The 56,756-nt window shown below is 66.0% G+C and carries 48 protein-coding genes, 1 tRNA gene and 3 pseudogenes (2 of these 52 running past the window's edge); 15 read left to right on the top strand and 37 right to left on the bottom strand.

Features of this window, described 5'->3' with window-relative positions:
• The 10 genes in view from maiA to AC1ZQA_RS10990 are tightly spaced (at most 59 nt apart) and all read right to left on the bottom strand, a layout consistent with a single transcriptional unit that may run on beyond the window.
• Window positions 1-49 carry the 5' portion of a maleylacetoacetate isomerase gene (gene maiA, locus AC1ZQA_RS11035; RefSeq protein WP_482676946.1) on the bottom strand. 596 nt of this gene lie to the left of the window's left edge, so only the first 49 of its 645 coding nucleotides appear in the window; the start codon lies at window positions 47-49; the stop codon falls past the left edge of the window.
• A complete protein-coding gene (locus AC1ZQA_RS11030) occupies window positions 46-1,059 on the bottom strand; it encodes a fumarylacetoacetate hydrolase family protein (protein ID WP_482676945.1) in 1,014 nt (337 codons plus the stop codon). Before AC1ZQA_RS11030 ends, maiA begins: the two co-directional genes overlap by 4 nt.
• Window positions 1,056-1,601, bottom strand: a complete 546-nt coding sequence (locus tag AC1ZQA_RS11025; protein ID WP_482676944.1) for a VOC family protein — start codon at window positions 1,599-1,601, stop codon at window positions 1,056-1,058. The genes AC1ZQA_RS11030 and AC1ZQA_RS11025 overlap by 4 nt, the downstream gene beginning before the upstream one ends.
• 59 nt (window positions 1,602-1,660) lie before the next feature.
• Complete coding sequence (gene pelG, locus AC1ZQA_RS11020) at window positions 1,661-3,031, bottom strand: exopolysaccharide Pel transporter PelG (protein WP_482676943.1); 1,371 nt, start codon at window positions 3,029-3,031, stop codon at window positions 1,661-1,663.
• Window positions 3,032-4,843, bottom strand: coding sequence for a GT4 family glycosyltransferase PelF (pelF, locus tag AC1ZQA_RS11015; protein ID WP_482676942.1), 1,812 nt, complete (start codon window positions 4,841-4,843; stop codon window positions 3,032-3,034).
• A 20-nt stretch (window positions 4,844-4,863) separates the two neighbouring features.
• Window positions 4,864-6,012, bottom strand: coding sequence for a HEAT repeat domain-containing protein (locus tag AC1ZQA_RS11010; protein WP_482676941.1), 1,149 nt, complete (start codon window positions 6,010-6,012; stop codon window positions 4,864-4,866).
• Window positions 6,009-7,508 carry a hypothetical protein gene (locus AC1ZQA_RS11005; protein ID WP_482676940.1) on the bottom strand — a complete coding sequence of 500 codons (1,500 nt, stop codon included), beginning with the start codon at window positions 7,506-7,508 and terminating at the stop codon, window positions 6,009-6,011. Before AC1ZQA_RS11005 ends, AC1ZQA_RS11010 begins: the two co-directional genes overlap by 4 nt.
• Window positions 7,509-7,529: 21 nt before the next feature.
• Window positions 7,530-8,102 (bottom strand): penicillin-binding protein activator LpoB, encoded by a 573-nt coding sequence (locus AC1ZQA_RS11000; protein ID WP_482676939.1) that lies wholly within the window; start codon window positions 8,100-8,102, stop codon window positions 7,530-7,532.
• 38 nt (window positions 8,103-8,140) lie between these two features.
• On the bottom strand, window positions 8,141-11,890 hold the full coding sequence (locus AC1ZQA_RS10995) for a tetratricopeptide repeat protein (RefSeq protein ID WP_482676938.1): 3,750 nt from the start codon (window positions 11,888-11,890) through the stop codon (window positions 8,141-8,143).
• Window positions 11,891-11,906: 16 nt separating this feature from the next.
• Window positions 11,907-14,801, bottom strand: coding sequence for a bifunctional glycoside hydrolase/polysaccharide deacetylase family protein (locus AC1ZQA_RS10990; RefSeq protein ID WP_482676937.1), 2,895 nt, complete (start codon window positions 14,799-14,801; stop codon window positions 11,907-11,909).
• 205 nt (window positions 14,802-15,006) lie between these two features.
• Between AC1ZQA_RS10990 and AC1ZQA_RS10985 the strand changes: the two genes are divergently transcribed.
• Window positions 15,007-15,873, top strand: a complete 867-nt coding sequence (locus AC1ZQA_RS10985) for a TatD family hydrolase (RefSeq protein ID WP_482679316.1) — start codon at window positions 15,007-15,009, stop codon at window positions 15,871-15,873.
• 63 nt (window positions 15,874-15,936) lie between these two features.
• Window positions 15,937-17,898 (top strand): molecular chaperone HtpG, encoded by a 1,962-nt coding sequence (gene htpG / locus AC1ZQA_RS10980; RefSeq protein ID WP_482676936.1) that lies wholly within the window; start codon window positions 15,937-15,939, stop codon window positions 17,896-17,898.
• A 62-nt stretch (window positions 17,899-17,960) separates the two neighbouring features.
• Here the strand turns inward: htpG and AC1ZQA_RS10975 are convergent, their stop codons facing one another.
• The 6 genes from AC1ZQA_RS10975 to rpsP all read right to left on the bottom strand — a co-directional run bounded on the left by AC1ZQA_RS10975 (window position 17,961) and on the right by rpsP (window position 21,909).
• Window positions 17,961-18,926 (bottom strand): CobD/CbiB family protein, encoded by a 966-nt coding sequence (locus AC1ZQA_RS10975; RefSeq protein ID WP_482676935.1) that lies wholly within the window; start codon window positions 18,924-18,926, stop codon window positions 17,961-17,963.
• Between the two features lie 9 nt (window positions 18,927-18,935).
• Window positions 18,936-19,646, bottom strand: a complete 711-nt coding sequence (locus AC1ZQA_RS10970) for an NUDIX hydrolase (protein ID WP_482676934.1) — start codon at window positions 19,644-19,646, stop codon at window positions 18,936-18,938.
• Window positions 19,647-19,738: 92 nt separating this feature from the next.
• On the bottom strand, window positions 19,739-20,140 hold the full coding sequence (rplS, locus tag AC1ZQA_RS10965) for a 50S ribosomal protein L19 (RefSeq protein WP_482676933.1): 402 nt from the start codon (window positions 20,138-20,140) through the stop codon (window positions 19,739-19,741).
• A 105-nt stretch (window positions 20,141-20,245) separates the two neighbouring features.
• On the bottom strand, window positions 20,246-21,013 hold the full coding sequence (trmD, locus tag AC1ZQA_RS10960) for a tRNA (guanosine(37)-N1)-methyltransferase TrmD (protein WP_482676932.1): 768 nt from the start codon (window positions 21,011-21,013) through the stop codon (window positions 20,246-20,248).
• A 4-nt stretch (window positions 21,014-21,017) separates the two neighbouring features.
• On the bottom strand, window positions 21,018-21,581 hold the full coding sequence (gene rimM, locus AC1ZQA_RS10955; protein ID WP_482676931.1) for a ribosome maturation factor RimM: 564 nt from the start codon (window positions 21,579-21,581) through the stop codon (window positions 21,018-21,020).
• Window positions 21,582-21,648: 67 nt separating this feature from the next.
• Complete coding sequence (gene rpsP, locus AC1ZQA_RS10950) at window positions 21,649-21,909, bottom strand: 30S ribosomal protein S16 (RefSeq protein ID WP_482676930.1); 261 nt, start codon at window positions 21,907-21,909, stop codon at window positions 21,649-21,651.
• A 312-nt stretch (window positions 21,910-22,221) separates the two neighbouring features.
• On the opposite strand from rpsP, the gene AC1ZQA_RS10945 reads away from it, so the two are divergent.
• Complete coding sequence (locus AC1ZQA_RS10945; RefSeq protein WP_482676929.1) at window positions 22,222-22,755, top strand: GNAT family N-acetyltransferase; 534 nt, start codon at window positions 22,222-22,224, stop codon at window positions 22,753-22,755.
• 42 nt (window positions 22,756-22,797) lie between these two features.
• Window positions 22,798-23,193, top strand: a complete 396-nt coding sequence (locus tag AC1ZQA_RS10940) for a TM2 domain-containing protein (RefSeq protein WP_482676928.1) — start codon at window positions 22,798-22,800, stop codon at window positions 23,191-23,193.
• On the opposite strand, the gene folK is transcribed toward AC1ZQA_RS10940, so the two are convergent.
• From folK to AC1ZQA_RS10915, 5 genes are read right to left on the bottom strand one after another with little or no spacing between them, the layout of a single operon-like run.
• Complete coding sequence (gene folK / locus AC1ZQA_RS10935; RefSeq protein ID WP_482676927.1) at window positions 23,194-23,700, bottom strand: 2-amino-4-hydroxy-6-hydroxymethyldihydropteridine diphosphokinase; 507 nt, start codon at window positions 23,698-23,700, stop codon at window positions 23,194-23,196.
• A 6-nt stretch (window positions 23,701-23,706) separates the two neighbouring features.
• Window positions 23,707-25,146 carry a polynucleotide adenylyltransferase PcnB gene (gene pcnB / locus AC1ZQA_RS10930; RefSeq protein WP_482676926.1) on the bottom strand — a complete coding sequence of 480 codons (1,440 nt, stop codon included), beginning with the start codon at window positions 25,144-25,146 and terminating at the stop codon, window positions 23,707-23,709.
• On the bottom strand, window positions 25,143-25,817 hold the full coding sequence (locus AC1ZQA_RS10925) for a histidinol-phosphatase (RefSeq protein ID WP_482679315.1): 675 nt from the start codon (window positions 25,815-25,817) through the stop codon (window positions 25,143-25,145). The genes pcnB and AC1ZQA_RS10925 overlap by 4 nt, the downstream gene beginning before the upstream one ends.
• Before the next feature lie 27 nt (window positions 25,818-25,844).
• Entirely contained in the window at window positions 25,845-26,633 is a 789-nt protein-coding gene (locus tag AC1ZQA_RS10920) for an HdaA/DnaA family protein (protein ID WP_482676925.1), read from the bottom strand.
• Window positions 26,634-26,636: 3 nt separating this feature from the next.
• Window positions 26,637-27,695, bottom strand: coding sequence for an AI-2E family transporter (locus tag AC1ZQA_RS10915; protein WP_482676924.1), 1,059 nt, complete (start codon window positions 27,693-27,695; stop codon window positions 26,637-26,639).
• A 208-nt stretch (window positions 27,696-27,903) separates the two neighbouring features.
• On the opposite strand from AC1ZQA_RS10915, the gene purM reads away from it, so the two are divergent.
• On the top strand, window positions 27,904-28,947 hold the full coding sequence (gene purM / locus AC1ZQA_RS10910; RefSeq protein ID WP_482676923.1) for a phosphoribosylformylglycinamidine cyclo-ligase: 1,044 nt from the start codon (window positions 27,904-27,906) through the stop codon (window positions 28,945-28,947).
• A gap of 28 nt (window positions 28,948-28,975) precedes the next feature.
• Here the strand turns inward: purM and AC1ZQA_RS10905 are convergent, their stop codons facing one another.
• Window positions 28,976-30,493: an AMP nucleosidase gene (locus tag AC1ZQA_RS10905; protein WP_482676922.1), complete on the bottom strand. Its 1,518-nt coding sequence runs from the start codon at window positions 30,491-30,493 to the stop codon at window positions 28,976-28,978.
• 122 nt (window positions 30,494-30,615) lie between these two features.
• Between AC1ZQA_RS10905 and AC1ZQA_RS10900 the strand changes: the two genes are divergently transcribed.
• From AC1ZQA_RS10900 to rfaD, 4 genes are read left to right on the top strand one after another with little or no spacing between them, the layout of a single operon-like run.
• A complete protein-coding gene (locus AC1ZQA_RS10900; protein WP_482676921.1) occupies window positions 30,616-30,936 on the top strand; it encodes a lipopolysaccharide assembly protein LapA domain-containing protein in 321 nt (106 codons plus the stop codon).
• Window positions 30,926-32,098 (top strand): lipopolysaccharide assembly protein LapB, encoded by a 1,173-nt coding sequence (gene lapB / locus AC1ZQA_RS10895; protein ID WP_482676920.1) that lies wholly within the window; start codon window positions 30,926-30,928, stop codon window positions 32,096-32,098. Before AC1ZQA_RS10900 ends, lapB begins: the two co-directional genes overlap by 11 nt.
• Entirely contained in the window at window positions 32,095-33,018 is a 924-nt protein-coding gene (gene rfaE1, locus AC1ZQA_RS10890; RefSeq protein WP_482676919.1) for a D-glycero-beta-D-manno-heptose-7-phosphate kinase, read from the top strand. The genes lapB and rfaE1 overlap by 4 nt, the downstream gene beginning before the upstream one ends.
• Window positions 33,015-34,004, top strand: a complete 990-nt coding sequence (gene rfaD / locus AC1ZQA_RS10885) for an ADP-glyceromanno-heptose 6-epimerase (protein WP_482676918.1) — start codon at window positions 33,015-33,017, stop codon at window positions 34,002-34,004. Before rfaE1 ends, rfaD begins: the two co-directional genes overlap by 4 nt.
• 1 nt (window position 34,005) lies before the next feature.
• On the opposite strand, the gene AC1ZQA_RS10880 is transcribed toward rfaD, so the two are convergent.
• From AC1ZQA_RS10880 to AC1ZQA_RS10865, 4 genes and pseudogenes are all read right to left on the bottom strand, one after another.
• On the bottom strand, window positions 34,006-35,118 hold the full coding sequence (locus AC1ZQA_RS10880) for a hypothetical protein (RefSeq protein WP_482676917.1): 1,113 nt from the start codon (window positions 35,116-35,118) through the stop codon (window positions 34,006-34,008).
• A 256-nt stretch (window positions 35,119-35,374) separates the two neighbouring features.
• Window positions 35,375-36,577: a YbfB/YjiJ family MFS transporter gene (locus tag AC1ZQA_RS10875; protein ID WP_482676916.1), complete on the bottom strand. Its 1,203-nt coding sequence runs from the start codon at window positions 36,575-36,577 to the stop codon at window positions 35,375-35,377.
• Window positions 36,578-36,631: 54 nt separating this feature from the next.
• Window positions 36,632-37,620, bottom strand: a pseudogene (locus AC1ZQA_RS10870) (IS630 family transposase).
• Window positions 37,621-37,888: 268 nt separating this feature from the next.
• On the bottom strand, window positions 37,889-38,866 hold the full coding sequence (locus tag AC1ZQA_RS10865; RefSeq protein ID WP_482676915.1) for a GMP reductase: 978 nt from the start codon (window positions 38,864-38,866) through the stop codon (window positions 37,889-37,891).
• Window positions 38,867-38,993: 127 nt separating this feature from the next.
• On the opposite strand from AC1ZQA_RS10865, the gene AC1ZQA_RS10860 reads away from it, so the two are divergent.
• Window positions 38,994-41,282, top strand: a complete 2,289-nt coding sequence (locus AC1ZQA_RS10860) for a UvrD-helicase domain-containing protein (protein ID WP_482676914.1) — start codon at window positions 38,994-38,996, stop codon at window positions 41,280-41,282.
• 174 nt (window positions 41,283-41,456) lie between these two features.
• Here AC1ZQA_RS10860 and AC1ZQA_RS10855 read toward each other — a convergent pair whose 3' ends face one another.
• The 10 genes and pseudogenes from AC1ZQA_RS10855 to AC1ZQA_RS10810 form a co-directional block, all read right to left on the bottom strand.
• Window positions 41,457-41,573: a type IIL restriction-modification enzyme MmeI gene (locus tag AC1ZQA_RS10855; RefSeq protein ID WP_482676913.1), complete on the bottom strand. Its 117-nt coding sequence runs from the start codon at window positions 41,571-41,573 to the stop codon at window positions 41,457-41,459.
• Window positions 41,574-41,575: 2 nt separating this feature from the next.
• Entirely contained in the window at window positions 41,576-41,800 is a 225-nt protein-coding gene (locus AC1ZQA_RS10850; protein WP_482676912.1) for a hypothetical protein, read from the bottom strand.
• A 53-nt stretch (window positions 41,801-41,853) separates the two neighbouring features.
• A tRNA-Thr gene (locus tag AC1ZQA_RS10845) sits at window positions 41,854-41,929 on the bottom strand.
• 54 nt (window positions 41,930-41,983) lie between these two features.
• Window positions 41,984-42,994, bottom strand: a complete 1,011-nt coding sequence (locus AC1ZQA_RS10840; protein ID WP_482676911.1) for a class 1 fructose-bisphosphatase — start codon at window positions 42,992-42,994, stop codon at window positions 41,984-41,986.
• A gap of 42 nt (window positions 42,995-43,036) precedes the next feature.
• Window positions 43,037-45,709, bottom strand: coding sequence for an aminopeptidase N (pepN, locus tag AC1ZQA_RS10835; protein ID WP_482676910.1), 2,673 nt, complete (start codon window positions 45,707-45,709; stop codon window positions 43,037-43,039).
• Between the two features lie 31 nt (window positions 45,710-45,740).
• A protein-coding gene (prfB, locus tag AC1ZQA_RS10830; RefSeq protein ID WP_482676909.1) for a peptide chain release factor 2 occupies window positions 45,741-46,845 on the bottom strand; the annotation gives its coding sequence in 2 pieces (ribosomal slippage) (window positions 45,741-46,763 and window positions 46,765-46,845; 1,104 coding nt in all).
• A gap of 154 nt (window positions 46,846-46,999) precedes the next feature.
• Window positions 47,000-48,124 (bottom strand): molecular chaperone DnaJ, encoded by a 1,125-nt coding sequence (gene dnaJ / locus AC1ZQA_RS10825; RefSeq protein WP_482676908.1) that lies wholly within the window; start codon window positions 48,122-48,124, stop codon window positions 47,000-47,002.
• A gap of 100 nt (window positions 48,125-48,224) precedes the next feature.
• Window positions 48,225-50,183, bottom strand: a pseudogene (dnaK, locus tag AC1ZQA_RS10820) (molecular chaperone DnaK); the annotation flags it as partial.
• 103 nt (window positions 50,184-50,286) lie between these two features.
• Window positions 50,287-50,820, bottom strand: coding sequence for a nucleotide exchange factor GrpE (gene grpE / locus AC1ZQA_RS10815; protein ID WP_482676907.1), 534 nt, complete (start codon window positions 50,818-50,820; stop codon window positions 50,287-50,289).
• Window positions 50,821-51,004: 184 nt separating this feature from the next.
• Window positions 51,005-51,199 (bottom strand): hypothetical protein, encoded by a 195-nt coding sequence (locus AC1ZQA_RS10810; RefSeq protein ID WP_482676906.1) that lies wholly within the window; start codon window positions 51,197-51,199, stop codon window positions 51,005-51,007.
• 171 nt (window positions 51,200-51,370) lie between these two features.
• Here AC1ZQA_RS10810 and AC1ZQA_RS10805 point away from each other — a divergent pair, with 171 nt between their 5' ends.
• On the top strand, window positions 51,371-51,859 hold the full coding sequence (locus AC1ZQA_RS10805; protein ID WP_482676905.1) for a low molecular weight protein-tyrosine-phosphatase: 489 nt from the start codon (window positions 51,371-51,373) through the stop codon (window positions 51,857-51,859).
• Between the two features lie 47 nt (window positions 51,860-51,906).
• On the opposite strand, the gene AC1ZQA_RS10800 is transcribed toward AC1ZQA_RS10805, so the two are convergent.
• Window positions 51,907-53,079: a GNAT family N-acetyltransferase gene (locus AC1ZQA_RS10800; protein ID WP_482676904.1), complete on the bottom strand. Its 1,173-nt coding sequence runs from the start codon at window positions 53,077-53,079 to the stop codon at window positions 51,907-51,909.
• Between AC1ZQA_RS10800 and AC1ZQA_RS10795 the strand changes: the two genes are divergently transcribed.
• The 4 genes and pseudogenes from AC1ZQA_RS10795 to scpB form a co-directional block, all read left to right on the top strand.
• On the top strand, window positions 53,078-54,760 hold the full coding sequence (locus AC1ZQA_RS10795) for an NAD+ synthase (protein ID WP_482676903.1): 1,683 nt from the start codon (window positions 53,078-53,080) through the stop codon (window positions 54,758-54,760). The two genes, AC1ZQA_RS10800 and AC1ZQA_RS10795, sit on opposite strands and share 2 nt — an antisense overlap.
• Before the next feature lie 64 nt (window positions 54,761-54,824).
• Window positions 54,825-55,163: a P-II family nitrogen regulator gene (locus AC1ZQA_RS10790; protein WP_482676902.1), complete on the top strand. Its 339-nt coding sequence runs from the start codon at window positions 54,825-54,827 to the stop codon at window positions 55,161-55,163.
• A 25-nt stretch (window positions 55,164-55,188) separates the two neighbouring features.
• Complete coding sequence (locus AC1ZQA_RS10785) at window positions 55,189-56,250, top strand: 2Fe-2S iron-sulfur cluster-binding protein (protein ID WP_482676901.1); 1,062 nt, start codon at window positions 55,189-55,191, stop codon at window positions 56,248-56,250.
• Between the two features lie 146 nt (window positions 56,251-56,396).
• Window positions 56,397-56,756 (top strand): annotated as a pseudogene (gene scpB / locus AC1ZQA_RS10780) (SMC-Scp complex subunit ScpB) (its annotated part continues 145 nt past the right edge of the window); the annotation flags it as partial.

Raw genomic sequence — 56,756 nt, 5'->3', positions numbered from 1 at the left:
TGCGCACGCGGTAGGCCGCGGAGCTGCGGAAATAGGTGTAGAGCTTCATTCCGGCAGCGCCTGCACGCGGTTGTCGATTGCGCCGAACAGGCTCTGCCCGGACGCATCCTGCATGTCGATGCGCACCCGGTCGCCGTCGCGCAGGAACGGCGTGGACGGCGCGCCGTGTTCCAGCGTCTCGTAGGTGCGCGCCTCGGCGATGCAGGCATAGCCCACGCCGCCGTGCTCGATCTTGGAGCCCCACAGCCCGCCTTGCTTGTTCGACACCGTGCCCGCGCCGATGATGCTGCCCGCTGCCAGCCGCCGCGTCTTGGCCGCATGCGCGATCAGCTGGGCGAAGTCGAAGGTCATGTCCACCCCGGCGTTGGGCTGGCCGAACAGCCGGTCGTTGACCCACACCCGCAGCGGCAGATGCAGCTTGTTGTCGCGCCAGGCAGCGCCCAGGGCGTCTGGGGTGATCGCCACCGGGCTGAACGCCGATGCGGGCTTGCTCTGAAAGAAGCCAAAGCCCTTGGCCAGCTCCGCGGGAATGAGATGGCGCAGCGACACGTCGTTGACCAGCAGCACCAGGCGGATGGCCTGCGCCGCCTGCGCGGGCGTGGCGCCCAGCGGCACCTCGCCGGTGATCACCGCGACCTCGGCCTCGAAGTCGATGCCCCAGCTTTCCTTGGCGATGATGGGGTCGCGCGGGCCGATGAAGCTGTCGGAGCCGCCCTGGTACATCAGCGGATCGGTGTAGAAGGTCGCTGGCACCTCCGCATTGCGCGCCTTGCGCACCAGCTCGACATGGTTGAGGTAGGCCGAGCCGTCGGCCCATTGATAGGCGCGCGGCAGCGGGCAGTGGCAGGCAGCGGGGTCGAAGGGCTGCGCGTGGCGCGCCTGCCCGGCCTGCAGCTGCTTTGCGGCATCGCGCAGCAGCGGCGCGCAGCGCTGCCAGTCGTCGAGCGCGGCCTGCAGGGTCGGCGCGATCTCGGGCACGGGCAGGCAGGTGGCCAGGCGCTCGTCGACCACGACCAGCTCGCCGTCGGCAGACGCCGTCTTGAGAGTAGCCAGCCTCACTGGAACATCTCCTTGTAGCGACCGTCATGCATCCAGGCGGCGTGTTTGGGCGCTTTGCGGGTGCGGCTCCATTCTTCGAGCATGTCCCATTTGACCGCGTCGAGCGCGGCGTGCATCTTGGGGTTGGCGGTGTTGCAGGCGAGTTCGAGGCGGTGGCCGTTGGGATCGAAAAAGTAGATCGACTGGAACAGCGCGTGGTCGGTCGGGCCGATCACGTCGATTCCGGCGTCCTGCAGGCGCTGCTTGGCTGCGAGCAGCGCGTCCATCGATTCGACCTCGAGCGCCAGGTGCTGGGTCCAGACCGGGGTGTTGGGGTCGCGGCCCATCGCCGGCTGCGTCGGCAGCTCGAAGAAGGCCAGCACGTTGCCCTGTCCGGCGTCGAGGAAGATGTGCATGTAGGGGTCGGGCTCGCCGGTGGACGGCACGGCATCTTCGGCGATGCACAGCACGAGTTTCATGCCCAGATGCTGCTCGTACCAGCGCGCGGTCTGCAGCGCGTCCTTGCAGCGGTAGGCGACATGATGGATCTTTTGGACCAGCATGATGCGTCTCCTGTTTTGTGATGGACAAACTCTAGTCGCAAAACAGGCGGTTTGCAGGTTCACTGCAGCATGAAGGTCTGATATTCCAGCTTGCGAAACAGCCGCTGCAGCAACAGCATGCCCAGGATCAGGGTGATGAGCAGGGCGACACCGAAGCCGTAGCCGAAAAACGCCGGGCCGAGGTGGATCGAGACGGCGCTGAGCGCAAAGTTGAGTACCGTCAGCGTCGCGGTGATGAAGACCACGTCGCGCCGACGGTCGAGGTAATAGAACACGTTGAGCACGGCCAGCAGCATCACCTGAAAGCTTGCCGCCACGGCCTGCACCAGAAACAGCGGGATGTACAGGCTGCTGATGCCGATCCAGTCAAACAGCGCGGGAACGAAGGTGTAGACCGCCAGCAGCGTGAGCGCCTGCACCTTGAGAATCTGGTAGAGCCCTTCGCGCACCACGCCCTGCATGCCGTCGTGATAGCGGGCGATGTCCTGCAACGCGCCGCCCTCGCGCACTGCGGTGTAGAACTTGTCGTACCACTCGACAAAATCGGTCTCGAACTTGACCAGAAAAATGCCCATGCCGGGGATGACGCACAGATACGCGAGAAACACCGGCAGGTCGTAAATGGTCGAGGCACGCAGCGGGCCGATGACCGGGGTGGACGTGCCCGCGGTAAACCAGAAGGTGAGCTTGTCCGCCCACACGCCGAGGTTGTAGAGCACACCACCGGCGATCAGTGACAGGTACATCTGGCGCGGGCGAAAGCACGCCAGGCTGATGGGACGCTCCACCGGAAAGTTGCGCAGCACCAGCCAGAGCATCAGCACCCACATCACAAACTGGCCACCGAGGAAGCCCAGCAGCAGGCCGTCCAGTCCCCAGGGGCGGGAGAAGTAGGACAGCAGCACCGACATGCCATAGCCCAGCGCGTACAGCCCGACGATGGCGCGGTACTGTTTCAGGCCGGAGAGGAATACCGTGGTGATCCACAGATTCGACAGCAGCGTCAGCCCCACCACGATGAGCACACGGTACAGATTGCTCACGCCGTCAAAGCCCAGCAGCGCCACCAGCCAGCCGAGGATGCCGCTGACCGCCGTGGTCACCAGCACCACGCCGAAATAGGCCGGAGCGATGTCGTCCTTGCGCTTTTCGAACAGCCGGTCGGCCACCCAGCGGGTGAAGCCCAGCTGCAGCCCGCCGGTGAGGATGAGCGAGGCCATGATGAGATAGGTGACCGTCACCTGGAACTGGGTGATGAGCGTGTCCGGCGTGACCACGCCGAGCGACAGCACCCCCACCGCGATCAGGCCGATGATGGAGAACACCCACGGCCCGGAACTGATGATGGACGCGTAGGTGTAGGCGCGCAGCAGCCCGAGATAGGACTCGGTGCGCAGCAGCTTGCGCAGCTCGAAACCGATGCCGGCCATCTAGCTGGCCCCCACGTTCGGGCTGCGCCCTCTCTGCCCCCCGAGGGGGCTGCCGCCGCCTTGAGGCGGCTCGGCGGCGTCGGCGGGTACCCCCACATTCGGGCTGCGTTCCTGCTGCGCCGCGGCGATCGTGCTGTCTCCTCCCCCACTGGGTGGGGGAGGTTGGGAGGGGGAGTCTGGTCCATCGCCGTCTGCATCGAGCGGCGGTTCGCCGCGCAGCCAGGTGGCCACGGCGCCGACATCGTCTGCAAAGCCCGCTGCGCGTGCAGCGCTGCGCTGCAGGGCGTCGTCGTAGACCGCGCGGTATTTGTCGAACATGATGGGCTGGGTGTAGTAGCGCTCCACCCGGGCGATGCCTGCCTGGCTGGCGGCCTGCCAGCGCACGGGATCTCCCAGCAGCTCGGCGCAGGCTTCGCCCAGCGCCTGTGCATCGGCAATGCCGACCACGGCGCCGGAGGCACCCAGCGCCTCGTCTTCCGCGCCGAGGCCGTAGATGAGCTGGCGGCAGGACCCCACGTCGGTTGTCACCGAGGGCACACCACCCGCATAACCTTCGAGCATCACCAGCGGCAGGGCTTCACTGATGGACGACAGCACGACCAGCCCGACCTTGGGCATCAGTTCGGTCAGCCGCTGGAAGCCGAGGAACTTGAGGGTGTCACCCAGTTGCAGGCTGTCGGCCAGCTCGTGACACTCGCGGGCGTACTCCGGGTGTTCGTCCTCCGGCCCGGCGATCCAGCCTTCCAGCCCGGGCAGGCGGTTGCTGGCCACGCGCACCGCGCGGATGAAGGTCTTGATGTCCTTGATCGGCACCACGCGGCCGATCAGACACATCACCAGCGGCGGCGATGGCGGCCGCTGCGCGCGCGTGGCGGCAAACGGCGGCACGTTGATGCCGTTGGCGATGCAGCAGGTGGTGACGGGGTCGGCGCCGTCGGCGATCTGCCGCAGACGATTGGTTTCATACAGCGCGATCACCGGATCGGCCGCGTCGTAGCACATGCGCCCGAGCGACTCGAACAGCCGAATCCACAGCTGGCGAAAATACCCCGCGTCGCCCGCAGTGCGCTCGAGCACCGGGGTGTTGTCGCTGATCCAGCTGGCCGAGAACAGGTCGATGCGCCGCTCCTTGGTGTAGATGCCGTGCTCCGACAGGATCAGCGGCTTGTCGTACAGCCGCGCGAGCACCGCGCCCAGATACCCGGCATAGCCGGTGGAGACCGTGTGATAGACCCTGGCGCGCGGCAATGTGCGGGCCAGCGTCGCCAGGGTCCAGATCGGGGTGTGCATGGTGCGCACCGTCCAGAAATAGTCGACGAAGGACGGGTCGGTGCAGCGCAGCTGGTACTGCTCGGTCAGATACGCCCAGGACTGGTGCGAATGCAAAAAATAATGCAGGTCGAGCTTGTCCTGCATGGCTTCGAGACTGGCGCGCAGCACCTCGGCGCGGCTGGCGCGATCCTTGCCCTCGCGGATCAGGGCGTGCAGCTGCTCGACCAGTTCGGCCGTCCTTGTGTCGCCGCGTTCCTCGCGTGCCGCAGGCAGCACCGCCTCGCTGAACAGGTAGTGATGGGTGAGCCCGACCACATTCGCGGGCATCTGGTAGCGGGCCTTGCCGTAGTCATCCTCGCGCGAGCCGAGAAACACCAGATGAAAGCGCAGGTGGGGAAAGCCGCTGACGATCTGGTGCACCCAGCTCGACACCCCGCCGGACACATAGGGGTAAGTGCCCTCGAGCAGCAGCATGACGTCGATGTCCGCTTCGTCGTCGCGCGGCTGCGGGCGGGTGTCGGTGAAATCGGGCTGGGACATGGCGGTCATGGCGGGTGGGTTCAGCTCAGCAGCAGCCGGTCGGCATCGCCGATCTCGGGCGGTGTGGGTGTGATCACCGGTTCGGCACGCACCTCGCCAGCGCGGGGCACTGCCGGTTCGTCACCGATAGTCAGCCCGGCTGCGCCGGTGGTGAGCGTCTGCCACACGCGCACCACCGGGCGCAGGCGAGGCGCCACCTGGCGCGTGCCCAGGGGGTGCAGGACGGCGGGGATGCGGTTGAACCGTCGTTCGATCCATTCCAGCTCGGCGGCATAGGGCCGCCACAGCGTCGGGCTGGCGCCTTCCGAGGTCAGGCGCTCGAGCACCGTGCGGGCGTCGGCGGTCTTCCCGGCGGCGAGCGACAGGCGCAGAAACATGAGTTGCAGGCTGGTGTCTTGCGGCAGCGCCTCGCGCGCGATGGCGCAGTAGTGCAGCGCCTGCTTCAGGGCGAAGTCGCGCAGGTCGCCCTGCGCCAGTCCCTGGTAGATGAACTCCATCTGCAGTTCGGCCACGCGCTGCGCGGCGCGGGCCAGTGCCGGGCCGTTGCCCGCGCCTTGGCGCACCACGTCGACTTCGCGCAGGGCGTCCTGCAAGGTGTCGGTGAGGCGCTGCTCCCAGGTGTTGCTGATGCCGTAGGCGAGCAGGCGGATTTCCTCGTCGGGGTCGGACAGCAGCCGGCGCAGTACCGGCAGGGTCATGCGCGGCGTCATTTCGCGCAGCGCCAGCACGGCGCGGATGCGTTGCGCCGGTGGCTGACTCTGGTCCATGGCGATGCGCGCGGTCTGGCCAGCAGGCAGGTCGCGCCGCTGGTCCTCATCGACATGCGACACCGCGAACACCTGCAGCTGCGGCGCTTCGCGCAGATGGTCGGTGGCCTTGAGACGCGCGGGCAGCCACTGCGCCAGTCGCGCGGCGATCAACAGCCCGAACACGCCGATGATCGGGAAGAACAAGGCAAGCAGGGTGAGCAGGCTTAGGGACAGGCGGCGCGGCCGGCGCAGCGCCTCGGGCAACAGCGTCCACAGCAGAAGGCCCACCAGCACGGCGGCCGCGCCATGCACCAGCCAGAACAGCAGCAGATGTACGTCATTGCGACTGACGAGCAGCCATGCCGCCACCGATTCGAGGGCGACGATGAGCGAGCAGAGCTTGTAGAACAGCGGGTTCATGGGCGTTCGCCCGCCTGTGGGGTTGCGGCGCGCTCGGGCGGTGCCGCCGCGAGCAAGCGGCGCAGTTCACGAAAGGCCGGCGCACCCGAGACCTCGAGAAAGTCCAGCGCGAAGGCCTGATCCGGGCGCTGGTTGCTGCGGCCGAGGATCTGTCCAAGCTGGGTCACCATGTCACGCCGGTAATTGGCCAGACCGGCGGAGCTGAGCAGCGGCAGCAGCACCACCAGAGCGGGTTTGCCGCCGCGGCCCTTGAGCGTCCAGGTCGAGCTTTCCACCGGCTGCAGTCCGGCGAATTCGGCCAGGGCGTCGTCGCTGACCCGGCCCTGTCCGCTCCACACCGCGCAGTAGCTGCGCAGCTTGAAGTTGCGCCCGAGTTCGCTGAGCTGCGCCCATTCCTGCTGCAGACCGATGGGAGCCTGCACCCAGGCCGAGCGCACGTCCTCGACCGCGAGTTCGAGCTGGCTGAAGTCGAGATACGAGGCGCACAGCACCTGCAGACGCTGCAGATTGTTTTCCTCGAACGACATGAAGGGCATGGTGTGCACGGCGAGCAGGGCGTCCACCTCGTCATATTCGTCCAGCCGCAGCGGTGCGGCGAAGACCCAGGGATTGTTCTCCTGCGATTCATTCAGCGCGGCCTGGGCGATGTGGACCGACTGGTGTGTTTCCAGACTGCGGCCGATCAGCACATCATCCTGATCGAGCGGGGGCAGACTCTGCCCCAGAGACGCTGCCAGTCGCCACTGCAGGCCATCGGGGCTGATCTCGCGCACAAAAATCCCCGCCTCGACCAGTCGGCACGACTGGCTGAGCAACTGCAGAAAGGCGCGCGGATCGGGCAGCGGGCGTGGCGCAGGCAGCCCGGCGATCGCTTCGGGCGCGGCCAGCGCAGGCCGGTTGCCCTGGAAGGTGAAGGTGCGCCGCAAGTCGAGCAGCGCGTCGCGCAGGGTCATCGGCCGGTCGGTGAGTTCCTGCTCCAGCGTGGACAGCGCCTCCTTGATGACGAACAGCCGCCGCTTGGTGCGCTCCAGCCGCGCGGTGAGGTCTTTGGTCACTTCGCGGTGTAGCACCTGGCGGTTGCGGAAGGCCGCGCCGAATTCGCCCAGGATCAGGGTCATCAGCATGCCGCCGAGAAAGAACTCGGCGGGAAAGGGCGCTGCCGGAATGGTCTTGAGCAGAAGAAGAGGGCCAAACTTCCAGAACGCGGCGTAGAACGCCACGCCGAACAGCCCGTAGCCCGCGCCATAGCGCACCGCGATCAGCCAGGGGCCGAACCAGGCCCACGGAAACCCGGCATGCGCGCCCAGCGGATCGTCAGGGCGCAGTTTCCAGCCCAGCCACAGCACCAGCACCGGCAGCAGCACGCTCTCGACCATCGCCACCAGCCGCCCGGACTGGGTGTTGGGCCGCCAGTAGCGCAGCCACTGCCAGCGCACGCGCGCGCCTTGCCCGCGCATGCGGCGGGTGACGCGGGTGGAGAGCTTGTCGAGTTTCATGCGGTGATGTGCAACGCGAGGTCAGGGTTTGGCGGCGGACTTGGTGGTGGCCGCGGTGACGCGGATGCCGCGCAACAGCGCCTCGATCTGCGATTGCCCCACGGCGGCCAGCGCCTGATAGCCCCAGCCCGAACGACCGCCGCTGGCGCTCCAGACCACCTGGCCGGTGGTCACATCGGTCACTTGCAGGGTGACGCCCACGGCGGGCTCGCTGTCCACTCCGGTCTTGTAGCGCCACTCGGTGACCGTGCCCGACAGCGCGTAGCGTGCGCCCTGCTGCCTGGCCCACGCCAGTGTCTGCGCGCTGCTGGCTGCGGGCTCGGCGTCGAGCGGGTTGTCATTTGCCTTCTGCGGGTAGACCACCACATCGCTCAGGCCCTTTTGCTGCAGCAGCGACACGGTGATGGCCTGTGCCCGGCGCTCGACCAGCGGCGTGTCGGTGGCATTGGCGAGCGGCAGCACGGCGAACTTTCCATCCGCCGGAATCGAGAGCGTCTGGCCGGGCAGGGCGGTCACGGCACAGCCTGCGAGCAGCACGGCCGCGGCACCGGCCAGACCGAGTGCTGCGCGGCGTGTGGGGGAGGGTAGGGTCATGGAATTCTCCTGCATCATCATCAAAGAAAAGAACGCGGTCAGCGGCCGAACCACAGCCGGTATTGCACACTCCACTGGCGGTTCAGGCCCGAGGTGTTCTGCTGGCGCTGGTAGGTCAGGGACAGTTCGTCCGGGCCGAACAGCGGGCCGTGAATGCCCAGATTCAGGTTGTTGGTCAGTCCCAATCTGCGCGATTGCAGCACATCGACCTCGGCATACGGCAACCAGCGGCGGGTGTAGGTGTCGCTGTGCGCCATGTTGAACCCCAGCCCCAGGCCGAGGACATCGTCGCCCGCGGGGATGAAAAACGCCGCGTTCGGCGCAGTGCCGCCCGGCACCAGCGAAGCGTAGGGCGGCAGCGGCGGATCGGCATTGGCGCTGAAGCGGTTGGAATAGCCCAGCAGCTTGACACTGAGGTCGGGCTGCTCGCGGCGGAACCAGAAGCCCAGCTCGAACTGGGTGCTGGCGCCATGCCCCAGCGGGTCACCACGGCGGGTGTCGTAGGACATCACCGCCGTGCTCAGATTGGCCCAGACCCGGCCGAAGTCGCGCGACAGCCGCAGCTGCAGCCGGTCGCGGCTGCCAGCAATCTGCAGCGGGCCGGATTCGTCGGCCACGGCGTTGTGCTCGGCCTGCAGTTGCGCGCGCACATTGCCGGGCAGCTGCGCGGCGGCGTCGATGCGCCAGCCGTTGAGCGTGCCGACTGCGGTGTTGTGCGTCAGGGTGCCGCCGAATTGCGTGCGCTCGCCTTGCCACTGCGCGCCGATCTGCGCATCGCTCCAGGTGGAGGGCACGCCGACCAGCGCGGCGGTGTTGTTGCTGTGCATCGTCTGGCGACTGGCCTGCGCCTGCAGCCGCCACTGCCCGCCCAACTGCAGCGACAGACCCAGCACCGGCCCCTGCCGGACCACATTGTCGATCTGACGATGCTCCAGCGTGAGCGTGGCGCGGTGCGCCAGCGCGAGCTGCTGTTCGGCGGTCTGCCGCGCCAGCGCCTGCAGCGCCGGGTTGTCCTGCCCGCGCTCGGCAGCGTCCTCGAGCACCTGTTCGGCTGCGGCCAGCGCCTGCTGCGGGTGCCCGGCGATGCGCTCGGCCTCCGGCTTGTCCTGGGGCAGCAAGTGACGCGCCGCGCCTTGCTGCAGCAGGTGGTTGACGGCCTCGCGGTCGTTGTCGCGCAGCGCCATCTGCAGTTCGATCGATTGCCGCGCTGCCGGGGTGAGCACCCGTCGCGCCAGCCACCAGCGCGCGGCGGAATTGGTGTCCAGACGCAGCAGCCAGTCGGCAATTGCGGCGTTGGCCTGCAGGGCTTGCTGGCTGGTGAGTGTGCCGCTGCGCAGTTTGCTGCGCAACTGGTCCAGCAGCGCCTGCTGGCCAGCGCCATCGAGACGGCCGTGGCTCAGGCGCAGCCGAGCGAGCAGGTCGTCGAGGTCCTTGTCGGTGGTCTTTCCCGGCGCGGCGGGTTTGCGCGGCTGTTGCAGCAACGCCCAGGCCTGGTTGTAGGCGGCTTGGGCGCGGCGATCGTCCCCTGCCTGCGCCAACAGATCGCCATAGTTCAGCAGCCAGAGCGCATCGGCTTTTTTGCGGGGGTACATCTGCTTGCTGTAGCGCAGCGCGGCGGCGCTGTCGCCCAGGGTCTGCGCCGCGGCCGAAAGCACGTCCAGGCCATCGGGCTGGCCCTGCAGGTTGCGGGCGTAGCGCGCCATGTCCTGCCGCAGGGCGTCGAGGGCATTGGTGTCGATTTCCATCCACAGCAGCGCGATCTGGTTGTCGGCATCGCCGGGAGACAGGTGCAGCGCGGTGCGCAGGTCGGCCAGTGCCAGATCGGTGCGGCCCAGCGCGCGCCAGACCTGGGCGCGGGCGGCATACATCTGCGGCTGCGCGCGCAGCGCGGCGCCTGTTTCGCTGCCCAGCACCACGCGCTGCCACTCCTCGATCCCCTGCTGGCTGGGCTGACGCAGCAGAGCCTGCAGCCACAGCAGCCCCAGCGCTTCGGACGGCGCCCGCGCCCAGGCCTGCGGCAGCAGATGCAGCGCGGCGGCATCGCCCTGCGATTTTTGCGTGAGGATGACCAGGCGCTGCAGTTGATAGGGCTTGATGCGGTCGCGCAGATCGGGGGTGTCCCAGATGCTGCGATAGGCAGCTTCGGCGTTGCGCTGCTCGCCCATGTCCCAGGAAATGTCGCCCAGCAGGCCCTGATGCGCGGCGAGCAGGGCGGTGTCGCTGCATGGCAGGGCCGCTGCAGCCGCTTCGCCTTCGATGCGCGCCGAGCTGGATGGAGCGGAGCCGCAGTTCAGGCTGGCCGGCAGGTGCTGGGTTGCTTCCAGGACCCGCCGTGCCTGCTCGAACTGCCCGCTTTGCAGCAGTGCAATTGCGTAGTCGATGCTGCCGCGCAGATCGAGGGTGCCGCGGCGCAGCGCCTCGGCATATACGGACAGCGACGCGTCCACTTCGCCCAGATTGCCCAGCAGCCAGGCCAGCGCGGGCAGCACCGACGGCTCCTTGACCGCAGCCTGACGCAGAATGCGCACCGCCTGCTCCGGGTGGCCGCGCACTTCCAGCGCCTGCGCATATTGCAGCCATTCGGCGGCGGTCAACGTGGTGTGCGCGGCGCGCTGCTCCCAATACACATCCATGCCGCGGCTGGAATACAGCGCCAGCGCCAGGCGGTGCAGTTCGTCGAGCGCGTGGCGGCTGAACTGGGCACGCAGCAGCGCGATCCACTGCTGCATCGCCGCGTCGGGCTGGCCGCTCCACTCCAGCACCTGCGCGCGGCGCTCGGCCCAGGCGCGGTTGCCCGGCTGCCTGGCCAGCGCCGCATCGGCCAGATGGACCGCGCCGTGCAGATCGCCCCCGGCCAGCAGCACCTGCCAGGCCAGATCGAGCTGTTGCGCAGTCAGCGTCTGCCCGAGCTGGCCTGCAGGCGCATCGAGCGGAACTGCTTGCCGCAGCCAGCGCGCGGCATCAATCGGCAGATTGGCCCCCAGCGCCAGCCGCACCATGAACCAGGCCATCTCTGTCGGCACGGTCTGCGCGCCCAGCGCCGCGGCAGCTCGGGTGTAGGCCAGCGTGGGTTGACTGGAGGCGAGCAGGGCGTTTGCCCCCGCCTGAATCAGACCCAGCCGTTCGGCGGGCGTGACCCGGGTCTTTGCTGTGTCGAACAGCACCTGCGCAGCCAGGGTATAGGCATGCAGGCCGACGAGCAGTTGCGCGGCCTGCTGTGCGGCAGCGGACGGCAGCGGCAGGAACCGGGTCACCATGCCGGTCAGGCGTTGCACCGCCTGCGGCTCGTCCAGCCCCTGCAGCAGGATCAGGGTGTCGCGCCAGGCAGTAAAGCTGTTCGGCACGGTACGTTGCAGCAGCGTGGATAGCGCCTGGCGTGCCTGCGCTTCCTTGGCGGCCTGCCCCAGCGCGCGGGCGTCGAACCAGCGCTGCTTCCAGATCTGCAGCCGCAAGGCGTCTGCTTCTGGGCTGTGCACCGAGGCGAGCGCATCGAGCGCCTTTTGCTGCTGGCCGATGCGCAGGTAGCGCTGAGCCAGCATCAGCCGCAGGTCGATGTCGCCGCCGCGCAGGTGCACCAGGTGCCGCAGGTAATCGATGGCCAGCGCGTTGTCGCTGCTGGTGGCCAGCAGGCGCATCAGGTTCTGCCCGGGATAGACCAGCGCCAGTGTGCCGGCGCACAGCAGCCCCAGCCCCAGCAGGGTGCCGCGCGGAAACAGACGGCTGCGCTGCGGATCATCGGGAGAGATGTGCAGCGGGTCGCGTTGGGCGGGGCGAGGTGGTTCCTGCATCTGCGCCAATTGTCGGTCAGGCCCGCTTCAGGGTGAGATCGACTGTGGTGCCGCTGCCACTCACGCGCACACCGGCCGATGTGGTCTCGACAGTGGTGCCTTTGCTGCCCTGAGCAGCCCAGCCGGCAGGCAGTTGAAAAACCGCTTCGACCGGCAGATGGCCCTGCAGACTGATGTGCACGCTGCTGTCGGCTCGCACTGCCCAGCGGGTGATGTCCGCATTGGCCTCGATCAGCCGCGGCGCGGCATTGCCCGCAGCCCCGCTCTGCAACAACACCTGTCCAGCGGTGGCATGCAGATAGCGACGCTTGGCATGTTCGTTCCAGCCGGCGAGGTTCTGGCACTGTGCGAGCTGCGGCGTGGCGGCCGAGGTTGGCTGGGCCCACTGCCGCAACTCGGCACCGCTGCGCAGCCGCCAGCCACCGGAGAGCCGCCGCGCGACCGTGGCCTGTCGCCAGTCGTTGACGCTGCGGAAGTATTGGTGGCCGTAGATTGCGTGCGTCGGCTGTCTGAGTACCCACTGATACACCGTGTGCAGGCTTTTTGCTCCGGCGGCCTTGGTGACGATGTAGGGGTGGTAGTAGAGGTCGATCGGCTTGAAGCGGCGCGGCAAGTCGGTCATCTGATAGCTCTCGACGATGCGCTCAAACCCAAAAAACGCCCCTGTCCAATTGTGTGTGAGTGTCTCTTCATTGGAGCAGGGGGCATAGACCTGAAAGTATTTCCCTTTTGGAATGCCCATGGGCCAGATGTCCGACAGCGTGGGCCGGGTCTTGTTGATCGGCGCACCGCCTCCGTTGATATTGCCCAGGCCGTATTCGTAGGCCATCGCCACGGCTTCATCCGGCGGGTTGCAGTCTCCGGGCCAGAGAATCATGTTGCACGTCTTGCCCGGCGGGCAGAGCTTGTCGTCGATGTACTGCGCGGCCCCGATGACATTGCTCCTGGTGCTGAAGGTGTAGTTGGGCAGCGGCAGGTAGTAGCCATACGGATAGGCCTTGCTCGGGGTGCCCAGGCTGTGCGTCTTGCTGGCCATCACCCAGTTGAACGGATGCGACCAGGTATGGCTGCCCACCTCGACCCAGGGCAGGGCATACATGCGCCTGGCCCATTTCTGCGAGGTATCGGCCAGCTTGGGGTAGAGGCCCTCGTGGCTGATCTCGCCGATGATCACCGAGGCCAGCGTGGGGACCTTGTATTTTTCGAGGAATTCGCTGACCAGCACCTCGCAGGCCAGCGGCGAGCCGGGTTGATCGCAGGCGTTGGGCCAGCCGTCGCCGTCGAAGTGCACGAAAAACACGCGCCGCCCGGTGCGGGTGGTGATGTCGGGCATCGGGTCGTCGCCGACCCGCAGCGCCGCGCGGAAGAACTCGACCGGGTCGATCGCCCAGCGCGTGCCGGTGTTGCCCGGCAGATTGAACAGCCCGAACGCCCCCATCGCATAGCCACCCCAGGGGGTGATGGCTGCGCCATCCATGGTCTTGCCGTCGGCGCCGGTGGCCTGCAGCCAGACCTGCGCGCCGGGGCCTGCCACCAGCGGGGACGTGTCCTGGGCGCCGATCAGCGGGATCACCTCGCCATTGGGCGTGCCCGGAAGTCGCTGTACCTTGATCGGCGCGGCAAGCGCATCGTTGCCGACCTGCGCGCCCAGCTCGGCGAGCACATCCAGATCGGCGTAGCCGAGTACGGCAACCGGCACACTCTCTGCCTTGGCGCGCCTGAGCAGCGCGCGGATGTCCGCAGGCACCTTGCCGTCATCGGGATAGAGCACGATCGCCGCATACCGCCCGGCCAGCGGCTCGGTGATGGCGGGCGCGCCGACATAACGATATTCGGGCACCAGGCCCAGATATTCCAGCGGCATCGCGCCATAGAGATGCGCGCTTTGCGCCTGCAGCTCGGGGCTGTCGCCCTGCTCGCACGAGTGCAGCAGCAGCACGCGGCGCGGCACCAGTTCCACAGACCCCACACCCAGGCTTTCCAGCGCAGGATCGGCCACCCAGGGAATCAGGCCATGCGCGGCGATCTTGCGCGCGGTCTGCCGCGCCAGCGCGCGATCGGCCGGGGCGCAGTAGTCGATCGCGATGCATGGCAGATTGAACCGCGTGCGCATGTCGCCAAACCGGGCGAGCAGCCAGCCGCGATCTGCGGCGCTGACCTCCACGTAGCGCGAATCGCCCTGGTTCCAGCCGCTGTAAAGCGACTCCGCCGCGACCGCGAGGATGTTCGGCGCCAGTGTGGCATCGACCAGCTCGAAGCCGCGGTTGAGCATCAGGCGGATGCCGGGGAACGCCGTGACCAGACCGCGCAGGGTTTCCGTCAGTGCCTTGGCCTGCTGCGCCTGCGCCGCCGGGGTTTTGGCCAGCAGTTGATACGAATCCAGCGTATCGAGGAAAAAGGCGCGAAACCCAGCGTCCCACAGCGGCTTGACGATGCGCTCGCGCAGAAACTGCGGCCAGCCCGCGGCGGTCTGATCGACCACGCGCGATCCCCAGGCAGCGTTCGATGCCGGCAGCCAGGCCTTGGGCATGTCCGCGACATACGGACGCTCGGGCGTGACCTCACCGACCGAGACATACGCCAGCGCCAGCGTGTCTGGGCTCAGAGCGGAAACGATGTGCGGGTCTTGCGCCAGCGCATGCTGCGGCTCCAGCACCACCCAATCGAATGCGCGCAGGTCGTCCACCGGAATGCGCGCGCCGTAGTAAAAAGCGACAGCGGGCGTGGTTTCAGGGCTTGCGGAGCCTTGCATGCAGTCGGGGCATTGTCCGCATGCACAGGCGGCAGCTTGCGCGGCGGTTTCTGCGGCACCCGCCCCGAGCAGTCCCAGCCCAAGCAGACTCTTGCGCCCCAGGGGGTTGGCGAACAGGCGACTCTGGGCGAGGGATTGCAGAAAATGACGGCGTTGCATGGGCGGCTTGATTGATTGGATTCAACGTCAGAGCCTCTCCTGACCGAAGCGGTTCCGTGAATCAATACGTGTAAGCCCCAGATTTTCCAGGTTTTTCACGCTGTTTGCCCAAGCGATTCCCTCGTTTTTCCCAGAATTGTGATTTTTTACATTGATTGCAAGATGTGGACTCCCCAAGAAGGCTGACTGCATGCGCACCCACTCGATCTGGCTCGACACCCACGCCCATCTGGACGCGGCCGAATTTGGCGGCCAGGCGCAGGAGGTGGCTGCGCGCGCGCGCCTGGCCGGGGTGGCGAGCGGCGTGATTCCAGCGGTGGAGCGTAGCCGCTTCGCCACGGTGCAGGCCTTGGCCCGGCAGTGCGGCTGGGCCTATGCGCTGGGCATTCATCCGCTCTACGTCGAACGGGCGCACGACTCCGATCTGGACGCGCTGCGGCGGGAGGCAGAACTGGCGCTGGCAGACCCCTTGTTCGTCGGCATCGGCGAGATCGGACTGGACTTCTTTGTTCCCGGACTGGACCGGGATCGGCAACAGCATTTCTACGCCGCGCAGTTGCGCATCGCCCGTGACTTCGACCTGCCGGTGATCCTGCATGTGCGCAAATCGCAGGACGCTCTGCTTGCCGGATTGCGCCGCACCGGGTTTGCTGCCGGACGACCTGCGGGCATCGCCCATGCGTTCAACGGCAGCATGCAGCAGGCGCAGGGCTTCATCGATCTGGGCTTTGCGCTGGGCTTTGGCGGCGCGATGACCTTTGAGCGCGCGCTCAACATCCGCCGCTTGCTGGCGCAGGTGCCAGACACCGTGCCCGTGCTCGAAACCGACGCTCCCGATATGCCGCCGGTCTGGCTCTACCGCCCGCGCAACGCGCCGCCGGAGATGCCCCCCGCGCCCAATTCGCCGGAGCAGTTGCCTCGCATTGCGCAGACCATGGCGGTGCTGCGCGGCTGGTCGCTGGAGCAGACCGCGGCGCAGACCACATCGAATGCCCTGCGCGCCTTGCCGCGTCTGGCGGGCATGCCTTCCCTGGTGGCAGGTTTTCCGCCCGTTGCGACGGCGGCGCCTTGATTTTTGCGTGTTTGACCGCATGTGCCTGCGCAGGTTTTTTTCTTTTCGTTTCCCTCACACACCATGAGCACAGAACAAACCACCGAAACGTCTGCCCCCGCGCATACCCATGCTTTCCAGGCCGAGGTGCGCCAGCTATTGCATCTCGTGACTCACTCGCTGTATTCGAATCGCGACATCTTTCTGCGCGAACTCATCTCCAACGCCTCGGATGCCTGCGACAAGCTGCGTTTCCAGGCCATTGATGATGCCGCGCTGATGGAGGGCGATGCCGATCTGCGCATCCGCATTGCGGTCGACGCGGACGCCCGCACGCTGACCATCAGCGACAACGGCATCGGCCTGAGTCTGGATGATGCGGTGGAACATCTGGGCACCATCGCCAAGTCCGGCACGCGCGAATTCATGCAGAAGCTTGGCGACAAGCAAAAGCCCGATGCCGCGCTGATCGGCCAGTTTGGCGTGGGCTTCTACTCGGGGTTCATGGTGGCCGATCGCATCACCGTGGAGTCGCGCAAGGCTGGCATGGCCGAGAGCGAAGGCGTGCGCTGGGTGTCCGACGGCACGGGTGAGTTCACCGTGGAAACCATCCACCGTGCCAAACGCGGCACCGACGTCATCCTGCACCTGCGGCCCGACGCCGAAGACACGCCGCATGAGGACAAGATCGACAAATACCTGCGGGTCTGGACCCTCAAAGACCTGATCGGCAAATACTCCGACCACATCTCCCTGCCCATCGAGATGCGCAAGGAGCGCTGGGACGCCGAGCAGAGCAAATACGTCGCCACCGACGAGTGGGAACAGATCAACAGCGCGGCCGCACTGTGGACGCGCAGCAAATCCGACATCACCGAAGCGCAGTATCTGGAGTTCTACAAGCAGCTCAGCGGCGACAGCAACCCGCCGTTGCGCTGGACGCACAACCGCGTCGAGGGCCGCAGCGAATACACCCAACTGCTCTACATCCCGTCCAAGGCGCCGATGGACCTGTGGGACCGGCAGCAGAAGGCCGGGGTCAAGCTGTATGTCAAGCGCGTGTTCATCACCGACGATGCCGAAAGCCTGATGCCGACCTACCTGCGCTTCGTGCGTGGGGTGATCGACAGCGCCGATCTGCCGCTCAACGTCTCGCGTGAAATGCTGCAGGAAAGCCGCGATGTGCGCGCCATCCGCGAAGGTTCGGTCAAGCGCGTGCTGGCCATGCTCGAAGACCTGGCGGGCAGCGAAGACCAGGCCGAGCGCGACAAGTACGCCGCGTTCTGGAAGGAATTCGGCGCGGTGCTCAAGGAAGGCTTCGGCGAAGACTTCGCCAATCGCGAGCGCTTGGCCAAGCTGCTGCGCGCCGCCTCCACCCACAACGAGGATGATGCGCAAAGCGTGTCGCTGGCCGACTATGTCGCGCGGATGAAGGAGGGCCAGAAGGCCATCTACTACATCACCGCCGAGACGCCGAAAATCGCTCGCTCCAGCCCGCAGCTCGAAATCTTCCGCAAGAAGGGCATCGAGGTGCTGCTGCTCACCGATCGGGTGGACGAATGGATGCTGGGCTTTCTCAACGATTTCGAGGGCAAGCCCTTGCAGTCGGTGGCGCGCGGTGCGGTCGATCTCAGCGCGGTGAAGGGCGAGCAGGACAAGCCAGAGGAGGCCAAGGACGACTCGAAGCAGTCCGCCGATCACCAGGCGCTGATCGCGCGCTTCAAGGAGGCGCTGGGCGAGCGGGTGCAGGATGTGCGCGTGTCCGAGCGTCTGGTGGATTCTCCCGCCTGTCTGGTGGCAACCGAAGACGGCATGAGCGCCCATCTGGCGCGCCTGCTCAAGCAGGCCGGGCGCAATGAAATGCCCACCAAGCCCGTGCTGGAGATCAACCCCGGCCATGCGCTGGTCCAGCGCGTGGCACAGGACGAAACCCATGCCGGCGATCTGGCGCAGGTGGTGTTCGATCAGGCGCTGCTGGCCGAAGGCGGTCAGCTTGATGATCCGGCGGCCTATGTGCGCCGGGTCAATGCATTGCTCGTCGGTTGAACCCGGGCGTGCAGCGCGAACGCACCGAGCGGCAATCGCTGGGTGCGGTACGCTGGGGGTGGTCAATTCACCCAGCTCACCACGCTGAGCATGGCCAGCAGCAGCATCCACAGCAACACCGAGCGCCACACCAGCCCCACCACATTGCGCAAGTGGGCGGGCTGGGGAATGGCGCCGGGCATCTCAGCGGTGCTGCCCGCCCGATCGATTTCGCCCTCCTGCGTCCAGCCCGGCTCCGTGGGGGGGGCGGGGGGCAAACCTGCGGTGGCGCCCAGCCGAATGCCGACCGCACCAGCGGCTGAGGCCAGCATCACGCCTGTGTTGCGGTTGGGCCAGAGCTGCGCATAGCCGCGCCAGACGTCCACCGCATCCTCGAAGTTGCCCACGATGGCATAGCCACTGGCAGTCAATCGGGCCGGGATCCAGTCGAGCAGGTCGAAGGCCTTTTGCGCAAAGCTGCGCAGGGCCGGGCTGGCCTCGCTGTCGGCCTGGTTCCATTTGCCCGCCACATAGTCGCTGAGGCGATACAGCACGGCACCCGCCGGACCGATCGGCAGGATGAACCAGAAAAACACCCCCAGCACATAGCGCTGCACCGACACCAGTGCATGCTCGATGGTCTGCTGGGTGATGTCGCTGGTGCTCATGTCCACCGTGTCCAGCGCCTTCCACTGCTTGAGCAGACTGCGTGCAGCCGAAGCATCGTTGTGATTGAGCGCATCCTGGATGTCGGTGAAGTAGTGACTGAACTGACGAAAACCGAGGGTGAAATACAGCACCGCAATATTCCATGCCAAGGCCAGCAGCAGGCTGTAGTGCACGGCGAGAAGGTAGATGGCCAGCGTGATGAGGCTGGGCAGCAGGACGGCGATGAACCAGGCGGCGACGCCGTGCCGCGATTGTCCCGCATCGAAATTGCGCGAGGCCAGATCCGCCAGATGCTGCCGAAGCCGATAGACGGCGCTGCCACGACCCAGGGGCTTGAGCTGCTCGATCAGCAGGGCGATCAGGACGGAGAGAAAAGCCATGCGTCTATCCTACGCAATCAGCAGCCGATACAAGTTGCGCAGCATCGCCGCCGTGGCTCCCCAGATGACATAGCGTCGGTCGCCCTCGACATACGGCATCACCAGAAACCGGCGGCGCAGCGCCGCAGACTGCAGGGTGTCTTCGCCTGTGGGCGTCCACTCCCGGTGCTCGTGGTGGCGCGGGTCCATGAGAAAGCGCAGGGGCACTTCGAACACTTCACTGACCTCATCCGGTTGGGCCTGCATGCCCTCGGTGTGCTCCAGCAAGGCAACGACTGGCGTCACCGCATAGCGCGAAGCGGTGCAATACAGGGGCAGGGTGCCGAGCACTTCCGTTCCTGCCGGATGCAGGCCGATTTCCTCGTGCGCTTCGCGCAGGGCCGTGGCGGCAGGGTGGAGATCCTGGCGATCGCAACGACCACCGGGAAAGCTGATCTGACCGGCATGCTCGTGCAGCGCAAGGGTGCGACGGGTGAGCAGCACCTGCACGCCGTGCGGGCGTGGCACCAGCGCAACCAGCACCGCTGCGCCGCGCAGAGGCAGGCTGCTCAGGCGCAGCGAATCTTCAAACAGTTCGGGTTGCCAGGCGGGCGGGCGGGCTAAGCGTTGCCGCAGTCGCTCCGGGGTGAGATCGACGTCCGGCACGGCGGGCAAGGTGTCGTCGCATCCGAGGAAGCGTGCGTCCTCGGGGTCGATGGTCTTGGCGCGGGATTCAGACAAGGTGAGTGGGGCGGGGCAACAAAAAAGCCGACATGCGGCGCAAGTCGGCTTTTTGGGCATGCCACGCTGGAACGTGGCGCTGCTTCAAAAGATCAGGCTTCTGCCGTCGCGGTCTGTTGGGTTGCAGCAGAGCGAAGCACCAGCTTTTCCTTGATGCGGGCCGACTTGCCCGAACGGTCGCGCAGGTAATACAGCTTGGCACGGCGCACATCGCCACGGCGTTTGACTTCGATGGAGGCGATCTGCGGGGAGTAGAGCTGGAAGGTGCGTTCCACGCCTTCGCCAGCGGAAATCTTGCGCACGATGAAGCTGGAGTTCAGGCCACGGTTGCGCTTGGCGATCACCACGCCTTCATAGGCCTGGTTCCGTTTGCGGTTGCCTTCAACCACCTTGACCGACACGACCACGGTGTCGCCGGGATTGAATTGGGGAAAGTTCTTGCCAGCGCTGACGCGGGCGATTTCTTCCTGTTCGAGGGTTGCGATCAGATTCATGTTGGGGCTCCAATGATCTTGCTGTCTGGATTTATCAAAGGTGTTGGCCGTTGCTCGCAAGCGCGTCACGCGCAGGAGATGTCGTGCAACGAAAACAGCAGAGGATCAAACCTGTGGAGTATAGCCCAAAGCGCTCAGGAGCTTGAGGTCGCTTTTGGTGAGGGACTGTGTCTTGGTCAATTGTGCGATCAGGTCCGGGCGGCGTTGGAGGGTCAGCCGCAGGGATTGCTCGCGTCGCCACTGCGCGATACGCGCATGGTCGCCGCTGAGCAATGCCTCGGGAACTGCCTGGCCGTCATAGACCTCCGGGCGGGTGTAATGCGGGCAGTCGAGCAGGCCGTTGGAGAAACTGTCCTGTTGTGCAGATTGCGCGCTGCCCAGCACGCCAGGCAGCAGGCGGCTGACGGCATCGAGCAGCGCCAGTGCCGGGATTTCCCCGCCCGACAGCACAAAGTCCCCGAGACTGATTTCGGCGTCCACCCGCCGATCGATCAGGCGCTGATCGACGCCCTCATAGCGGGCACACAGCAGCGTCACTCCGTCCGATTGCGCCAGGTCGTCCACCAGCTTCTGGTCGATGCGGCGTCCTGTGGGAGAGAACAGCCAGACCGGCGCAGCGGGCTGTGCCGCTCGCTGCCTCGCCGTGGCAATGGCGTCGAGCGTGCGTTCCAGCGGTTCGGCCAGCATCACCATGCCCGGGCCGCCACCGTAGGGGCGGTCGTCGATGGTGCGGTGGGCGTCGGTGGTGAAATCGCGCGGATTCCAGCATTCCAGTTGCATCTGCCCCGATTCGAATGCCCGGCGCGAGACGCCATGGTGCTTCAGCGGCTCGAAGTAGGCGGGAAACAGGCTGATGACATCGAAACGCGGCATGGCGTCAGTCGTAACTGGCGTCCCACTGCGCGACGATGGTTCTGGAGGGCAGATCAACCGAGTCGATGTAGGCATCGACAAAGGGAATGAGCCGCTCGCGCGTCTTGGCATCTGGGCTCACGCCCGGGATCTGCAGGCGCAGGACCGCGTGGGCAGCGCTGTCGAGCAAGCCGATGACCGTGCCCAGATCGTCGCCTTGCGGGCTCTGCACCTTGCAGCCGATCAGGTCGGCCCAGTAGAACTCGCCGGACTGTGTCGGGGGAAAGTCTGCGCGGCGGACGGCGATCTGATGGCCGCGCAGGGCTTCGGCCGCGCTGCGGTCTTCCGAACCATCGAAAAGGGCGACGATCGCGCTGCCGTGACGACGCGCCAGACGCACCTGATAGGGCTTTTCCGCTCCGTCGAAGCCCGGTCGGCTCAGCCACCAGGTCTTGGCCTTGAGCAGCGCGGCGGCCTGCGGATCGTCGGGTGCAACTTTCACCCAGCCACGCACGCCCCAGGCATCGAGCACGTGGCCGACTTGGTAGAGATCGTCCGGCGCAGTCACGGCGGCTAGGTTGTCAGGCAAGCAGAAAGCAAAAAGCGGCGTGAAGACACACTGTCTGCCCGCCGCTCTCAGGCAAGAATCTTGCGGTTCAGGCTGCAGCCGGAGCCGACTTTTTCGCGGTTTTCACCAGACGCTGCACAGTGGGCGAGACTTGCGCGCCGACACTGGTCCAGTGGTTCAGGCGCTCTGCAGCGATGTGCAGGGGCACTTCGGCACCACGCGCAACCGGGTTGTAATAGCCCAGACGCTCGATGTAGCGGCCGTCGCGGCGACTGCGGGAATCGGTGGCCACGATGTGGTAGAAGGGGTGCGACTTGGCGCCGGCACGGGTCAAACGGATCACAACCATTTTGCTTCCTTGTCAAAAAAACGGGGCCTGCGGGGTTGACCGTGGCCAGTGATGAGGGCGTCTGTTCTGCCCGCCGTCAACCGCCAGTGTGCGGGTCCTGGACGACCCCACACGGCGATGCTTCGCGGTGTGGGGCGCCTGGGACAAGCTCTGGACGGTCGTTTGGTCCGGGCATTTCAGCCGCTTCAGTGTCGATTCAGCGCTTCTCCTTTTACTCGGCATCGCTTCAGGGCAAGGCGCGTGCGGATGAGGAAAAGCAACACTCGGATAAACTCGTCATTATAAACACGACCAATGCGCGCACAGCACCCCATGCCGGAATTTTCGATACGCCCCGCCACTGCAGCCGATCTCGCATCCATCACGGCAATCTACCGTCACCACGTCCTGCATGGCACGGGCACTTTCGAGACGCAGCCTCCAGACCAATCGGAGATGCAGCGCCGCATGCAGGAGGTCGCGTCCCGCGGTCTGCCCTGGCTGGTCGCCACACGCGATGAGGGCGGTCCGGTGATGGGCTTTGCCTACGCCAACTGGTTTCGTCCAAGGGAGGCCTTCCGGTTCACCGTGGAGGATTCCATCTACATCGCACCGGAAGCGCAGCGCCAGGGACTGGGCGGGCGCCTGCTCGACGCACTGATCGACGCCTGCACGGCATGCGGCGCGCGGCAGATGCTTGCGGTCATCGGAGACGCCGCCAATGCCGGGTCCATCGGCGTGCATGGTGCCAAGGGATTCACCGAAATGGGGCGCTTGCCTGCGGTGGGGTGGAAATTCGAGCGCTGGCTCGATGTGGTGCTGATGCAACGTGCGCTTGGCGCTGGCGCCGAGACAACCCCTGCCTGAGTGCGGACCATGACCAACCAAACGGGTTTCAGAAACAAATTCATGGCCTCTTTGCTGGCCCTGCTGACCGGCGTCTTCGGCGGGCATCGCTTCTACCTGCATGGCTGGCGCGATTCCTGGGCCTGGGTGCATGGCCCTTTGTTCGTCGTCGGGCTGTATGGCCTGTACCGCTTCGTGCAGAAGGGTCAGGATGACATGCTGACCTGGGTGCTGCTCGGCGTGTTTGTCGCCGTGGTGATTGCGGTCGTGGTGCAGACCCTGGTCATCGGCCTGACCTCGGATGAGAAATGGGATGCGCGCTGGAACGCCGCCCAGAGCCGCCGCAGCGCGAACGGCTGGGGGCCGGTTCTGGTGGTGATCTTCGCGCTGTTCATGGGCGTGGGCTCGCTGACCGGCGGGCTTGCCTATGTCCTGCAGCGGTTTTTTGGCGGCAATTGATCACAGCGGGCCGAGCCGCTCGATGCGCTGGCCCTCGGCAATGCGCCGGGCAGCCAGTTCGGCAGCAGCAACGCCTTCCAGTGTGCCCTCCGGCCAGACCTCGGCCAGCGGGGCCAGCACAAAGGCGCGCTGCACCATGCGGGGGTGTGGCAATGTCAGCTCCGGGGTCTGGCGGTGCAGGGTGCCGTACATCAGCAAGTCCAGATCGAGGGTGCGTGGGGCATTGACGGCGCCGCTGGGGCGCTCGCGACCCATGTTGGATTCGATGCGCAGCAGGGCGTCGAGCAGCGCGTCCGGCGACTGGGCGGTCTGCAGCTTGATGACCGCATTCCAGTAGTCCGGCCCGCTGGATTGTTGTGGCGCGGTGCGGTAGAGGCTGGAGCGGGCCACAACCCGCACCAGCGGCAAGGCATCGATGGCCTGCACTGCAGCCCGCAACGCGGCAGCGCCGTCGCCCAGATTGGCGCCCAAGGCGACGAAGGCCACGACATCGTCGGCGCAGGACATCGGGATTCAGTTGTTCTGTGGTGCGTCGGAGCCGTTGCCGGACTCGGGGGCAGCAGCCGGCTTTTTGCGCCGCCGCCGCCGTTTGGCCTTGGTCGCTGCGCTGGGTTGCGGGGCGGAGGCCAGCATCTCGGCGCGGATGTCGGCGTCGGCGAATTGAAAGTCGTCCCACCATTGCACCAGTTCCTGCTCGGCCTGGCCGCTGCGGGCGCGCAGGCTGAGAAAGTCGAAGGCGGCGCGAAACCGGGGATGCTCGACCAGGCTGTTGGCGTAACGCGGCGTGCGGCGCTCGAAGCGCGATTGCAGCGACCAGATTTCCCGCATGTCGGTGGCAATGCGCCGCTGAATGGCCAGTCGCTCGGCCTGTGCCGCAAGCACTTCGTCCGCGGCCTGGTCGAGGGCCATCAGGGGGGTGATGCCCTCTGCCAGCAGGGTGTTCCAGCGTTGCTCCACGTCGTGCCAGAGCAGACAGGCAAACAGGAAGCTCGGGCTGGCGGTCTTGCCCTGGGCGATGCGCGCGTCGGTGTCTTCCAGCGCCGAGGTGATGAAGCGCTCGCCTTCGGGCTTTTCGAGCACCGGATCGAGCAGCGGCAGCAGGCCGTGGTGCAGCCCCAGGCGGCGCAGTTGCTGCAGCGAGGCGACGGCGTGACCGGTCTGCAGCAGCTTGATGGTTTCGTCGAACAGGCGCGCGGCGGGGACGTTGGCCAGCAGGTCGGCGCTGGTGGCAATCGGCGCGAGCGTGGCGGGGTCGATGTCGAAACCCAGCTTGGCGGCGAAGCGGGCGATGCGCAGCATGCGCACCGGGTCTTCGCGGTAGCGCGCAGCGGGGTCGCCGATCATGCGCAGGCGGCGCTTCTTCAGGTCGTCCATGCCTTGGTGGTAGTCGACCACCACGTCGCGGATCGGGTCGTAATACAGCGCGTTGATGGTGAAGTCGCGGCGCTCTGCATCGTCGTCCAGGGTGCCCCAGACGTTGTCGCGCAGCACGCGGCCGCTGCTGTCCACGGCCAGGGTCTTGTCGGCCAGCGCCTTGCGTGAGGTGCGCTCGTTGCCGCTGACCGACTCGGCCGCCTGCGCGTCGTGCAGTGCGCGGTAGGTGGAGACTTCGATGATGTCGCGCCCGTACATGACATGCACGATGCGAAAGCGTCGGCCGATGATGAAGGCGCGCTTGAACAAGGGCTTGACCTGCTCGGGCGTGGCGTTGGTGGCGACGTCGAAATCTTTCGGCTTGTGGCCCAGCAGCAGGTCGCGCACGGCGCCACCCACGATATAGGCCTCATAGCCGGCTTGCTGCAGGGTCTGCACCGTGTTGCGGGCGGTGGCTGGAATGCGGCTGGCGTCGATCTGGTGCTCGCTGCGCGGCAGCTCGCGGCGGCGACCACGGCGCTGTGTCGAGCCCTGCGCCTTGTCGGGGTTGAACAGGCGGGAGATGAATTTTCTGATCATGGATGGTGCAACTGCAATGTGGGCCAGCCCTTTTCGCGGGCAAGCTGGGCCAGCAGCGGATCGGGGTGGACAACCACGGGATGGGTGGCGTGTTCGAGGAGGGGGCGGTCGTTGATCGAGTCGCTGTAGAACCAGATCTGGTCGAAGTTGCCCCAGCCCAGCCCCAGCGAGGCCAGCCACTGTTCGGTACGGACGATCTTGCCTTCGCGGAACGACGGCGTGCCCACCCAGTTGCCGGTGTAGCGGCCCTGGGCGTCACGTTCGAGTTCCACACCGATGAGATGCTCCACGCCGAATGCATCGGAAATCGGCCGGGTGACGAAGGTATTGGTGGCGGTGACGATGCAGCACAGATCGCCCGCCTCCTTGTGGCGGTCGACCAGTTGCTGCGCGGCGGGCTGCATTTGCGGCAGCACCACGTCGCGCATGAACGCCGCGTGGGCCGCGTGCAGTTCGGCAAGGTCGCGCCCGGCGATGGGTTGCAGGGCGAAGCGCAGGTAGGCGGCGAGATCGAGCGTGCCGGCCTTGTACTGGCGATAGAACGCTTCATTCTGCTGGCGGTGCTGTTCTGCGTCGACCCAGCCCAGCTCGGCGACGAATTGCCCGAAGGCGTGGTCGGAGTCGAAGGGGATGAGGGTGTTGTCGAGGTCGAACAGAGCGAGCTTGCGCATGGAGTGTGATGACATGGTGTGGAATGCTCAGTCGCCAGAGGTCTCGTGCGGGGCGGTTTGCAGCAATTGCGGCTGCTCCGCCAGGAGGGCCTTGAGCAGAGGCACGGTGGCTGGGCGCTGCGTGGCCAGAGCATAGCGGTCGAACGCGGCCATCAGGACGGACAGGCGGGACAGGTCGCGGCTGAGGTGGGTTTGCATGTAGTGCAGCAGTTCGGGGCTGAGGGCATAGCCGCGGTCATGTGCCAGGCGTTGCAGCACCCTGGCGCATATGGCGTCGTCCGGTGGGCTCAGGCGCAGCGCCAGGCCCCAGCTCAGACGGGTGCGCAGATCGGCACGCAGCGGCAGGGCCGCCGGGGCCGTGGTGCCGCTGGCGAGAAAGGCAAGTCTGGCGGTGCGCGCGGCGTTGTACAGGCCGAACAGCCAGTCCTGCTGCCAGTCGGCGAGGTGTTGCGCGTCATCCACCGCCAGCAGCCCGCCGGCGCTCTGCGTCAGCAGATCATGGACATCCGGCCAGGAGGAGGCCGGCGTGCGCGGTGTGAGCAGCAGCGCCCAGCGGCCCTGCTGCTGCAGCGCATGGCACGCGGCCCACAGCAGATGACTCTTGCCGCTGCCGGTTTCGCCCCAGAGGTAGAGGGCGCTGTGGTCGCGCTGTTGCAACAGATCGTGCAGGGCCTGCAGCGCCAGGGCGTTGTCGCGGTGTGTGCCGACCTCGAAATTGTCCAGTGTCTGGCTTGGCTCCCAGTCCAGTGGCAGGATGTGCTGGCGCGCGGCCAGACTGGCGTTCGGTGCAGGACGTTGCGGTGCAGTCGAGGTCATGCGTCAGACGAACAGCGCGCTCTGGCGGTACCAGGCCAGCAAGCGGCGCGCCACAACCAGCAGCACCGCGCCCGCAGGCAGCGCCAGCAAGATGCCCCAGAAGCCAAACAGCGTGCCAAAGGCCAGCAGGATGAAGATGACCAGCAGCGGGTGCAGGCCGATGCTCTCGCCGACGAATTTGGGGGTGACGTAGAGCGATTCGATCAACTGGCCGATGCCGTACACCACGGCCACTGCGATCACGCCATACCAGCTCAGGAACTGCAGCGCGCCGGTGAGCAGCGCCAGCAGCAGCCCGAGGCCGAAGCCCACATACGGCACGAACACCGCCAGCCCGGTGAAAATGCCCACCGGCAGCGCCAGGCTGAACCCGGCGATCGTCAGCCCGGCCGAGTAGTAGAACGCCAGAATGAGCATCACCAGCAACTGCCCGCGCAGGTACTGGCCGAGGATGACGTCGCAGTCGTGAAAGAAGCGCAGTACCGCGTCGCGGTGCCTGGGAGGAATGAGCGCGCTCAGCCGCTCCAGTGTCTGGCCCCAGTCGAGCAGCAGGTAAAAGGCCACGACGGGAATCAGGGTGAGATTGCCCAGCAGCACCAGCAGGCCGATGCCGCCCGTGCTCGCAGAACGCAGCAACAGCGCGGCCCAGTCCTCGCCATGCGAGCTGAGATATTTGGACAGGGTCTGCCGCACGCTGGCTGGGTCGAAGTTGACATGCACGTCGAACCGCGCGAGCAGCGGCGTGCCCCAGTCGACGATGGTCTGCAGCAGCAGCGGAAATTTTTCGCGGATCAGCGGCACGATCTGGCTGACCACCGGCACCAGCAGCAGGAACAAACCGACGAACAGTCCGATGGCCACGGTGATCGCCAGGGCCGCACCCAGCGCCCGCGGGATGCGGCGGCGCTTGAGCCGTTCCACCAGCGGGTGCAGCACATAGGCCAGGGTGATGCCAACGAGAAACGGCATCAGGATGCTGCCCAGCAGCCAGACCAGCCACAGCGCCACCATGCCGATCGCAAGCCAGATGAGTGCGTTTTTCAGGGCGGGTGTCAGGAGCATGAGACGCGGGGCTTGTATTTGCGGCAGAGTGCCTGCGAGAAAGGTTGGCAGGCGAGGGTGGGCGGGCGCCAGAACGACGCACTCTAAAATCGGAACATGTCATTTTATGCGGTGCAGGGCGCCAGACGCGCCCGATGTCGCCCGCCGCCTGTTTGCAGGTGGATGGGCCCAACGCCCGCCAGCCCTGCTTTTTCAACCCCTGCCCATCATGCAAAAAACCCCCTTAACCTATCGCGACGCCGGCGTGGACATCGACGCCGGAGACGCGCTGGTGGATGCCATCAAGCCTCTGGCCCGGCGCACGCTGCGCGACGGTGTGCTCGCCGGAATCGGCGGCTTCGGCGCGCTGTTCGAGGTGCCCAAACGCTACCGCGAGCCGGTGCTGGTGTCAGGCACCGACGGCGTGGGCACCAAGCTCAAGCTGGCGTTCGAGTGGGACCGCCACGACACCGTGGGCATCGACCTGGTGGCGATGAGTGTCAACGACGTGCTGGTGCAGGGCGCCGAGCCGCTGTTCTTTCTGGACTATTTCGCCTGCGGCAAGCTCGCTGTGGAAACCGCCACGCAGGTGATAGGCGGCGTTGCGCAGGGCTGCGAGCAGGCCGGCTGCGCGCTGATCGGCGGCGAGACTGCGGAAATGCCGGGCATGTATCCGGCGGGCGAGTATGACCTGGCCGGTTTCGCCGTCGGCGCGGTGGAAAAAAGCGGCATCATCGATGGCCGCAGCATCGTGCCGGGCGACCGTGTCATCGGTCTGGCCTCCAGCGGGGCGCATTCCAACGGCTATTCACTGGTGCGCAAGATCATCTCCCGCACCCAGCCCGCCGACTTGCCGCAGACCCTGGACGGGCAGGACTTCCGCAGCGCCGTGATGGCGCCCACCCGCATCTATTGCAAACCCGTGCTGCAGGCGCTGGCGCAGCACCCGATCAAAGGCATGGCGCACATCACCGGCGGCGGCCTCAGCGAGAACATTCCGCGCGTGCTCCCCGGAGGTGTGCAATGCGTGCTCGATCCGTCCACCTGGGGGCAGACCGAGCTGTTCGCCTGGCTGCAGCGCGAAGGCGGCATCGACGACGCCGAAATGCGCCGCACCTTCAATTGCGGCGTGGGCTTCGTGCTGGTGGTCGATGCGGCCGACGCCGACGCCGTGCTCGCCACGCTGCGGGCGCAGGGCGAGACCGGCTGGATCATCGGCGAGATCGTCGCGCGGCCGTCTGCCGACGCGCACCAGGTGCGCTATACCGCCTGACGCCGCGCCCGGCTCACTGGAACGCCACCTACTGGAACGCCACTTCGTCGAAGCTGCGCAGCTTGCGGCTGTGCAGCCGTCCCATGCTCTGCTGGCGCAGCCGGGCAATGGCGCGCAGACCGATGCGCAGGTGCTGTTCGACCTGCTGGCGGTAGAACTGGTCGGCCATGCCGGGCAGCTTGAGTTCGCCGTGCAGCGGCTTGTCGCTCACGCACAGCAGCGTGCCGTAGGGCACGCGGAAGCGAAAGCCGTTGGCCGCCACGGTGGCGCTTTCCATGTCGAGCGCGATCGCACGGCTCTGGCTGAAGCGCCGGTCGGGGCCGGGGTAGGGCAGCAGTTCCCAGTTGCGGTTGTCGGTACTGGCCACGGTGCCGGTGCGCAGCACGCGCTTGAGTTCGTAGCCGTGCAGCTGGGTGATGTCGGCCACGGCGCCCTCGAGCGCCTGCTGCACCTCGGCCAGCGGCGGAATCGGCACCCACAGCGGCAGCTCCTCGTCGAGCACATGGTCTTCGCGCACATAGCCATGTGCCAGCACATAGTCTCCGAGGCGCTGCGAGTTGCGCAGCCCGGCGCAGTGGCCGAGCATGATCCAGGCGTGCGGCCGCAGCACCGCGATGTGATCGGTGATGGTCTTGGCGTTGGCCGGGCCGACGCCGATGTTCACCAGGGTGATGCCGCTGTGGTCGGGCATGACCAGGTGATAGGCCGGCATCTGCGGCAGCCGCGCCGGGGGCTGGCCCGCGGTCTGCGCCGGTGCCGCTGCGCCGGCGCGGGTGGTGACCACATTGCCGGGTTCGACGAATGCGGTGTGGGGCGGCTGATCATCGCCAGCGCTGCCTGCAGGACGGGCCATCAGCGCATGCGCCAGCCGCACGAATTCGTCCACATAGAACTGATAGTTGGTGAACAGCACGAAGTTCTGGAAATGGGCGGGGGCGGTGCCGGTGTAGTGCTGCAGCCGGTGCAGGGAATAGTCGATGCGCGGTGCGGTGAACAGCGCCAGCGGGAAGGGCTGGCCTGCTGGCGTGTCGTGCGTGCCGTTGGCAATGCCGTCGTCCATCGCGGCCAGGTCGGGCAGGTCGAAGATGTCCCGCAACTGCTGGCGCTGCTCGGGGCTGAGCTGGCCTTCGACATGCGCCTGCCCGGCAAAGCTGAAATGCAGCGGAATCGGCTGCTCGCCCACAGCGACTTCCAGCGCCACCCCATGGTTGGCCAGCAGCAGCTGGAACTGCGTGCGGAGATAGTCGGCGAACAGGTCGGGGCGAGTGAGGGAGGTTTCATACAGCCCGGGTGCGGCGACGAAGCCGTAGGCCAGGCGCGAATCCGGCCGCGCCACGGTGTCGATGCGCACCCGCACGACCGGATAGCAGGCGCGCACCCGCCCTGGCGGCAGCGTGCCTGCGATGAACGCGGCGAATCTGTCGCGCAGGTGGGTCACTGCGGCCTCGTAAAGCGCCTGTACCTGCTCCAGCGCGGCTTGCGCGTCGTTGAACACGGCGCTGGGAACAGGGGCAGGGCAATGCAGGGCGTGTTGGCTGTGCGGCATGATGTGGGGAAGGCGTGAGGATGTGCGCTATTGTCCACCGGGTTGTTTTCATCCGCGTGGCAGCATGACGCTGGCGGGGAATCGAATATGCTTACCCGCTTGCCTGTACCGAATCCTTTTCCATGCGCATCCTGAGCTGGTTTTTGCGGCTGGTGGTGTTTCTGCTGCTGTTTGGCCTGGCGCTGAACAACCTGGAACCCGTTACCCTGCACCTGCTGTTTGGCACCCAGTGGCACACGCCGATGATCGTGCTGCTGTTGACCGTGTTCGCCCTGGGCGCGGTGCTGGGCGTGCTGGCGCTGCTGCCTTCCTGGATGCGGCACAGGCGGCGCGCAGGCAGGCGAGCCGACAAGGAACCGGCAGCCGCCATGACGTCGAGGGCGCCTGCCGCGCCGACCGAATTTCCGCAGCAACCGATCGACAGGCCGATCGATGGAGTTTGACCTGTGGTGGCTGCTGGTCCTGCCCCTGATGTTCGCGCTGGGGTGGCTGGCCTCGCGCGTCGATCTGCGGCAGGTGCGCACCGAACACGCCCTGCGCCGCGACGCGCCGCAGGCGTATTACCGCGGCCTCAACCACCTGCTCAATGAGCAGCAGGACAAGGCGATCGACGCCTTCATCGAAGCCATGACCGCCGATCCCGACACGGTCGATCTGCACTTCGCCCTGGGCAATCTGTTTCGCCGCCGGGGCGAATACGAGCGCGCGGTGCGGGTGCATCAAAACCTGCTCGCCCGCGCCGACCTGCCACGCGAGGCGCGCGAGCGCGCGCAGCTCGCGCTGGCACAGGACTTTTTCAAGGCCGGGCTGCTCGACCGCGCCGAATCCGCCTACCAGGACTTGCAGCGCAGCGCCTATGCCTCGCAGGCGCTGACCGCATTGCTGCAGATCAGCGAACGCACGCAGGACTGGAACAGTGCCATCGCCCGCGCCGGCCAGCTGGAGCAGCGCGCCACCGGGACCTATCAGCGGCAGATCGCGCAATACTGGTGCGAGCTGGCCGCGCAGCACCACGCCGCAGGGCGTGAGGCGGACGCGCAAGCCGCGCTGGACGCCGCATTGCAGGCCGCGCCGCAGGGCGTGCGGCCGCGGCTGATGCGCGCGCAGTGGGCAAAGGAGCGCGGCGATCTCCAGCTTGCCCTGCAGACCCTGGAGTCGATCGACCTGGTCCAGCCCGAATTTCTCGCGCTGGCTGCGGTGCAGATCGCGCAGTTGCGTCAGCAGCTCGGGCAGGTGGAGGACGGGCTGGCCTGGCTGCGGCAGCGGCTGGCGCAGACCCCGGCGATCGACCTGCTCGACGCCGTGCTGCTGCTCGACCCCGATCCCGCATCCCGGGCGCAATGCGCACAGCAATACCTGCAATCGCACCGCAGTCTGCTGGCACTCAAGCGCGTGCTCGAACATCCGATGCCCGGTGCCACCGTGCCCGAGGCGGCGGCCGCGATGCAGGGTGCGGTGGACAATGCGCTGCGCAGCCGCCAGCGCTACCGCTGCGCCGCCTGCGGGTTCGAGGCACGGCAATATTTCTGGCATTGTCCAGGCTGCCAGGGCTGGGAAACCTACCCGCCACGCCGCCTGGAAGAACTCTCCCTCCTTGGATCATGAACGCAGAACAACTCGCTCAATCCCGCGTGCTCATCGTCGGCGACGTCATGCTCGACCGCTACTGGTTCGGCGCGGTAGACCGCATCTCGCCCGAAGCGCCGGTGCCCGTGGTGCGGGTGCAGCGCGATGAAGACCGCGTCGGGGGCGCGGCCAACGTGGCGCTCAACGCCGCGATGCTTGGCGCGCAGACCACGTTGCTGTCGGTGGTGGGCGCAGACGAGCCGGGGCGCAAGCTCGCCACCCTGCTGGTCGACACCCCGATCCGCAACGCCATGCGGCAAGACCCCACGCTCAAGACCACGGTCAAGCTGCGCGTGGTGTCGCGCCAGCAGCAGCTCATCCGCCTGGACTTCGAGCAAAAGCCCGACCACGAAGTGCTCGCCGCGATGATGGAGCGCTATGAACATGAGCTGACGTTTCACGACGTGGTGCTGCTGTCGGACTATGGCAAGGGCGGGCTCGAACACCTCGACCAGATGATGAATCTGGCGCGCACCCAGGGCAAGATCATCCTGATCGACCCCAAGGGGCGTGACTACAGCCGCTATGCTGGGGCCACGGTCATCACCCCCAACCGCGCCGAGCTGGCGCAGGTGGTCGGCGAGTGGGGCAGCGAGGACGAACTCACCGCCAAGGCGCAGGGGCTGCGCAAAAAACTCGGCATCAAGGCGCTGCTGCTGACCCGTTCGGAAGAGGGCATGAGCCTGTATACCGAGCAGGGCGAGCTGCACATCCCGACCGAGGCGCGCGAGGTGTACGACGTCTCCGGCGCGGGCGACACGGTCATCGCCACACTCGCCGTGGTGCTGGGCGCGGGCTGCGCGCTCGAAGACGCGGTGCGCACTGCCAACCGCGCCGCCGGCATCGTGGTGGGCAAGCTCGGTACCGCCACCGTCACCCCGCAGGAGCTGTGGACATGAGAGCCATCGTCACGGGAGCCGCCGGGTTCATCGGCAGCAATCTGGTCAAGGGGCTCAATGCCCGCGGCATCACCGACGTGATCGCGGTGGACAATCTCACGCAGGGCGACAAGTTCCGCAATCTGGTCGATCTGCGCATCAGCGACTATTTCGACAAGACCGTGTTTTTCGAGCAGTTCGCCCGCGGGCATTTCGGCAAGGTCGAGGCGGTGTTCCACCAAGGCGCCTGCTCCGACACCATGGAGCACGACGGCCGCTACATGCTCGACAACAACTACCGCGCCAGCAAGACCCTGCTCGACGCCGCGCAGGCGCAGGGTGTGCGGCTGCTCTATGCCTCCAGCGCCGCCACCTACGGCGCCAGCAGCACCTTCCGCGAAGACCCGGCGTTCGAGCAGCCGCTCAACGTCTATGGCTATTCCAAGCTGCTGTTCGACCAGGTGGTGCGCCGGGTGCTGCCGCATGCGACCGCGCAGATCGCGGGTTTTCGCTATTTCAACGTCTACGGCCCGCGCGAGCAGCACAAGGGCCGCATGGCCTCGGTGGCGTTTCACCATGTCCACCAGTACCGCACCACCGGGCAGGTCAAGCTGTTTGGCGAGTACGGCGGCTATGGGCCCGGGCAGCAGGAGCGCGACTTTGTCTGGATCGACGACGTGGTCGCGGTCAATCTGTGGTTTTTCGACCACCCAGGCAAGAGCGGCATTTTCAACCTCGGTTCAGGCCGCGCCCAGCCGTTCAACGACGTGGCGCAGACGGTCGTCAACACCCTGCGGCAGCAGGCGGGCAAGCCCGCGCTGGCCTTGGCCGATCTGGTGGCTGTCGGCGAGATTGCCTACATCCCTTTCCCCGACGCGCTGGTGGGCAAGTATCAGTGCCACACCCAGGCCGACCTCAGCCACCTGCGCGCTGCGGGCTGCACGCATCACTTCGCCACGGTGGAAGAGGGCACCGCGGCGTATGTGCGCGCGTTGACTGCGCAGTAGCTCAGCGTCTTGCCTGCAGCACGGCGAACACCACCTCGCGCGCGCTGCCTGCCGGCAGGGCAACCCCGGCATCGGCAAGGCGGGCCTGCACGAAGCTGCAGGCCTGCTCGATCCAGCCGACGACTGCAGTCTCTTCGGCGTCGAGCACATCGGCGATATCGGCTGCGCTCAGGGTGTCGAACACGCTCAGCAGCAACGAGCGCCGCCAGGTGATCGGCAGCGTCTTGGCCAGATCGAGTGCATACGCCTGTTCGCTGCGCTGCCGTGGCTCGGGCTGAGGCTGTTCCTCGTCGCTCTCGGCTTCGGCGGCCTCGTCGCTTTGCGGCTCGGGTGCGGGCAGCACATCGGCCAGGCTCAGCGTGTCGTCGGGCTGGAAGTACTCGTACATGTCCTCCTCGACCATGGCCTCGGCCTGATCGTCGGCATCGGGTGCCACGGTGGCGTCGATCGATTCGGCCTGTGCATATGGCCGCACCGCGGCCACCTCGCGGTCGATGGTCTTGAACAGATTTTTGAGCAGCTGCTGGTAGACCTTGCCTGCATCCGGCGCCTCGCCCCAGGCCGCGCGGGTGTGCGCCGCGGCCTCGTCGATCACGTCGTTCACGCTCGGATAGCCCTCCGGCAGATCACCACTGGCGCGCAGATAGGCCAGCTCGCGCGCGGCGACGGGGGTGAGCCGTTGCAGCAGCGCCTCGACACTCTGCTGGGCCTGTTCGGCCACCGGGGCAGGCAGCGCGCCCAGGCGCTGCTCAAGCACGCGCAGCCGCTCGCGCCGCAACTCGCGGCGATCGCGATTCTGCCCGTGCAACTGGGCGAAATGCCGCTGCGCCTCGCGAAACAGCCGCTTGACCGCGCGCTCGCTGATCGCCGGAACCTGCTCGCCACGCGCACTGGCAGCGAAAATTTTCTTGCCCGGCAGATGCATGTGCAACTGCACCTCGAAGCCATGCTGCAGCCGGGGCGGCCGACGCAGCGTGGCGTGCAGCACGCCGGCATCTGCGCCATGCGCCACCAGCAGCGGGCGCAGCTGCCGAGACGCGAATTCTTCCAGGCTGGCCTGCCAGGTCGTGGTGTCGTGCGTGGCCAAGCCTTCGAAACGCGGTTTGATGATCATGGGCTGACTCCTCGTCGTTGCGAGCCGCTGGGTGCGACCCGTTCTCTTTTGACAACTGGGTGCAGCGCGGCGGTTTTCAACGCACTTGAATTTGACTTGCTTGACCCGCATCAAGCGGACGGCCGATGACTGCGCCGGTCAAGATCGCCGCATTGGCCGGTGCGACGAGGCCCCTGGACATCACCGACGGGTTGCTGCTCGAGCGCGATGATCGGCTGCGGGGGGATTGAACCTGCGGCACAGTCGCCACGGCGCCTCAGCGCATGGTGCCGCGTGCAGAATCGCGCTGCATGACCCCCAGCAAGGCCATGCCCAGCAGCATCACCGCTGCGGTGACCAACAACGCTCCGTGGTAGTTGCCGGTGCGCGAGGCAATGTAGCCTGCCATCGCGGGAGCGACCATCTGCGACACGCCGTAGCTCAGCGTCAGCCGCGCCATCGCCTTGGCCGGATTGGCCGGAAAGCGGCGACCGATGAGCGTAAGCGTCAGGCTGACGATGCCCACGAAGGTGCCTCCATACAGCACCGCGCTGAGCAGGTTCAGCGCCACGTTCGCCGTGATGGCGGGCAATACGATGGACACGGTCTGCAGCGCGAAGGCCAGCAGCAGCGCGCCAATCTCGCCCCAGGCGCGGGCAATGCGGTCCCAGACAAAGCTCGACGGCGCCGCTGCCAGCCCCACGATGACCCACACCCAGCCGCCCTTGCCCGCCAGCAGCGGCAACTTGTCCAGAACGGCGACGATGAACGTGGCGCTGATCACATAGCCGAACCCGGCGCAGAAATACATGGCCGTCATCAGCAGCATCCAGCGCCGGGGTGGTGCGGGCGCTGCGCCGTGCACCCCGCCCGCAGGCAGCGGCGCTGCGGGTGCAGGCGGTGGCAGCCACAACCAGGCCGGCACGAAAAACACCAGCCCCAGCAGCCCGAGCGCCATCCACTGTTGTGCCCAGTTCAGCCGGTCCATCATTGCGCCCACCGCCAGCCCCGAAACCACGATGCCCAGCCCCAGCCCGGTGAAATGCAGGCCCAGCTCGGGCCGGTGGCCGTTGCGGATCAGCCAGTTCAGCGCAAGGCCCGAGGCCAGCAGCAACCCCGCCGTACTCGACAGCCCGGAAACAAAGCGCAGCACGGCCCACAGCGTGGGGTTGTCGGTGAAGCCCAGCGCGGCGGTCGTCACCACCGCGAGCACCAGGCCGATGCGGTAGAGCACGAATTTCTGCTGCAGATTGCCCACAGACGCTGCGAGCATCGCCCCCGAGATGTAGCCCGCGTAGTTGAACGTTGCCAGCCAGCCTGCGGCCACTGCAGTCAGCCCGGCCTGGCTGTGCATCACCGGCAGCATCGGCGTGTAGGCAAACCGCGCCAGGCCCACGGTGAGAATGAGGGCGCAGATGCCTGCAAACAGCACGCGCAGACGTTGTGCTGAGCTCGAGGTTGGATTGGAGACGGTTTGCATGCGGAAGATGGCGTCCTGGCTGCGATGCTATTGATCTTTACTTAATTAATGACACTACCAGAGCGTAGCCTGCATCCAGCATGCGGCAATGATCGAGGGGCGTTTCTGAGCGCTCTTGAGCTTGTTGCGCGCGGTCGTGTGCAGCTCGCTCAGGTCGGCGGGGCAGTAGTTGGCCAATGCGTGTCGCTTCAGCCAGGCCCACAGGTACTCCACCGGGTTCAGGTCCGGCGCGTAGGGCGGCAGGAACGCGATCTGGATGTACCCATCCAGGCTGTCGAGGTATTCGCGCACGAGCCGACTGCGATGCGCCTTGAGACCATCCCAGATCACCAGCAGCGGCTGCTTCAGATGGGCCTTGAGCGCTTTGAGGAATTCGACGATCTCCTCCTTCTTGATGCTGCCCTCGTGCAGCCGAAACAGACAGTTGGTGCGCGTCAAGCCGGCGATCACCGAGACGTGGTTCCAGTTGAAGTGGAACTGGATGATGGGTGTGTGCCCCCTGGGCGCCCAAGTGCGCACCCGGGTCGGGCGCTCGCTGATGCCCGATTCGTCCACGAAGACGATCAGGCGACCTTCTCGCTGGGCTTTTTTTTAAGCGCCGGCCAGGTGCTGCGCTTCCAACTGCGCACAGCCTCTTCGTCTCGCTCGATGGCGCGCTTCTCGGGCTTTTGCGGGCTAAAGCCCAGTGCGCCCAGAATGCGCCAGACATGCACTTCGCTGAAGGACACGCCGTACAGACGCTCGATGAGCAGACGCACCCGCTTGAGCGTCCATCACTCGGTTCCAAATCCGTGCTCGGTGGGCCGCTGCAACAGCGCGCGGCGCAACCCCTCCAGTTGCTGCGCATCCAGTTGCGCCGGGCGTCCTGGCGACATGGCGCGCAGCGCATCGATGCCGCCTTCATCGAGCCGGGCCTTCCAGGTGTACACGGTCTGGCGCGCCACCCCAACCGCCGCTGCTGCCTGTGCGGGCGTCTTGCCTGCCAGCAGCAATCGACCAGCTCGCACCCGTTTGCGTGTTGCCTCGTCCATCTTCTTTCTCATGCAACCAACCTCCAATCACGCTGATGATCGGATAACGTTTGAGTATGCTATTGGTTGTCATGTTTTATGTAAATCTCTATAGGCCGCAAACCCCGCACCCGGCTTACGGCAACACTGCATCGGTCCTTGTGATGATGCGCGCCGGGCGGCGGGATGGGATGCAAGGTGCACACCGCAGCCATAGCCGAAGCTATGGCGAGGATGTGCAACGCCGCAGACCGCCTGCAGGTCGGATGCGCAGCGCGCAAGGGGCTGGTTCAGTGTTGCCTCACATCAGCACATGCTCGCCCGCGTTGTTCTGGCCGAGGATGATGTAGTTGACCTTGCGCAGGTCGGCCAGTTGCGTGCCGCCGGCATAGGAAATCGCGCTCTGCAGGTCTTCCTCCATCTCGCGCAGGGTGTCAGCGATGCGGCCCTTGAGCGGCTCCAGGATGCGCTTGCCTTCGACATGGCGGTGCGCGCCCTTGTTGAACTCCGAGGCGCTGCCGAAATACTCCTTGTAGAGCTGGCCATCGACCTCCACCGTCTTGCCCGGCGACTCCTCGTGCCCGGCCAGCATCGAGCCGATCATCACCATGCTGGCGCCGAAGCGCACGCTCTTGGCAATGTCGCCATGCTCGCGGATGCCGCCGTCGGCGATGATGGGCTTGGTCGCCACGCGCGCGCACCATTTCAGCGCCGAGAGCTGCCAGCCGCCGGTGCCGAATCCGGTTTTCATCCGGGTGATGCACACCTTGCCCGGGCCGATGCCCACCTTGGTGGCATCGGCGCCCCAGGCCTCGAGGTCGATCACCGCCTCGGGGGTGCCGATGTTGCCGGCAATCACGAGGGTTTGCGGCAGCCTGTGCTTGATGTGCGCAATCATGCGCTGCACGCTGTCGGCATGGCCGTGGGCGATGTCGATGGTGATGTAGTCCGCCCCGGTACCTTCGGCGGCGAGCTGGTCCACCAGCGCCATGTCGTCGGCCCTGACCCCGAGCGACACCGACACGAACAGATCCGCGTCGCGCATCTGCCGTGCAAACGCGGCCACGTCCACATCGAACCGGTGCATGATGTAGAAGTAGCCGTTGGCCGCCAGCCAGCGGCACAGCGGCGCATCCACCACGGTTTTCATGTTCGCTGGCACCACCGGCAGGCGAAACCGCCGCCCGCCGAAGTCGGTGGACGGATCGCATTGCCTTCGGCTGTCCACCCGGCACTTGCGCGGCAGCAGCAGAATGTTGTCGTAATCGAAGATGTCCATGATGCACTCCACACTGCGCGCAAAAAACCGGGCGGCATGCATTTGCGGCCCGGTGGCGCATTCTATGGCCCCCTCCCCACGCCGTGGAGGGCGGGGTGAGGAAGACCACGCGCCCTAAAATCCGTCCATGTCCACCCTCCTGCATAACCTCAACCCCGAGCAGCTTGCCGCTGTCACCCTGCCCGCGGAAAACGCCCTCATCCTTGCCGGTGCGGGCAGTGGCAAGACGCGGGTGCTGACCACCCGCATTGCCTGGCTGATTTCCACCGGGCAGGTGTCGCCTGCGGGCATCCTGGCCGTGACCTTCACCAACAAGGCGGCCAAGGAGATGCTCTCGAGGCTGTCTGCGCAACTGCCCATTCCGGTGCGCGGCATGTGGATCGGCACCTTTCACGGCCTGTGCAACCGCTTTCTGCGCGCCCACTGGCGCGAGGCCGGGCTGCCACAGACCTTCCAGATTCTCGACATTCAGGACCAGCTCTCCAGCATCAAGCGGCTGCTCAAGGCGCTGAATGTGGACGAGCAGCGCCACCCGCCCAAGCAGGTGCAGTGGTTCATCAACGGCGCCAAGGATGGTGGGCTGCGGCCTGGTGATGTGGAGGTGCGCGACCAGCAAAGCCGCCAGCTTGCCGAAATCTATCTGGCCTACGAGGCGCAGTGCACCCGCGACGGCGTTGCCGACTTCGCCGAGCTGCTGCTGCGTTCGTATGAAATCCTGCGCGACAACGCCGCGATCCGCGCGCACTACCGCCAGCGCTTCCGGCACATCCTTGTCGATGAGTTCCAGGACACCAACCGCCTGCAATACCAGTGGCTCAAGCTGCTGGCCGGGCCGGCCGAGCCGCAGCCGGCCTGCGTGTTTGCCGTGGGCGACGACGACCAGAGCATCTACGCCTTTCGCGGCGCGCATGCAGGCAATATGGACGACTACCAGCGCGAGTTCGATGTGCGCCACCTCATCAAGCTCGAGCGCAACTACCGTTCGCACGGCCACATTCTCGACAGCGCCAATACCCTGATCGCCAACAACGCCCGTCGCCTGGGCAAGAACCTGCGCACCGAAGCCGGCGCGGGTGAGCCCGTGCGCGTGTTCGAGGCGCCGAGCGACTATGCCGAGGCCAACTGGCTGATCGAGGAAATCCGCCAACTGCTGCGCGACGGCCTGAGCCACAGCGAGATTGCCGTGCTCTACCGCTCCAACGCGCAGTCGCGGGTGATCGAAGGCACGCTGTTCAACGCCGGTCTGCCCTACCGCGTGTATGGCGGCCTGCGGTTTTTCGAGCGGGCCGAAGTCAAGCACGCGCTGGCCTACCTGCGCCTGCTCGACAACCCGCAGGACGACACCGCCTTCCTGCGCGTGGTCAACTTCCCGGCGCGCGGCATCGGCGCCCGCACCCTCGAACAACTGCAGGACGCTGCCCGGCTGCGCGCGGTGCCGCTGAGCGACGCGGTCGATGCCCTGGGCGGCCGCGGTGCCGCCAGCCTGCAGGGCTTTCTCGATCTGATCGCCCAGCTGCGCACCCAGACCGCCGCGATGAGCCTTCCCGATCTGGTGCGCCAGGTGCTCGAAGCCAGCGGCCTCAACGCCCATTACCGCGAGGAGCGCGACGGCCAGGAACGGCTGGAAAACCTCGAAGAACTGGTCAACGCCGCTGCCGCCTTCGTCACTCAGGAAGGCTTTGGCCTGCAGGCCACCGCGCAGCAACGGCAAGCGATCGGAACGGCCCCAGGCGCGGTGGCCGACGGTGTGGACGCGTCAGGCGGCATCGACCCCGCCACCGGCGAAACCCTCTCGCCGCTCACCGCCTTCCTTACCCATGCCGCGCTCGAAGCCGGCGACAACCAGGCGCAGAACGGGCAGGATGCGATCCAGATGATGACCGTGCACGCCGCCAAGGGCCTGGAGTTCGACGCGGTGTTCATTACCGGGCTCGAAGAAGGCCTGTTCCCGCACGAAAACGCGCTGAACGCGGCCGACGGCATCGAAGAAGAGCGCCGCCTGATGTACGTGGCCATCACCCGCGCCCGCAAGCGGCTCTACCTCAGCCTGGCGCAGACCCGCATGCTGCATGGCCAGACCCGCTACAACCTGCGCAGCCGCTTTCTCGACGAACTGCCGGCGCAGTCGCTCAAATGGCTCAGCGCCAGGCAGCCCGGTTTCGGCGGCGGCTTTGGTGCCGACCCGCACAGCACCTGGAGCTACACCCCGAAGACCGTCGTGCCCGCGTTCAACCCGCCCACGGCCAAGCCCACGCACGGCCTGCGCAGCGGGCAGGCGGTGTTTCACAACAAGTTCGGCGAAGGCGTGGTGCTCAGTCTGGAAGGCAGCGGCGACGACGCCCGTGCGCAGGTCAAGTTCCACCGCCACGGCACCAAGTGGCTGGCGCTGAACATCGCCAAGCTCACGCCGGTGTAGCGGCGCGGTGGTGCAGCGCCTCTCCCTCCCAGCCGCCCCTACGGGGTGGGGGAGGGGCTTCTCCCTCCCCGCTGGTGGGGAGGGCTGGGGTGGGGAGGAGCGTCTGGCCCGTCAGCGTGAGGCCGTCCGGCTGCGCGATGCCTTTGGCGCGGGCAGCAGGCTGGTCAGCCGCTGTTACAACGCGAACACAAACGCCACGCGCGGCGCATCGGCGCGATCGCCGCGGTAGCCATAGGCCGCGTCCACCGCACGGTCGTTGGCCTGATGCGCACGGCGCAGCTCGGCCGGCATGCTCAGCGGGTCGTGCAGATCGGCCAGGATGGCGTCGAGCGGGCGCGGGCGTCGAGAATGGATTGGGCAGCGCTCTCGATGGCCGCACGCTGCGCCTCGTTCGGCTGCGGCCAGGGGAAGTTGTTGTAGACGATGCTGGCGGGTAGCGATAGCGACTCTCCAGCCTGCCGCCCACGGCGCGCAGCCAGACGTTGTGCAGGCGGGCATGGACGGGACGGATCGGTCAAAGCCCGTGGGATGCGCTGACCGCTTGGGCCGTATTGCGGCTGCGGTGTTGCGATGGTGCCGGTGAGAGGAGTCGAACCCCCGACCTTCGCATTACGAATGCGCTGCTCTACCAACTGAGCTACACCGGCAAAGCCCGTAATTCTATACCAGGCGGGCGTCTGGTCCGGGCTTTGGTTTGGACTTTATGTGGCACCGGCGTGGTAACGCTGCAGCAATTCGACCTCCTCGCGGGAACCGAGCATGACGCTGCAGCGCTCGTGCAACGACGTGGGGGCGATGTCGAGGATGCGCTGGGTGCCGTTGATCGCCGCGCCGCCGGCCTGCTCGACCAGAAAGCTCATGGGGTTGGCTTCATACAGCAGGCGCAGCTTGCCGGGCTTGCCGGGTTCGCGCTGGTCCCAGGGGTAGAGGAACACGCCGCCGCGCATCAGGATGCGGTGCACGTCGGCCACCATGCTGCCAACCCAGCGCATGTTGAAGTCGCGTCCGCGCGGGCCGTCCTTGCCCTGCAGGCATTCGTCGATATAGCGCTTGACCGGAGGCGCCCAGTGGCGCATGTTGGACATGTTGATGGAGAACTCGCTGGTGCTGTGCGGAATCTGCAGGTCGCGCTGGGTGAGGACGAAACTGCCCTGCTCGCGGTCGAGGGTGAACACGGCCACGCCATGCCCCAGGGTGAGCACGAGCTGGGTTTGCGGGCCATAGACGCAGTAGCCCGCAGCGACCTGCCTGTTGCCGGCCTGCAGGAAGTGCTGCTCGGTGACGTCGGGCGTGCCCTTGGGAATCTGCAGCACGGAAAAGATGGTGCCGATGGTGACGTCCACGTCGATGTTGGACGAGCCGTCGAGCGGGTCGAACAGCAGCAGGTATTCACCGCGCGGGTAGTCGTCCGACACGGGGAACACGGTGTCCATCTCTTCCGAGGCCATCGCGGCCAGATGCCCGCCCCATTCGTTGGCGTGGATCAGTACGTCGTTGGCGATGATGTCGAGCTTTTTCTGCACTTCGCCCTGCACATTGCCGGTGCCTGCGGAGCCGAGCACATCGCCCAGCGCGCCCTTGTTCACGGCAATGCTGATGCGCTTGCAGGCGCGAGCGACCACTTCGACGAGCAGGCGCAGATGCGGGGTGATGGTGCCGTGCTCGCGTTCCTGCTCGACGAGGTAGCGGGTGAGGTTGATGGATTGGGTCATGGATGAGATCGTTGGAATGGATCGGGAGGGGCGGGAGGCCATTCAGGGCGCCAGGGCGCGCTCGATGATCTCGCGGGTGTCGGCGGACAGCGTGGTGCTCTCTGCCACTGCGCGCAGCGCCTGCTGTGCGGCGTCGCGGTAGGCAGGGGCGAGCTTGCGCCAGCGGTCGAGGGCGCGGGCCAGCCGGGCGGCAACCTGCGGGTTGATGGCGTCGAGCGCCTGCACCTGCTCGGCCCAGAAGGCGTAGCCCGCGCCGTCCGCGCGGTGGAAGGCGCCGGGGTTGGCCTGGCAATAGGCGAACAGCACGCTGCGCGCGCGGTTGGGGTTGTGAATGGAGAAGGCAGGGTGCCGCATCAGCGCGCGCACGCGGTCGAGCTGGTGACCGTCGTGGTCGGGCGCACTGGCCTGAAGCGCGAACCACTTGTCCATGACCAGCGCCTCATGGGCAAATTGTGCGGCGAAGCGCTCCAGCGCGGGCCTGGCCAGATCGGCGCCGACCTGCACCAGGGCGGAGAGCGCGGCGAAACGGTCGGTCATGTTGTCGGCGTCCTTGACCTGCTGATAGACGCGCCCCAGCCACTGGGGCTGCCCCAGTTCGCACAGATGCGCCTGCGCCAGATTGCGCAGTGCGCGGCGGCCGCTGCTCGCGAAGTCGGGGCTGTAGCCGCCAGTGGGGGCGAGCGCGTCCCAGGTGGCTTGCCAGTCGCTGGCGAGATGCTGGGCAAGGGCCTTGCGCATGCCCCTGCGGGCTTGGTGGATGCGGGGCGGATCGACTTGGTCGAGCTGTTCGGCGATGTAGGCCTCGCCGGGCGGGGTGAGCAGCAGCTCCTTGAACGCGGGGTCGAGATGCGGGTCATGCAGCACGGTGCGCAGGGCGTCCAGGTAGGCCGCGTCCAGGTGCATGTCCTCGCCACGGACGGCGCGCAGCAGCCGCGCCAGCGCCAGCCGCTGCGCCGCCTCCCAGCGGTTGAACGGATCGGCGTCATGCGCCAGCAGGTGCAGCAGGTCGGCGTCGGCATAGGCGAAATCGAGGATCACCGGCGCCGAGAAGCCGCGCAGCAGCGAGGGCGTGACCGCCTGCGCCGTGATGCGCTCGAAGGTGAACGTCTGCTCGGGCTCGATGAGCACCAGCACGGTGTCGGTGCCGTGGTCCTGTCCGTTCAGCCACAGCGGCAGGGCGGCGCCGTCTGGCCCAAGCAGACCCATGCGCACCGGGATGACCTGCGGCTGCTTGCCGCTCTGGCCCGGGGTGTCGGGCAGGGTCTGGCGCAGGGTGAGGGTGTAGGTGCCGGCAGCAGGGTCCAGCGTGCCGCTGGCGTGCAGGCGCGGGGTGCCGGCCTGGCTGTACCAGCGCTTGAACGCGGCCAGATGCTGCGCCAGCGGCGAGCCGGGGTTGGCGTCGGCCATGGCCTGGGCGAAGTCGTCGCAGGTCACGGCCTGGCCATCGAAGCGCTGGAAGTACAGATTCAGCCCCGAGCGGAAACCGGCGCGACCCACCAGGGTCTGCATCATGCGCACCACCTCGGCGCCTTTTTCATAGACCGTGGCGGTGTAGAAGTTGTCGATCGCCTGGTATTGCTCGGGGCGAACCGGGTGGGCCATCGGGCCCGCGTCCTCGGAGAACTGCGCGGTGCGCAGCACGCGCACGTTCTCGATGCGCTTGACCGCACGCGCCGATTCGCCGCCCGCGGCAGCGGCCAGGTCCTGGCTGAACTCCTGGTCGCGGAAGACGGTCAGCCCTTCCTTGAGACTGAGCTGGAACCAGTCGCGGCAGGTGACGCGGTTGCCCGTCCAGTTGTGGAAGTACTCGTGGCCGACCACGCTCTCGATGCCGTCATAGTCGGCATCGGTGGCTGTGGCCGGGTTGGCCAGCACGTACTTGGTGTTGAAAATGTTCAGGCCCTTGTTTTCCATCGCGCCCATGTTGAAGTCGCTGACCGCGACGATCATGAAGCGATCGAGATCGAGGCTCAGGCCGAAGCGCTGCTCGTCCCACGCGATCGACTTGATAAGCGATTCCATCGCGTGCTCGGTCTTGTCGAGGTCGCCCGCGCGCACATAGACCTGCAGCAGATGCGTTTTTCCCGAGGCAGCGCGCACGGTCTGCTCGCGGCACACCAGGTTGCCGCCGACCAGGGCGAACAGATAGCAGGGCTTGGGGAAGGGGTCGTCCCACACCGCCTCGTGGCGGCCGCCCTCCAGGTCGGTCTGCGAGACCAGATTGCCGTTGGACAGCAGCACCGGGTATTTGGCCTTGTCGGCGCGCAGGGTGACGTGAAAGCGGCTCATCACATCAGGACGGTCGGGCCAGTAGGTGATGCGGCGAAAGCCCTCGGCCTCGCACTGGGTGAAGAACGCGCCGCCCGACATGTACAGACCGGCAAGCTGCGTGTTGGCCTGCGGCACGTTGAGGGTTTCGATCTCCAGGGTGAACGCCGCGGGCAGCTTGTCGAGCACCAGGGTGTTGCCGTCCTGGCGGAAGGCGACGAACTCGCCGTTGACCTTCAGGGTCAGCAGGGTGATGTCCTCGCCGTCGAGCACCAGCGGGGCGGTTTCTGCCGCGCCCTCCACCCGGCGCACGGCCATGCGGCTGTGCACCCGGGTCTTGGCGGGGTCGAGGTCGAAGCGCAGGTGCACGCTGTCGATGGCGTAGGGCGGCGGGGTGTACTCCGCCAGGCGGGTGATGCGGGCGGGGGAGTCGGGTTTGGCAGTCATGGCAGTGCGGAGTTCAGCGGGCGATGAAGAGTCAGAGGCCGGATTTCAGGCTGGCGGTGATGAAGTCGTCGAGATCGCCGTCGAGCACTTTCTGGGTGTTGGAGATTTCGACGTTGGTGCGCAGATCCTTGATGCGGCTCTGGTCGAGCACGTAGCTGCGGATCTGGTGGCCCCAGCCCACGTCGCTCTTGGTCGATTCGAGCGTCTGCTGCTCGGCCATGCGCTTGCGCAGCTCGTGCTCGTACAGGCGCGAGCGCAGCATCTGCCAGGCCTCGGCGCGGTTCTTGTGCTGCGAGCGATCGTTCTGGCACTGCACCACAATGCTGGTCGGGATGTGGGTCAGACGCACCGCGGAGTCGGTCTTGTTGATGTGCTGACCACCGGCACCGCTGGCGCGGAAGGTGTCGGTGCGCACGTCGGCGGGATTGATGTCGATCTCGATCGAGTCGTCCACCTCGGGGTAGACGAACACGCTGGCAAAGCTGGTATGGCGCCCGCCCGAGGAATCGAACGGACTCTTGCGCACCAGGCGGTGCACACCGGTTTCGGTGCGGAGCTGACCGTAGGCGTAGTCGCCCTCGACTTTGATGGTGGCGCTGCGGATGCCGGCCACGTCGCCCTCGGTCTCTTCCATCACCTCGGTCTTGAAGCCCTTGCGCTCGCAGTAGCGCAGGTATTGGCGCAGCAACATGCTGGCCCAGTCGCAGGCTTCGGTGCCGCCGGCGCCGGCCTGGATGTCGATGAAGCAGTTGCTCGGATCGAGCGGGTTGGAGAACATGCGGCGGAACTCCAGCGCCTCGACCTCGGCGGCGGACTGTTCCGCATCGGCCTCGATGGCCTCGCAGGTGGCGTCATCGCCTTCCTCGCGGGACATCTCGAAGAGTTCGCGCTGGTCGGCCAGTGCGGTGGTCAGTTTGTCCAGCCCGAGCACCACCACCTCGAGCGACTTGCGCTCGCGGCCCAGTTCCTGCGCGCGTTTGGGGTCGTTCCAGACCTGCGGGTCTTCCAGCGCCCCCACGACTTCCATCAGTCGCGCCGATTTGGCATCGAAGTCAAAGATACCCCCTTAGCGCTTGAACGCGCTGCTGGAGGTCGGCAATACGGTTGGAGATGGCGTTGAGGCGTTCTGCGTCCATGATGCGTGTGTCTGTGTGAGCCCCCAGGGCCAGGCTCTGCCCAGCCCGCCCCCCGCGGGGGTCAGGGAAACGTGGGACGGTCCGGCGCTTCCTTGAAAGGCAAAGTGCGCTATTTTCGCACCCCTCGTCGCCTTCCTGCTCAATCCACTCTGGTTCAGACTGGCTTGAAGAATTCCTTGGCCTTGTCGAACCAGGATTTGGCCTGCGGCGAATGGCGATCGCCGCCGCGCTTGAGCGAGTCGTCCAGCTCACGCAACAGGCGTTTTTGTTCCTCGTTCAGCTTGATCGGCGTCTCCACGGTGATGTGGCAATAGAGATCGCCGGGATAGCTGGAGCGCAGGCCCTTGATGCCCTTGCCGCGCAGGCGGAAGGTCTTGCCGGTCTGTGTGCCCTCGGGCAGGTCGATCTCGGCCCTGCCGCCCAGCGTGGGCACGTCGATGCTGCCGCCCAGCGCTGCCGTGGCCATGCTCACCGGCACATGGCAGTGCAGGTCTTCGCCATCACGCTCGAACACGGCGTGCTGCTTGATGTGGATTTCCACGTACAAGTCACCCGGCGGGCCGCCATTGATGCCCGGTTCGCCGTTGCCCGTGGAGCGGATGCGCATGCCCGAATCGATGCCTGCGGGAATCTGCACTTCCAGGGTTTTCTGCTTCTGGATGCGGCCACGCCCGTGGCAGACGGTACAGGGCTCGGGAATGAGTTTGCCCGTGCCGTGGCAGGTCGGGCAGGTCTGCTGCATGGCGAACGGCCCCATGCGCTGCGCCACCTGCCCGCTGCCGTGACAGGTGGTGCAGGTGATGGGCTTGGTGCCGGGCTTGGCGCCGCTGCCGTGGCAGGTGCCGCACTCCTCCCAGCCGGGGATGCGCAGGTTCTTGGTGACGCCATGCGCGGCGTCTTCGAGGCTGATTTCCAGCGAATAGCTCAGGTCGTTGCCGCGATAGACCTGCGGACCGCCCCCGCCGCCCCGACGTCCGCCGCCGAAGATTTCGTCGAAGATGTTGCCGAAGTCGCCAAACCCGCCGGCGCCCGCGCCGAAGCCGCCTGCTGACGGATCGACCCCGGCATGGCCGTACTGGTCGTAGGCGGCGCGCTTTTGCGTGTCGCACAGGCACTCGTAGGCCTCCTTGACGACCTTGAATTTCTCCTCCGACTCCTTGTTGCCGGCATTGCGGTCGGGGTGATGCTTCATGGCCAGCTTGCGGTAGGCCTTCTTGATCTCGTCTTCCGAGGCGTTCTTGCTCACGCCCAATACTTCGTAATAGTCACGTTTGGCCACGGGTTCAGCCTTGAAAATCGGTTCAAAAACAATGGACAAACGGGAGGGCCGCGGATTTCAGGCGGACCTCCCGTCGGGGGACTTCAAAACGCAGGGATGATCAGGCCTTGCCGTCCTTCACTTCCTTGAACTCGGCGTCGACCACGGTGTCGTCGCCAGCGGCCTGGGTACCCCCGCTGCCGGATGAGGCACCCCCGGCAGCCCCGGCTTCAGCGGCCTGGCTGGCATACATCTTTTCGCCCAGTTTCTGGCTGGCGCTCAAGAGTGCCGCGGTCTTGGCTTCGATATCGGCCTTGTTTTCCGACTTGATGGCTTCTTCGGCCGCTTTCAGGGCATCTTCGATGGACGACTTTTCGCCAGCATCCAGCTTGTCACCGTATTCGGTGAGCGACTTGCGCACGCTGTGCACTGCAGCGTCTGCCTGGTTGCGGGCGTCGACCAATTCACGCTTCTTGTGGTCTTCTTCCGCATTCATCTCGGCGTCGCGCACCATGCGTTGCACTTCTTCTTCGCTCAGACCGGAGTTGGCCTTGATGGTGATCTTGTTCTCCTTGCCGGTGCCCTTGTCCTTGGCGCTGACGTGCAGAATGCCGTTGGCATCGATGTCGAAGGTCACTTCGATCTGCGGCGTGCCGCGCGGGGCCGGCGGAATGCCTTCCAGGTTGAACTCGCCCAGCAGCTTGTTGCCGGCCGCCATTTCGCGCTCGCCCTGGAACACCTTGACCGTCACCGCAGGCTGGTTGTCGTCGGCCGTGGAGAACACCTGGGCGTGCTTGGTCGGCACCGTGGTGTTCTTGGTGATCATCTTGGTCATCACGCCGCCCATGGTCTCGATGCCCAGCGACAGCGGGGTGACGTCGAGCAGCAGCACGTCCTTGCGGTCGCCCGCCAGCACCGAGCCCTGGATGGCGGCGCCCACGGCAACGGCCTCGTCGGGGTTCACGTCCTTGCGCGGTTCCTTGCCGAAGAACTCTTTCACCTTCTCCTGCACCTTGGGCATGCGGGTCATGCCGCCGACCAGGATCACGTCGTCGATGTCGCCGACCTTCACACCGGCATCGGTGATGGCGGTGCGGCAGGGCGCAATCGTGCGTTCGATCAGCTCTTCGACCAGCGACTCCAGCTTGGCGCGGGTGAGCTTGAGGTTCAGGTGCTTCGGCCCGGAGGCATCTGCGGTCACATAGGGCAGGTTGATCTCGGTCTGGGTGGAGCTCGACAGCTCGATCTTGGCTTTTTCTGCCGCGTCCTTCAGGCGCTGCAGCGCGAGCACGTCCTTGCTGAGGTCGACGCCCTGTTCTTTCTTGAACTCGGTGATGATGTAGTCGATGATGCGCTGGTCGAAGTCTTCCCCGCCGAGGAAGGTGTCGCCGTTGGTGGACAGCACCTCGAACTGCTTTTCGCCTTCGACATCGGCGATTTCGATGATGGAAATGTCGAACGTGCCACCACCCAGGTCGTACACCGCGATCTTGCGGTCACCCTTGCCGTGCTTGTCCAGACCGAAGGCCAGTGCCGCGGCGGTTGGCTCGTTGATGATGCGCTTGACATCGAGCCCGGCGATGCGGCCGGCATCCTTGGTGGCCTGGCGCTGGCTGTCGTTGAAGTAGGCCGGCACGGTGATCACCGCTTCGGTCACCGGCTCGCCGAGGTAGTCCTCGGCGGTCTTTTTCATCTTGCGCAGCACTTCGGCGCTGATCTGCGGCGGCGCGAGCTTCTTGCCGCGCACTTCCACCCAGGCGTCACCGTTGTCGGCGCGGACGATTTTGTAAGGCATCAGGTCGATGTCTTTTTGGACTTCTTTTTCTTCGAACTTGCGGCCGATCAAGCGCTTGACTGCGTAGAGCGTGTTCTTGGGGTTGGTGACCGACTGGCGCTTTGCCGACGCGCCCACCAGAATTTCGCCGTCTTCCATGTAGGCGACGATGGACGGCGTGGTGCGAGCACCTTCGCTGTTTTCAATGACCTTGGGCGTGTTGCCCTCCATCACCGCCACGCAGGAGTTGGTGGTGCCGAGGTCGATGCCGATGATTTTTGCCATGGGAATTCTCCGTTTGTGCCGCGCCGCGTGGCGCTGATTTCTGACTGCTCTCTAAATAAGGAGGTCTGCCGCGAATTCAAGCCTGCGTGTCAGGTGTGCATCGCAGGAGGAACCAGGGCAGGGTTTATTGCGCCACGGTGACCAATGCGGGTCGCAGCGTGCGATCTGCAATCCGGTAGCCCTTCTGCAGCACCGTGACCACCGTGCCTGCCGCCTGCTCGGCGGGTTGCACCGAGATGGCCTGGTGCAGCGCGGGGTCGAACTTGTCACCGGCAGCCGGAGCAATTTCCTGCAGGCGATTGCGCTCGAAGGCCGACTTGAGTTGGCTCAGGGTGAGTTCCACGCCTTGCTTGAGCACTTCGGGTTTGCCGCTGGTATCTGCCAGCGCCGCTTCCAGGCTGTCCTTGACGGGCAGCAGGGCTTCGGCAAAGCTCTCCACCGCGAATTTGCGCACTTTCGCGGTTTCGTCTTCGGCGCGGCGGCGAATGTTTTCCACTTCGGCGCGGGCGCGCAGGAGCTGGTCGTTGAGTTTGCCGATTTCTTCTTGCGCCTGCGCCAGTTCATCCGTCAGCACAGGCTCGGGAATCAGATCCTGATGCGGCGCGCTCTGTGCGTCCTGCGGATCAACGGTCGGGGGGGTTTGGGGATCAGTCTGCATGGAACACCAGGCCGTAAAAAAGACCTTTTCACCATGGAGGTGTTTTTGCGGATTTCAAGAGCTGTGCCGCCTGCTTGCATGCCTTTTGTGCGCGCGGGCCAAAAAAATCCCCCGAAGCGGAGCTGTCGGGGGATGTCGACTGGGAGCTGCGGCGAGGCCGTCAGCCCTTCCAGAGCGTCAGACCTTACTGGGCCTTCTTCTCTTCTTTTTTCATTTCCTTGTGCTCGGCCTTCTTGTGGTGGGTGGCCTTGTGGTGTTCTTTCTTCACTTCCTTGTGGGCTGCGGGCTTGGCAGCCTCGGGAGCGGCCGGAGCCGGGGTTTGCGCCATGGCAACGGTGGCGAACAGGGAAGTGAACAGAACGGCAGCGATTTTCTTCATGGGATGGTCTTTCAAAAAATTTTGGATGGAAACGATCCAGACCGGATCGATGTCTTAATGCGTGCCCTGGCGGATCGGTTGACACAACTTCACGGAATTTGCAAAACCCTGGGCGCGGCAGACGGATAATGCACGCTGTTCGTCGTTCCCTCGCGTCGTTGCGCGCCTGTCATGTCCGAATTTTCCGTGCTGTTCGTCTGTATGGGCAATATCTGTCGCTCTCCAACTGCCGAAGGCGTGTTTCGCGCCAAGGTGCGAGAGGCCGGGCTGGAGAGACGGGTGCGGATCGACTCCGCCGGCACGCACGCCTTCCACGTCGGCTCGGCGCCTGACCTGCGCAGCCAGCGTCAGGCCAGCCAGCGGGGTTACGACCTCTCCGGCCTGCGCGCCCGCGCCGTGGAAGAGGCGGATTTTTCGCGCTTCGACCTGCTGCTGGCAATGGACTGGGACAATCTGGCGCTGCTGGAGGAGCAATGCCCGCCGCAGTACGCATCCCGCTGTCGACTGTTCCTGAGCTTTGCGCCACAGGCGCCGGTGGCGGCCGTGCCCGATCCGTACTACGGCACGGAGCGCGATTTCGAACGCGCGCTCGACTTGGTCGAGCAGGGTTGCGACGGGCTGTTGGCCTTTGTCGAAAAACAGTTGCTGCTGCGCGCCTGAGCCAGGGCCTGTTCACGCCATTTGTGCACCATTAGCGTGAACAGGCCCTACTGCGCCTCCCGGAAGGGCAGACGCTCGCGCAGGTGTTGCTGGTGATCCTCGAGGGCGGCGGATTCGCGCTCCAGATAGTCTTCGATGGCCCGCGCGAATTGCGGATGCGCCAGCCAGTGGGCGGATTGCGTGGCCACGGGCTGCAGGCCGCGCGCCATTTTGTGTTCCCCTTGCGCGCCGCCCTCGAAGGTGGTGTAGCCGTGCTCCAGGCACCAGGCGATGGGCTGGTAATAGCAGGCGTCGAAATGCAGCGCGGGGACATGTTCGACCGCGCCCCAGTACCGGCCATACGCAACGCGGGTTTGCGGATCGAGCAGCACGAGGGAACTGGCGATGGGCTTGCCGTCGCGTTCTGCCTTGAACAGCAAGCAATTTGTCGGCATCTCCTGTCCAATGGCTTGGAAAAACGCATGATTCAGATAGGGTGACGAGCCGTGCAGCGCGTAGGTCGTGTCATAGCAGCGGGTGAAGAATGCCCAGTCCGCCGCAGTGATGGCCGTGCCCTGCAGCGCGTGGAACACCACACCGGCATCCCGCACCTGACGCTGCTCCTGGCGAATTTTCTTGCGCTTGTCATGCCGCAGACTGCACAGAAATGCGTCGAAGTCAGCCCAGGGCGCGGTGTTTTCGGCGGGCGGGTTGCGCCAGTGAAACTGAATCGTGGTGCGTGGCAGCAGCCCGAGCGCATCAAACCACTGCGCTTCCTGCGGATCGAGAAACAGTGCGTGGAACGAGCTGAATCCGCTGCGTTTGGCAACAGCCAGAATGCTGCGCAACAGGGCCTTGCGCGCAGTCGCATCGCGCCCCAGCAGTTTGGCGCCTCCCACCGGGGTGAAGGGCACGGCGAGCAGCAGCTTGGGGTAATAGGGCAGGCCGTGCTCCGCATGGGCGCGCGCCCAGGCCCAGTCGAACACATATTCGCCGTAGGAATGGGATTTCACGTACAGCGCGCAGGCGGCGGCGAGTTGGTCGCTGCGGTCGCGCAGGGCCAGCACGACGGGCTGCCAGCCGGTGTTTGCACCCACGCATTTGGTGCGCTCGAGCGCGCTGAGCCAGGCGTGGCACTGGAAGGGCGTGGTGCCCGGGGTGGCCTGTGCCAGCGCGTCCCACTGCGCGGCAGGCAGTGCGCCCACTGCGTCCAGCAACTCGGTGCGAAAATCCTCATCCATGACCATTCGACTCGCTGTTTTGCAGTGCAATCCGGTAGTGGGCGATCTGGCGGGAAACGCCGCGCAGATCACGCACCTGTCGCGCCGCGCCCACGCCCTGGGCGCGCAGGTGGTGTTGACCCCGGAACTGGCGTTGACCGGCTATCCCCCGGAGGATCTGCTGCTGCGTCCGGCGTTTCTGCGCGCCAGTGCAGACGCATTGAAGCAGCTTGCCCATGACCTGTCGGACCTGCCGGAATTTTGTCTGGTGGTCGGGCATCCGCTGGCGCTGGCCGGGATGGAGGCGCCACGCCTGGCGTCGACCCAGCAGGCCGTGGCCTGCAACGCGGCGTCTTTGCTGCGCGGCGGCGTGGTGGAAGCCACGTATTGCAAGCACGAACTGCCCAACTATCAGGTGTTCGACGAGCGACGCTATTTCGCCTCGGGCGATCAGGCGGTGGTGTTCGAGGTCGGCGGGACGCATTTCGGCATCAATATCTGCGAGGACGCCTGGCTGCCGCATGCGCCGCGCAGGGCCAGGGCGGCCGGGGCGCAGGTGCTGCTGGTGCTCAACGCCTCGCCGTATCATCGCGGCAAGACAGCGGAGCGCGAGCGGGTGATGCGCCAGCGCTGCCTGGAAAACGACATGGCGCTGGTGGCGTCGCAGATGGTTGGCGGCCAGGACGAGATCGTGTTCGACGGCGCCTCGTTCGTGCTCGATCGCACAGGTGAGCTGGTGGCGCGCGCACCGCAGTTCGAGGAGCACATCCTGCTGGTCGATGTGGCTGGTGGCGAGGTGCTGCGGCAGGAGCCGGCGCATGTGGCCGCGCTCAAGCCCGATCACGCCGAGGTGTACGACGCGCTGGTGCTCGGGGTGCGCGACTACCTCGGCAAGAACGGCTTTCCCGGCGCGCTCATCGGCCTGTCCGGCGGGGCGGATTCGGCGCTGGTGCTGGCCATTGCGGTCGATGCGCTCGGCGCGGACAAGGTGCGCGCGGTGATGATGCCGTCGCAGTACACCGCGCAGATCTCGCTCGACGACGCCGCCGACATGGCGCAACGCCTGGGCGTGCAGTACGACGTGCTGCCGATCACCCCGCTGTTCGACGCGTTCCGCAGCGCGCTCTCAACGCTGCTGCAGCCGCATCCGGGCGATACCACGCTGGAAAACATCCAGGCGCGCATCCGCGGCACCCTGCTGATGGCCCTGTCGAACAACAGCGGCCGCATCGTGCTGACCACCGGCAACAAGAGCGAGATGGCGATGGGTTACGCCACGCTGTACGGCGACATGGCGGGCGGTTTTGCGGTGATCAAGGATGTGACCAAGACCCTGGTGTGGGAGCTGGCGCGCTGGCGCAACGCGCACGCGGCAGCGCAGGGGCAGGCCGAGGTCATTCCGCAGCGCATCATCACCCGCCCGCCCAGCGCCGAACTGCGCCCCGACCAGACCGACCAGGACAGTCTGCCACCCTACGACTTGCTCGACGGCATCCTGCAGCGCTACATGGAGCAGGACCAGAGCGCCGAAACCATTCTGGCTGCGGGCTACGCGCGGGCCGATGTGCAGCGGGTGGTGCATCTGCTCAAGCTGGCGGAATACAAGCGGCGTCAGGCCCCGCCGGGCATCCGCATCACCCACCGCGCCTTCGGGCGCGACTGGCGCTATCCCATCACCTCAAAATTCCGGGAATCGTTCTGATTTCTGCCGCTTTGCGCATCAGCAGTTAAATTTCGCTTTTAGATCCAACACCCAGGAGCCCGACATGAAACTCATCACCGCCATCATCAAACCGTTCAAGCTCGACGAAGTGCGCGAGGCGCTGGCCGAAATCGGGGTGACCGGCCTGACGGTGACCGAGGTCAAGGGCTTCGGGCGGCAGAAAGGGCATACCGAGCTGTACCGTGGCGCCGAGTATGTGGTGGACTTTCTGCCCAAGGTGAGGGTGGAGGCCGTGGTCAAGGAAGATCAGGTGGATCGCGCCATCGAGTCCATCGTGAAAGCGGCGCGGACCGGCAAGATTGGCGACGGCAAGATTTTCGTCACCAGTGTCGAGCAGGTCGTGCGCATCCGCACCGGCGAGACCGGCGAAGTCGCGGTTTGATCTGTCTGGAGTTCCAGTCGCCCCCATGCCGCGCGTTCACATCCTGCCTTCGGGCACCGACCTGCTTGCCGATCCGGAAGAAAACCTGCTCAAGCTGCTGCGCAAGCACCAGGTTCCCATCCGTTACTCCTGCAGATCCGGGGAATGCGGCTCGTGCAAATGCTTCCTGGAATCGGGCAATGTCACGCTGAAAACCTACGATCCCAAGGCGCTGCCGGAGGCCCAGAAGGCCGCCGGGGTCATTCTGGCCTGCCGTGCGGTGCTGCACGAAGACATCACCATTCGCCTGACCGACAGCGACGATCTCATCACCCACCCCGAGCGCAACCTGCTGTGCCGGGTGGTGGCGCTGGAGCCGCTGACCGCCGACATCTTCGCGCTGCGGCTGCATATCGAATTTGCCGACATGGAGGGTATTCCCTTCACTTTCTCCGCAGGCCAGTACGCGCAGATCGTGGTCAATGTGGACGGACAGGAAATCGCGCGCGATTTCTCCATGGCCAGCACGCCGGTCGATGCCGAGTATGACGACATTCTGGAGTTCCACATCCGTCGCACGCCCACCGGGGCCTTGAGCAGCCTGCTCGGTGGCATGATCCGACCCGGCGCCCAGTTGCTGGTGCGCGGGCCGATGGGGACGAGCTATTTCCGTCCGCGCCACGAGGGTCCGCTGGTCGCGGTGGGCGGCGGCACCGGCCTGGCCCCCATGCTCAGCGTGGTGCAGACCGCGCTGGACAACGGCAAGCTCGAACCTGTGATGTTGTTCGCGGGCTTTCGCAATCAGGCCGATGTGTACGGCCTGGAGCAGATGGAACAGATGCGCCGCGGCTACCGCAATTTCAGCTATCACATCGCACTCGACGAAGCGCAGGACGGTGATCCGCCGCAGGCGGTGCATCGGCCCCTCGGGGCCTATCTGCTGGAGCAAGTGACCGATTTCACGGGTGCCAAGGTCTATCTCGCGGGTCCGCCGGCCATGGTCGAAGCGATCAGCGCGTCCTTGCTGGAGCGCGGTGTCTCCGAGCGCGACCTGCATGCCGACGCGTTCTACCCACCCGTGCCTGCAGCGCAGCCGGTCGGCGCCTGATCCGCCCGGCGTCGGGAACTGCCGCCGCAGGGATTAAAATCAACTGAAAACACATCGGGCGCATTCAATCTTGCACAGCGCCTGCCTTCGGGCACCTGCGGCACAGCGGAAACCTGCCGACTGTCGTCGCCTCATACCGGGACTTTATGAACACGCATGAGGCCAAGCGCGTCCTCGAGACTGCGCTGATCTGTGCTTCCCAAGCCTTGTCCGTCGCCGAGTTGCGACGCCTGTTCGACGACACCATCGCCGCCGACACCGTGCGCGCGCTGCTCGATGAGTTGCGCACCGACTGGCAGGGCCGTGGCGTGGAACTCGCCCAACTGGCCCAGGGCTGGCGCTTCCAGAGTCGTGCCGAAATGCAGCCTTTTCTCGATCGGCTCTACCCTGAAAAGCCGCAAAAATATTCGCGCGCCGTGCTCGAAACTCTGGCCATCATCGCCTACCGCCAACCCGTCACCCGGGGCGATATCGAAGAGATCCGTGGCGTGGTGGTGAACACCCAG

The sequence above is a fragment of the Thiomonas sp. DCM-2 genome (assembly GCF_056820905.1).
The sequence above is the reverse complement of the archived record's forward strand: the minus strand, read 5'-3'. Positions and strand labels throughout refer to the sequence as shown.

Bases quoted from the DNA above. Each gene is read 5' to 3' on its own strand.
- AC1ZQA_RS11025 (WP_482676944.1), bottom strand. From the start codon at position 1,601: ATGCTGGTCCAAAAGATCCATCATGTCGCCTACCGCTGCAAGGACGCG.
- pelG (WP_482676943.1), bottom strand. From the start codon at position 3,031: ATGGCCGGCATCGGTTTCGAGCTGCGCAAGCTGCTGCGCACCGAGTCC.
- pelF (WP_482676942.1), bottom strand. From the start codon at position 4,843: ATGTCCCAGCCCGATTTCACCGACACCCGCCCGCAGCCGCGCGACGAC.
- AC1ZQA_RS11010 (WP_482676941.1), bottom strand. From the start codon at position 6,012: ATGAACCCGCTGTTCTACAAGCTCTGCTCGCTCATCGTCGCCCTCGAA.
- AC1ZQA_RS11005 (WP_482676940.1), bottom strand. From the start codon at position 7,508: ATGAAACTCGACAAGCTCTCCACCCGCGTCACCCGCCGCATGCGCGGG.
- AC1ZQA_RS11000 (WP_482676939.1), bottom strand. From the start codon at position 8,102: ATGACCCTACCCTCCCCCACACGCCGCGCAGCACTCGGTCTGGCCGGT.
- AC1ZQA_RS10995 (WP_482676938.1), bottom strand. From the start codon at position 11,890: ATGCAGGAACCACCTCGCCCCGCCCAACGCGACCCGCTGCACATCTCT.
- AC1ZQA_RS10990 (WP_482676937.1), bottom strand. From the start codon at position 14,801: ATGCAACGCCGTCATTTTCTGCAATCCCTCGCCCAGAGTCGCCTGTTC.
- htpG (WP_482676936.1), top strand. From the start codon at position 15,937: ATGAGCACAGAACAAACCACCGAAACGTCTGCCCCCGCGCATACCCAT.
- AC1ZQA_RS10975 (WP_482676935.1), bottom strand. From the start codon at position 18,926: ATGGCTTTTCTCTCCGTCCTGATCGCCCTGCTGATCGAGCAGCTCAAG.
- rplS (WP_482676933.1), bottom strand. From the start codon at position 20,140: ATGAATCTGATCGCAACCCTCGAACAGGAAGAAATCGCCCGCGTCAGC.
- trmD (WP_482676932.1), bottom strand. From the start codon at position 21,013: ATGCCGCGTTTCGATGTCATCAGCCTGTTTCCCGCCTACTTCGAGCCG.
- rpsP (WP_482676930.1), bottom strand. From the start codon at position 21,909: ATGGTTGTGATCCGTTTGACCCGTGCCGGCGCCAAGTCGCACCCCTTC.
- AC1ZQA_RS10945 (WP_482676929.1), top strand. From the start codon at position 22,222: ATGCCGGAATTTTCGATACGCCCCGCCACTGCAGCCGATCTCGCATCC.
- AC1ZQA_RS10940 (WP_482676928.1), top strand. From the start codon at position 22,798: ATGGCCTCTTTGCTGGCCCTGCTGACCGGCGTCTTCGGCGGGCATCGC.
- folK (WP_482676927.1), bottom strand. From the start codon at position 23,700: ATGTCCTGCGCCGACGATGTCGTGGCCTTCGTCGCCTTGGGCGCCAAT.
- pcnB (WP_482676926.1), bottom strand. From the start codon at position 25,146: ATGATCAGAAAATTCATCTCCCGCCTGTTCAACCCCGACAAGGCGCAG.
- AC1ZQA_RS10925 (WP_482679315.1), bottom strand. From the start codon at position 25,817: ATGCGCAAGCTCGCTCTGTTCGACCTCGACAACACCCTCATCCCCTTC.
- AC1ZQA_RS10920 (WP_482676925.1), bottom strand. From the start codon at position 26,633: ATGACCTCGACTGCACCGCAACGTCCTGCACCGAACGCCAGTCTGGCC.
- AC1ZQA_RS10915 (WP_482676924.1), bottom strand. From the start codon at position 27,695: ATGCTCCTGACACCCGCCCTGAAAAACGCACTCATCTGGCTTGCGATC.
- purM (WP_482676923.1), top strand. From the start codon at position 27,904: ATGCAAAAAACCCCCTTAACCTATCGCGACGCCGGCGTGGACATCGAC.
- AC1ZQA_RS10905 (WP_482676922.1), bottom strand. From the start codon at position 30,493: ATGCCGCACAGCCAACACGCCCTGCATTGCCCTGCCCCTGTTCCCAGC.
- AC1ZQA_RS10900 (WP_482676921.1), top strand. From the start codon at position 30,616: ATGCGCATCCTGAGCTGGTTTTTGCGGCTGGTGGTGTTTCTGCTGCTG.
- lapB (WP_482676920.1), top strand. From the start codon at position 30,926: ATGGAGTTTGACCTGTGGTGGCTGCTGGTCCTGCCCCTGATGTTCGCG.
- rfaE1 (WP_482676919.1), top strand. From the start codon at position 32,095: ATGAACGCAGAACAACTCGCTCAATCCCGCGTGCTCATCGTCGGCGAC.
- rfaD (WP_482676918.1), top strand. From the start codon at position 33,015: ATGAGAGCCATCGTCACGGGAGCCGCCGGGTTCATCGGCAGCAATCTG.
- AC1ZQA_RS10880 (WP_482676917.1), bottom strand. From the start codon at position 35,118: ATGATCATCAAACCGCGTTTCGAAGGCTTGGCCACGCACGACACCACG.
- AC1ZQA_RS10875 (WP_482676916.1), bottom strand. From the start codon at position 36,577: ATGCAAACCGTCTCCAATCCAACCTCGAGCTCAGCACAACGTCTGCGC.
- AC1ZQA_RS10865 (WP_482676915.1), bottom strand. From the start codon at position 38,866: ATGGACATCTTCGATTACGACAACATTCTGCTGCTGCCGCGCAAGTGC.
- AC1ZQA_RS10860 (WP_482676914.1), top strand. From the start codon at position 38,994: ATGTCCACCCTCCTGCATAACCTCAACCCCGAGCAGCTTGCCGCTGTC.
- AC1ZQA_RS10855 (WP_482676913.1), bottom strand. From the start codon at position 41,573: ATGCCGGCCGAGCTGCGCCGTGCGCATCAGGCCAACGACCGTGCGGTG.
- AC1ZQA_RS10840 (WP_482676911.1), bottom strand. From the start codon at position 42,994: ATGACCCAATCCATCAACCTCACCCGCTACCTCGTCGAGCAGGAACGC.
- pepN (WP_482676910.1), bottom strand. From the start codon at position 45,709: ATGACTGCCAAACCCGACTCCCCCGCCCGCATCACCCGCCTGGCGGAG.
- grpE (WP_482676907.1), bottom strand. From the start codon at position 50,820: ATGCAGACTGATCCCCAAACCCCCCCGACCGTTGATCCGCAGGACGCA.
- AC1ZQA_RS10810 (WP_482676906.1), bottom strand. From the start codon at position 51,199: ATGAAGAAAATCGCTGCCGTTCTGTTCACTTCCCTGTTCGCCACCGTT.
- AC1ZQA_RS10805 (WP_482676905.1), top strand. From the start codon at position 51,371: ATGTCCGAATTTTCCGTGCTGTTCGTCTGTATGGGCAATATCTGTCGC.
- AC1ZQA_RS10795 (WP_482676903.1), top strand. From the start codon at position 53,078: ATGACCATTCGACTCGCTGTTTTGCAGTGCAATCCGGTAGTGGGCGAT.
- AC1ZQA_RS10800 (WP_482676904.1), bottom strand. From the start codon at position 53,079: ATGGATGAGGATTTTCGCACCGAGTTGCTGGACGCAGTGGGCGCACTG.
- AC1ZQA_RS10790 (WP_482676902.1), top strand. From the start codon at position 54,825: ATGAAACTCATCACCGCCATCATCAAACCGTTCAAGCTCGACGAAGTG.
- AC1ZQA_RS10785 (WP_482676901.1), top strand. From the start codon at position 55,189: ATGCCGCGCGTTCACATCCTGCCTTCGGGCACCGACCTGCTTGCCGAT.